The sequence below is a fragment of the Hydrogenophaga sp. genome (assembly GCF_019264445.1).
In the GTDB taxonomy this organism is placed as follows: domain Bacteria; phylum Pseudomonadota; class Gammaproteobacteria; order Burkholderiales; family Burkholderiaceae_C; genus Hydrogenophaga.
The window spans coordinates 54,964-110,944 of record NZ_JAHVAB010000040.1; the positions used below are offsets into that span (position 1 = coordinate 54,964).

Genomic DNA, 55,981 nt, shown 5'->3' on the forward strand with positions numbered 1-55,981 from the left:
GGCGGCCCGGTGTTCTACGACTGCCTGGTCGACGTGGCCGCGCTGCCCGAAGGCGCCTGATGCGGCGGTGGCTCGTGCCGATGGCCCTGGCCCTGTTGAGCGCGGGCTGTGCCGGCACCAGCGGCGTGGGCTACTACTGGCAATCGGTCACCGGCCACCTGCGGCTGATGCAGGCCGCCCGCCCGGTGGACGCGTGGCTGACCGACGCGCAAACGCCACAAAGCCTCAAGGACCGGCTGGCGCTCGCCCAGCGCATTCGCGCCTTCGCCGTGAGCGAGCTGGCCCTGCCCGACAACGCCAGCTACCACCGATACGCGGACCTGCAGCGCAGGGCTGCCATCTACAACGTGGTGGCAGCCCCTGCACTCTCCCTCACCCTGCAGACCTGGTGCTTCCCGGTGGCGGGGTGCGTGGGCTACCGGGGCTATTTCGACGAAGCCGACGCACGCCGTTTCGCCAGCGGGCTGCCCGCAGGACTGGAGGTGGCCGTGTACCCCGTGCCGGCCTACTCCACGCTGGGCTGGATGAACTGGGCCGGCGGCGATCCACTGCTCAACACCTTCATCGCCTACCCGGAGGGCGAACTGGCGCGGCTGCTCTTTCACGAACTCGCGCACCAGGTGGTGTATGCGTCGGGCGACACCGAATTCACCGAATCCTTCGCCACCACGGTCGAACGCCTGGGCGGCGCGCGCTGGCTGGCCACGCAAGCCAGCGCATCGGCCCGCGGCGAATACGCCGCCTTTGATGAGCGCCGCCGGCGTTTTCGCGCCCTCACGTTGGCGGTGCGGCAGACACTGGACGCGATCTACAAAGACGCGTCGCTCGACGACACCGAAAAGACCCGCCGCAAGACGGCGGCCATGGCGGATTTCCGCCAGTCCTACGAAACCCTCAAGCGCGACTGGGGCGGCTTCGCCGGCTACGACCCTTTTGTGGCGCAGGCCAACAACGCCAGCTTTGCCGCGCAAGCCGCTTACGACGGGCTGGTGCCGGCCTTCGAGGCGCTCTTCGAGCGAGAAGGGCGCGACTTCACGCGGTTCTATGATGCGGTGCGCGCGCTGGCGGCGCGGCCCAAGGAAGAACGGCGCATCGATCTGATGCGCCTGGCACCTACGCCGTCGTTGGCGGCTCGACACACTGGCGCGCGTCCCTGAACACTTCAAAAACGAGGCAAGCCATGGCAGACATTCACATCGAACGCGACCACACCCTGGGCATGGCCGCCGCACGCAAACTGGCCTGGCGCTGGGCAGAGCAGGCCGAAAGCGACTTCGACATGAGCTGCACCTACGAAGAAGGCGAAGCCTGCGACGAGGTGCAGTTCACCCGGTCGGGGGTGAGCGGCACGCTCAAGGTCACGGGCGAGCGCTTCGAGCTGGATGCGCGCCTGGGCTTCCTGCTCGGTGCCTTCAAGGACCGCATCGAAAGCGAGATCGTCAAAAACCTCGATGCCCTGCTGGCGGCCAAGAAGCCCGCCGCCAAAGCCGCTGCCAAAAAGAAGAAAGCCGGCTGACGCCGGCTTTCCAGGCGTTCGCGTGCCGGGCTTCAGCTCAGGGACGCAATCAGGTCGATGTACTGCTGCATCGCGTCGTCGTTGCTGGTGCCCTTGAGGCCATTCCAGGCGTCCCACTTGGCGCGCCCCACCATGTCACCAAAGCCCGGCTTCTTCTCGGCGTTGTCGCCGCTGGTGGCCTGCTTGTACAAGCCGTAGATCTTGAGCAAGGTGGCGTTGTCGGGGCGTTCGCTGAGGTTCTTGGATTGCGCCACTGCGGCTTCGAACTGGGACTTGAGGTCGGCCATGAATGCTCCTGATGGGGAAATAAAACGCCCGGCTCGACGCGACCGGGCTTAGGGGTGTCCCGCTATCTTACGGTTGGACCTCTCTGCACAATAGGCCCACCACCCAAGACCAGCGGCACCGGGCACCCTTTGTCCCGGTTCACGCGCCCGAGGAGCATCCATGGTTCAACGCGTCGCCGCCCGTGTCGGCACTTCAGCAGCAGTGCGCTCACGCCCGGACAAGCCCACCGGGCAGCTCGTGCGCAAGGCGGGTCAGTCGGTGCAGAAGGCACTGACCAGGAGCCTGGGCATGGATGGCGAGCGCATGAGCAAGGTCGACACCGCTTGGCTGCGCATGGACTCGCCCTCCAACCTCATGATGATCGTGGGCGTCTGGATTCTGCGGCCCGGCATTTCCCTGGACGCCTTAAGCGAGCGCGTGCGCGAACGCCTGCTGCTCTATCGCCGCTTCACGCAGATCGCCCGCGAAGATGCCGCGGGTGCGCATTGGGCTGACGACCCAGACTTCCGCATGGAACGCCATCTCGTTACGCACCGGCTCACACGGCAGCGCGGACAGACAGAACAGGCCGCCCTGCAAGCGCGTGTGGGCGAACTCGCCATGCAGTCGCTGGACCATGAACACCCGCTCTGGCGATTTGAGCTCATCGAACAGTACGACGGCGGCTCCGCCCTGATTGCGCGCATCCACCATTGCATCGCAGATGGCATCGCGCTCATCAGCGTGATGATGAGTCTGGTCGACGGTGGCAACGCGCCACCACAGCGCAAAAGCCGCAAGGCCGCCAAGGCGGGTCTCGATGGCGCCGAAGACTGGCTCGCCGACACCCTCATCCGCCCCTTCGGCGACATCACGGCCAAGGCCCTTGAAGCGGCGGGGGGTGGCGCAGCGAAGTCGCTCTCGATGCTGGCCGCCCCGCAGCAAAGCCTGAGCCACACACTGGGCCAGGCCGCCGACATGGCGCGCATGGGCGGGCAACTCGCCAGCGATCTGGCCGCCCTCGCCCTCATGCCCGACGACTCCCCCACGCGACTGAAAGGCCAGCCCGGCAGCACCAAGCGCGTGGCCTGGTGTCAGCCCATCCCGCTCGATGAGGTCAAGGCGATCGGCAAGGCGTTGAACTGCTCGGTGAACGACGTGCTGCTCGGCTGTGTGGCCGGTGCCCTGGGCGCCTACCTGCAGCGACTGGGCGATGAGACCCGAGGCCAGGAAATCCGGGCCATGGTGCCCATCAACCTGCGCCCGATGGAAGACGCCTGGAAGCTGGGCAACCGCTTCGGCCTGGTGCCGCTGGTGCTGCCCATCGGGGTCGACAACCCCATCGAGCGCGTGTTCACCGTGCGCTCGCGCATGAACAGCCTCAAGGGCAGTTTGCAACCGCTGCTCACCTTTGGCCTGCTGTCGGTCGCGGGTTTGCTGATCAAGCCCGCGCAGGACGCGATGCTCAGCCTGTTTGGCCGCAAGACCACGGCCGTGATGACCAATGTGCCAGGGCCTGCAACCAAACTGAAGGTCTGTGGCGCCACGCTGGAGCAGACCATGTTCTGGGTGCCGCAAACGGGCACCGTCGGACTGGGTGTGTCGATCTTGAGCTATGGCGGCGGCGTGCAGTTTGGCGTGATCGCCGACACCGCGCTGTGCCCGGATCCTCAACAGATCATCGATGAGTTCGAGCCGGAGTTTGCCCGCCTGCTCACCGTGACGCTCATGCTGCCCTGGGGCGAGGCCAAAGGCTAGGTGTCGACCAGCGCCAGCCGGCGGTTGGCGATTTCGAGCAAGCCATCGAAGATGAGGCTTTCCACCAGTTCGACGGGCATGGACATGCTGGGCGCCATCTTCCAGCCCGCACCACCTGTCATGAAGCAGGCCGGCTCTTCGCCGCAATGGCGGCGCAGGTTCTCGGCCATGCGCTGCACGGCCCCCGCAATGGCGAAGGTACCGCCGCTGGTGAGCGCATCGCTGGTGTTGGTGGGAAAATCACAGACCTCGCCGGTCGGCACATGCAGACCTGCCGTGCCCGATTCGAGCGCGCGCAGCATGATGCCGTGCCCAGGCAGGATGATGCCCCCGAGGAATCGACCCTCGGTATCGATGGCCTCCACGGTCACCGCCGTGCCCACCATGACCACCACGCAGGGTCGTTTCGGTCCCTGAGCCAGCAGCCGCTGCCGGGCACCGATCATGGCCACCCAGCGGTCGGAACCCAGTCGGGTGGGATGGTCGTATCCGTTGGTGAGGCCCGCCTCGGCCGTGCTGGACACCACCCAGTGCGGCGTCACGTCCCACAATTCGAGCTGCTCTTCGACGCGGCGTTTGACGGCATCCCCCGCCACCACGCATCCCAGCACCCAACGCGGCGAGGGCAGGCTGGCCCAGTCGCCTTCTTCCAGGGTCTCGATGTTTTCGAGGAATTGCGCGCCGCTTGCCAGCAGGCTGGCGCCCACGCGCGGAGCATCGTAGAGGGCCCACTTCAGGCGGGTGTTGCCGACATCCAGGGCCAGAAAAGTCATGCGCGGATTATGACCAAGCGGCCTTCGCGAAATTGCCGCAACGCAACAACGCCGGCATGAGTCACCTTAAATCAGGCCGATCCAGCACGCCCGCTGAACCGCTGCGAGCTTGTTGTCGGTCTGCAGCTTGGCCATGGCATTGGCCAGGTGGTAGTTGACTGTGCGCTCGGAGCAATCCATGCGCAACGCGGTCTCGCGCGCGGTCAGACCTTCAAACGCGAGGTTGAGGCTTTCAAGCTCGCGCGGACTCAGACCCACCCGCTGCTCGGCAATGGTTCGCCGCAGCATCGGCCACACATTGAAAGCAGACCAGGCCAGCACCGCAGCCTCGGATCGGTCGGCAAAAGCCCTCGGGCTGAACATGAAGCACTCGAACGCACGGCCCGCCGGCAGGCTGAATGCCACACGCACCAGCGTCTGGTAGCCGTGCGCCAGCCACAAACGGCGCCAGCGACTGGACTGCTCAAAAGAAGACTTGGAGATGTCCTGCCAGGCGACGAGGGGCGCGTCGCTGTCGCGCCAGCCGGAGCCAAAGTCCCGGCTTTCGGCCAGGGCCTCGGCGGCACTCAACAAACGGGGAGGATGGATGGCCAGCACCTCCCGCTGGTCTCGGCCACCCAGCGGGTTCGGCCCCAGCACCAACACCGCTTCCACCCCTTGATCGCGCAATGCACAGACCCAGTCGGCCAGAATGCCGTCCAGGCTGACACTGTCAAAGTTGACAGGCAGGGTCATGGTTTGCAACACCGTGTTGCATACACAATGCCTGATGAATCAGGACAGGGGGCCCACGCTAGAGGTGTTTGGCGATCGAAGGAGTGCATATTGTCGTTTGACCGGTTGTGGATGCTCAGCGCCAAAACCCGCTTGTGGCGGTGGTTGCTGGACGAGGTTGTCCACGCGCCAGTGGAACCTATTTTGCACCCATCGCGGTACAGGCTGTTGTGGATCGGTGCCTTCACTTTGTGGGCCACCTGGTCATCTACGGCATTTGGGGCCACCTCGTTCCCCAACCGTACGAGAACCTCTGGGCGCGGCTGGTGATGGCCTTTCTTGCGCTGATCTATGTGCTGCCCCGCATCTCCAGGGATCCGTCCTCCACGGAAAGCGGTCGCCTTTTCAGTCTGGCCACCTGGATCCAGCTCCCCTGGTTCTTCACGTGGATGTACTGGATGAATGGCGGAAATGCCGCCTGGCTCGGAAGCGTCGCCGCCATGATCCTCATTTATTACCACGCCACCGATTGGCGCCTGGCCACGCTCGGCCTCGTGACGGGTGGACTGGCGGGTTGGGCCACCGCAGAGTTCCATGGAGGCAGCACACAGGCTTTTGCCGAGCCACTGGCCAACGTGGTGGTGATCGGCTTTGCCTGGCTCATGGGCCTCATGCTGGGCTTTTCGAGCGCCAACCTGAGGCGAGCGCGGTTGCTCAACACCTTGAGCACCATGGGTGTGATGGCGCACGAACTCCGCACGCCATTGGCCACGGTCAATCTCATGGGCGACGTGCTGCGCAATCTCGTGCAGCACGACGTGCCCGAGTCCAAACGCAAAAAGCTCGACGAACTGGCCACGCGCTTGCAGAACCTCGTGCGCAGCATGAACCGCCAGATCGACACGCAGATCTCCAACGCCCAGTTGATGCGCCTGCCTCGCGAGCAATCCATGATCATGGCCGCGGAACTGGTGCAGGAGGTGGTGAATCAATACCCGTACCGCTCATCGCGCGAGCGCGATTGCGTGCAGGTGCACATTCAGAGCGATTTTTGTTTCACCGCGTCCCGTCCCCTGTTTGCCCAGGTGCTCACCAATTTGTTGAAGAACGCGCTGCATGCGCTGGCGGCCGCCAGCACGGCACCGAGCCCGGGCGACTTGCGCGTGGACGTCGGCCTGCACCATGGCAAGGGCCGCATTGCGGTGTCGGACGATGGCATCGGTATCACGCACGAACAATTGCAGCGCATCTTCGAACCCTTTTTCTCGACGCAGTCTGGTGCCGGCAATGGCCTGGGACTGACCTTCTGCAAGAACGTGGTGGAGGCGGCCAATGGTCGTCTCAGCGTTCACTCTCAACCCGGACTGGGCGCGGTCTTCATGATCGATCTGCCGCTCCACTCACCCGCGGCCGCGTCTCAGGCCGTTTCAGGCTGATGACAAGATGGCACTGACGATTTCGCTCTTCCACCGCCCCGGCAGCGTCCTCTTCCTGGACGACGACACGGACTACCTTGAAATGCTGGGCATGGTCATTCCTGCGCACTGGCAGGTCGAGCTCTTCTCGCGGCCGTCGGGTTTCGGCGCACGCATGCAGAACGAACCCGCCCGCTGGGAAGCCGATGCCATGACCCAGTTGCAGATGATCGAGCGCTGGCGGCAGGGCCAGCCCTTGCTGCCGCAAGTGCTGCGTTACTGGGCCATCAGCGCGGCGCGTTACGAGCTTGCACAGACATGCGTCGTGGACTACGCCATGCCGGGCACCGACGGTCTGAGGGTGCTCAACACCCTGCTGGACTGGCCGGGTTCGCGGGTGTTGCTCACGGGTCAGGCAGACGAGCAGATCGCCATACAGGCCTTCAACAACGGCCTGATCGACCAGTTCGTGCCCAAACAGACCACCGACATCACACGCCACTTGCTCGGTGTGTTGCGCAAGCTCTCACAGACGCCCCATCCGCGCCTCAACACCCTCTGGCGTGCGGCGTTGCGACCGGCGCAGCAATCGATGTTGCAGATTCCATCAGTGGCGCAGGCCTTGCGCGCCTACACGGAGCAGCATTGGGTGGAGTACGTGGTGCTCGGAGAGCCGTTCGGGCTGATCGGCCTCGACTCCATGGGCACCTGCCACTGGCTGCAACTGGAGCCCACGTCCAGCCTGCCGGATCTGGCGGAGCTGGCGGGATCGGCGGGCCTGGGGTTCGACACGGTGCGCGCCGTGCGTGCGGGCCAACGGCTGGCCGCCGTCGAACTGCATCAGCAGATGGGCCTGCGCGGCCCGGTGCGCACAGCCCCGGCGTTTGCCATCGGTGACGACGGCGTGCTGTGTGGTGCCGTCTTCACCCTGCAACCCAGCGACCTGCCCCAGCCCATCTACGCCTACCGGCACTTTCTGGAAGCCCAGGGCGGGCGCACCGTTCAAGACACTTAGGTCAAGCGGCCTCTGCGGTCTCCATCGCACCCGCCTGGGCGCGAGCGCGGCGCGCGCAGGGCCAATCCCACGGCTTGACGATCGGCGCGATTTCGCGCGCCACCGCCTCCAGGTGCTCCAGCTCCGCTTCGGTCAAGGCGGCGTTGAGCGTCAGGCGCACCAGCGCGCGTTTGCTGCTGGTGGCCGGGGCGCAAAAGATGGCGCCGAACACACCGCGCGTTTCCAGTTCGTCGCGAAGGCGCATCGTGTCCGGCTCGCTCCCGGCTTCCAGCGCAATGATTTGCTCTGTGCCATGGTGCAGCGGATAGCCCAGGCCGCTGAGGGTGTCACGCACGCGCCGGGTAATCACACGCAGGCGATCACGCTCGGCGTCGGCCTTGCGCAACACGCCCACCGTGGCCTTGAGGCCGGCGACTTCGTGCGGCAGCAAGCAGGAGCTGAAGATGTTGGGGAAGCTGGAGCTGAGGATGTAATAGCGCATGCTGGCCGGCGCTGTGAAGAAGCCGGCCCGCCCTGCCACCGACTTGGCCAGGCTCGCGGAGATGAAATGCACGCGGTCCGTGAGCCCCAGCTCCGCACAGAGACCGGCACCGCCAGGCCCGTGCGTGCCCAGCGAATGGGATTCGTCCACCAGGATCATGCTGCCGTGCTTTTCCACGACCTCGACCATCGCCTCGAGCGGGCACACCGAACCGGTGGTGCTGTAAACCGAATCCACCACCACCACGCCGGGGCCGTTCTTGGCCATGATCTTGTCGAGATGGGCGGCGTCGTTGTGGCGAAACGCAAAGGCGGGTGCCCGAGCCGCGTGTGCGCCCTCCCAAAGCGACGCATGGGCCTGGGTGTCCAGGTACACCGGCGTCCTGGCGTCTGCGATGGATTGCAACAGGCCCACATTGGCCGAGTAGCCGGACTGGCAGACGAAGGCGTCTTCCTTGCCGACCCAGTCCGCCAGCGCCATCTCCAGCGCCCGGGTCGGGTGCTGCTGAAGCAGAAACACACCGGACTGCACCACAAACTCGCTCGCCTTGGTGATGGCCTCGACCTGCGCGGCCACGATTTCCGGCCGACCCGTCACGCTCAGATAGTCGTTGCCGTCCAGACGAACCGCATTCGGCCCGGGCGACGATCCGTGGAGCACAAACTTGCCGCCCCAGGTCCCCTCCCAGCGCGGCTTGAAGTCCCGTTCGATCCGCTGGGTGAGCGTCGCAGACAGCGGCGGGTTCTTGAATGCAGCGACGACGGGCGCGCGTTCCAGCGTTTCCATGAGGTTCTCCTTGGCGGAAAGAAAACCCCATTGAAAAAAGAAATCCGTGAAAAATTGCACGAACCCTGTCAGGGTTGACAGGGGTTGTGAGGCTTTCTACTCAAGTTTCGGTCGTTTAAGCCGACAGGCGGCGATGCAAATTTGCAACGCCTCCCGGCACCAGTGCACTCAGTTCTGCCGCCATGGCAGACCACGGAAGCGCCAGCCGCCTTTCTGTCCGCGGTGGGCATCGGCGTCCGGATCGCCTTCGAATCCCTCCAATATGTTGTAAGCCTCCAGGCCCAGCTCGGTCGCGCGCTTGGCCGCCGCGATGGAGCGCACACCGCTGCGGCACAGCAACACCACTTTCTTGCTGCCCGACGCGGCACGCAACAGGGCGTCAAAGTCAGGGTTCATCGCCATGCCAGGCCACTGCTTCCATGCCAGCGGCAAGGCGCCGGGCACAAAGCCGACCCACTCGCGCTCGGCGTCGGTGCGCACATCCACCAGCACGGCCTCGCCCGCCTGCACCCATTGCCAGGCGAGTTCGGGCGACACATCGCCCGCGTAGGTTCCCTGGTGCGCGCCACCGGGTGGGACGGGTTGCATCTGCAGCACTCCATCGGCGTCGTGTCGCAGGCCGGAGGTGAGGTTGGCAGGCACAGCCTCGTCGATGCGCCTGGGGCGCGGAAGCTCGAGGGCGTTCATGAGTGCCACGAATTCGGCCTGGGTTTTGCCTGCCACGCGCGTGTTGGCGGCCTTTTCCTGCCCGATGCTTGAGCAAGTACGCCCCTGGTAGTCGTGGCCCGGCCAGACGATGGTGTCGTCCGGCAAGGAAAACAGCACTTGCGTGATGCTGCGAAAGAGCGCCTCGGCGCTGCCCGACTGAAAGTCCGTGCGGCCACAACCGTTGATGAGCAGCGTGTCGCCGGTAAAGACATGCTGGCGCCACACAAAGCTCATGCTGCCGGCGGTATGCCCCGGCGTGCTCAGCGCCTTGAGCTGTTCGGCACCAAAGCTGAGCGTGTCTGCGTCGTTCAGCTGGATGCCCGCCGTGCCGATGCCGCATCCCGAGGGGGCGGCGGTCTTCGCGCCAGCGAGTTCGGCCAGACGACCCGCGCTGGTGATGTGGTCGGCATGGGCGTGGGTTTCCACCGTCCAGACCAGTTTCAGACCGTACTCGCGCAGGGTCGCGAGGTCGCGCTCGATCTGTTCGTCCACCGGGTCAATGATCACCGCCTCCCGGCTGACTTGATCAAACAACACATAGGTATAGGTACTGGAAGCAGGGTCGAACAGTTGAATCGGTTTCATGGGAGGCCTCGATGCGCCGGCGCCCGGCTCGGCGCCGGGCTGGATCTGTGGGGTTTCCATCATGCCCGAGGCCTCGGCATCGAAATTTCAAAATTGACTGCAGAATTTTTCACGCCCGATTTTGGTGCCACGCCATGCAGAACAAGGACATGCACAACTGGCTTTGTCCGTGGTCGGTGAAAACCCTGCGAATGCGCAACGCACCTTGAGCGCATCATCAGCGGCTCAACAACCCGACTGGAGACACCCGATGACCGACAAGAAGACCGTCACTTCGCGCCGAGGCATGATCAAAGGCGCCGCCGTTGCTGCAGGCGCCATGTCCGTGCCGATGATCGCCACGGCACAGACCACGACCTTGCGCTTCCAGAGCACGTGGCCATCGAAAGACATCTTCCACGAATACGCACAGGACTTTGCCAAGAAGGTCAACGACATGGCCGGTGGCCGTCTGAAGATCGAAGTGCTGCCTGCCGGCGCCGTGGTGCCTGCGTTCCAGCTGCTTGAAGCGGTGGCCAAGGGCACGCTGGACGGCGGCCATGGCGTGGTCGCGTACCACTACGGCAAAAACTCCGCGCTGGCACTGTGGGGCTCCGGCCCGGCCTACGGCATGGACCCCAACATGGTGCTGGCCTGGCACAACTACGGCGGCGGCAAGGCCCTGCTGGAAGAGATCTACGCCAGCCTGAACCTGGACGTGGCCTCTTACCTCTACGGCCCCATGCCCACGCAGCCGCTGGGCTGGTTCAAGAAGCCTGTGGCCAAGGTGGCCGACATGAAGGGCCTGAAGTTCCGCACCGTGGGCCTGGCGGTAGACGTGTTCACCAAGATGGGCACGGCCGTGAACCCGCTGCCTGGCGGCGAAATCGTGCCTGCGCTGGACCGTGGCCTGATCGACGCAGCCGAGTTCAACAACGCATCGAGCGACCGTGTGCTGGGCTTCCCCGACGTGGCCAAGAACTGCATGCTGCAGAGCTTCCACCAGAGCGGTGAGCAGTTCGAGATCCTGTTCAACAAGACCAAGCTCAACGCGCTGCCGGCGGAAGTCAAGGCCATCGTGGACTACGCGGTGCAGGCCGCCAGCGCCGACATGAGCTGGAAGGCGATTCAGCGCAACTCGCAGGACTACATCGAGCTGAAGAAGGCCGGCGTGAAGTTCTACAAGACACCCGATCCGATCCTGCGCGCCCAGCTGGAAGCCTGGGACCAGACCATCGCCGAGAAGGCCAAGACCAACCCGATCTTCCAGAAGGTGCTGGACTCCCAGAAGGCGTTTGCCCAGCGCGCAGGTCAGTGGCAGAACGACTACCTGGTCGATTTCAAGATGGCCTACAACCACTACTTCGGCAAGGGCGCCAAGAAATCCTGATCGGGCTTCGCCTCGCCCGGGGCGCCTTCGGGCGCCCCTTTCTGTTTCTGGAAATTCACATGCAAAAACTGTTATTGGCCGTTGACAGACTGTCGACCTGGTTCGGCAAGGCGTGCGCGTGGAGCGTGGTCTCCCTCACCCTGCTCATCACCTGGGAGGTGTTCTCTCGCTATGTGCTCAACAAGCCCCATGCCTGGGTGCTGGATGCACAGATCATGATGTACGGCCTGCTGTTCATGAGCGCGGGCGCCTACACGCTGGCCAAGAGCGGCCATGTGCGCGGCGACGTGCTCTATGGGTTCTTTCAACCCCGCACGCAGGCGGCCGTCGACCTCACCCTCTACATCCTGTTTTTTCTGCCGGGCATTCTGGCGCTGACCTATGCCGGCTGGTTTTTTGCCAACGACTCGCTGGCCATCCGCGAGCAGACCTTCAACGCCGACCCGCTGCCGGTCTATCCGTTCAAGTTCGTGGTGCCGATTGCCGGCGCCTTCCTGCTGCTGCAGGGCATTGTGGAAATCATCCGCTGCGTCATGTGCCTGCAAACCGGCGAATGGCCTTCACGCGAAGACGACGTGGAGGAAGTGGACGTGGACAAACTCAAAGAAATGGTGAATGTGAAAGACGCCGACATTGAAGCGCTGGACAGCCTCGTCGTGAAGAAAGGCGGCCAGTGATGCGCATCCGCAAAGAACTCTGGTTCGGCTTCTCGCTGATGGCGCTCATCGGCGCAGCAGCCCTCACGATGGTGTTCAGTGTGGACACCATGACCAACGGCCACTATGGCCTGCTCATGCTGTCGCTGGTGGTCGTGGCCATCATGCTGGGCTTTCCTACCGCCTTCACGCTGATGGGCATGGGCATGATGTTCGCGTTCTTCGCCTACCACTCGGGCGACCAGAGCGCGGCCGGTGCCATGAAGCAGACGCTGGACCTCATGGTGCAGCGCGCCTTCTCGGTGATGGGCAACGACGTGCTGATCTCGATCCCGCTGTTCGTGTTCATGGGCTACCTCGTCGAACGCGCCAACCTGATCGACAAGCTCTTCCGCAGCCTGCACCTGGCGCTGGCGCGCGTGCCCGGTTCGCTGGGCGTGGCCACGCTGGTGACCTGCGCGGTGTTTGCCACCGCCACCGGCATCGTGGGCGCGGTCGTCACACTCATGGGCCTGCTGGCCCTGCCGCAGATGCTGCGCGCGGGCTACGACGTGCGGCTGTCGGCTGGCGTCATCACCGCCGGTGGCTGCCTCGGCATCCTGATCCCGCCGTCGGTGCTGCTGATCGTCTACGGCGCCACCGCAGGCGTGTCGGTGGTGCAGCTGTACGCCGGCGCCTTCTTCCCCGGCATCATGCTGGCCGGCCTGTACATCGTGTACGTGATCGTCATGGCCAAGGTCAAGCCGAACTGGGCGCCACCGCTCACCGCGGCGCAACGCTTCGTGCCGCTGCCTGCTTCCCTCACCGCCATCGGTGCCACGGGCGACGGCTGGGCCGTCTCCCGCCTGATCAAGGCCCTGAACGGCAAGCGCAACCAGGACGTCTCCACCCGCTACCTGCTGGGACAACTGGGCATCGCGCTGTTGCCTGCGATCCTGTTCGCGGCCGTCGCCATCGCCAGCTACCAGAGCGCCACCACGGTGGTGCCAGTGGAAACCTACGAAGAGCTGCAGCCCATGGGCGCGGGCAGCACCGTGGACGAAGACAGCAGCAGCGAAGGCGGGCTGGCCGAACCCAAAGATGAAGAAGGTGGGCTCGCTGAGCCGCCGTCTGAAGACGAGGGCGTGGCCGAGCCACCCGGTGCACAGTCGGACGCCGTGGCGGAACCCCCGGGTGCCGACAAGGAAGCGGCCAGCACCAGCGCCAGCGGCGCGGTGGCCGAGCCTGCGGCCGCAGCCGCCGCCGAGGCCGCCGAACCCGCAGCCACCACGAAGCCGGCCTCCATGAGCTACTGGATTGGCCTGGCCGTGGGTGCACTGGCCATGGTCATCTTCTACGCCATCCTCAGCTTCACGCGGCTCGAAGTCTTCAAGATGCTGCTCTCCAGCTTCTTCCCGCTGCTGGTGCTCATCCTGGCGGTGCTGGGCTCGATCGTCTTCGGTCTGGCCACGCCCACGGAAGCGGCCGCGGTCGGTGCGTTCGGCGGTTTCCTGCTGGCGGCGGCTTACCGGCAACTCACCTTTGGCGTGATCAAGGAAAGCGTGTTCCTCACCGCCAAGACGAGCGCCATGGTGTGCTGGCTCTTCGTGGGCTCGGCGATCTTTTCGGCGGCGTTCGCGCTGCTGGGTGGGCAGGAGCTGGTGGAGCAGTGGGTGCTGGGCATGAACCTCACCAAGACCGAGTTCCTGATCCTGTCGCAGGTGCTGATCTTCATCCTGGGCTGGCCGCTGGAGTGGACCGAGATCATCGTGATCTTCATGCCCATCTTCATTCCCCTGCTGGACAACTTTGGCGTGGATCCGCTGTTCTTCGGCCTGCTGGTGGCCCTCAACCTGCAGACCGCCTTCCTGAGCCCACCGGTGGCCATGAGTGCGTTCTACCTCAAGGGGGTTGCGCCCAAGCACGTGACGCTGAACCAGATCTTTGCCGGCATGCTGCCCTTCATGGGCATCCAGATCCTGGCCATCGTGCTGCTGTACCAGTTCCCGGCCATCGGCCTGTGGCTGCCGCAGGTGCTGTACCGGTGATCTGCCGGGCAGTCCTCAACACCTTCCAGGGGCGCTTCGGCGCCCCTTTTTCTGGCGAATCCGGTTAACATGACGTTTACGTAAACGTCAACCAAACGGATGCGCGCCGCAGCGCACCAGCGAACCGCCCGGAGACCCCTTCCATGCCCCGTTCGAACGTCCCCGCGCTGCCTTTCCCGCCGGCGGCCCTGCTCGCGAGCAAAGGCAGCGTCTGGCGCGACTGGCAGATCGCCCCCGACCCGGGCAAGCCAGTCTCTCTCAAGAAGTTCAAGCCAGAGGCCAAGCCCTTCTCTGGCGAGAGCAAGGCCACCGACCAAGCCGCCGTGCAGGCCATCGCCGAGGAGCTCGACGGCCTGCAGGACCTCTTCTACGCCGACCGGCGCTTCAAGCTGCTGGTGGTGCTGCAAGGCACCGACACCGCCGGCAAGGACGGCACCGTGCGCGGCGTGTTCTCGCGCACCAGCCCGCTGGGCGTGCACACCGTGGGCTGGAAGGCCCCCACCGAAGCCGAGCGCGACCACGACTACCTCTGGCGCATCCACCAGAAGATGCCGGGCGCCGGCGAGACCATGGTGTTCAACCGCAGCCACTACGAAGACGTGCTGGTGCCCGTGGTCAACGGCTGGATCACGCCCGAGCAGACCGCGCAGCGCTATGCGCACATCAACGACTTCGAGCGGCTGCTGGCCGAGACCGGCACCGTGATCCTGAAGTTCATGCTGCACATCGGCAGCGACGAACAGCGCCAGCGCCTGCAGGAGCGCGTGGACGACCCGACCAAGCACTGGAAATTCAGCATGGGCGACATCGAGGTGCGCCGGCAGTGGGCCGACTATCAGCGCGCCTACGAAGCGCTGCTGAAAGAAACCAGCACGCCGTGGGCGCCCTGGACCGTGGTGCCCGCCAATTCGAAGACCCACCGCAACCTCATGATCGCCACCGTGGTGCGCGACACCCTCAAGGCGCTCGACCTGCGCTATCCACCCCCCAACCCCGCGTTGAACGGCCTTCGCATCGACTGAAGCCTCCGCCACGCCCGCCCCCCGCAAGACAGAAGAGAGACACCATGAGCAACCTCGCCGCCGAGTTCCAGGCCCTGGCCAACTACCGCCCCACGCACAAGGTGCGCTTCGTCACCGCTGCGAGCCTGTTCGACGGCCACGACGCGGCCATCAACATCATGCGGCGCATCTTGCAGGGCATGGGCGCCGAGGTGATCCACCTGGGCCACAACCGCTCGGTCGACGAAGTGGTGACCGCGGCCCTGCAGGAAGACGCGCAGGGCATCGCCATCAGCTCCTACCAGGGCGGCCATGTGGAGTACTTCAAGTACATGGTCGATCTGCTCAAGAGCCGTGGCGGCGAGCACATCCAGGTGTTTGGCGGCGGCGGCGGCGTGATCGTGCCGGCCGAGATCCGCGAGCTGCAGGACTACGGCGTGACGCGCATCTACAGCCCGGAAGACGGCCAGAAGATGGGCCTGGCCGGCATGATCGGCGAGATGGTGATGCGCTGCGACCGCGACCTGAGCCCCTATGCACCGAAGGCGTTGGCCGCTATCGAAGGCCAGGGTGAAATGAACTGGCGCGCGCTCGCCCAGCTCATCACCGCACTGGAAAACGGCACCGCCGATGCCGCCCTCGTCGCCGCGCTGCGCGAAGGGGCCAAGGCGAAGCAGGTGCCGGTGCTCGGCATCACCGGCACTGGCGGTGCGGGCAAGTCATCGCTCACCGACGAACTCATCCGCCGCCTGCGCCTGGACCAGGACGACCGACTGCGCGTGGCCGTCATCAGCATCGACCCGTCGCGCCGCAAGAGCGGCGGCGCACTGCTCGGCGACCGCATCCGCATGAACGCCATCAACCCCTGGAGCCAGGGCCAGCGCGTGTACATGCGCAGCCTGGCCACGCGCGACTTCGGCAGCGAGATCAGCGCCGCCCTGCCCGACGTGATCGCGGCCTGCAAGTGCGCCGGCTTTGACCTCATCGTGGTCGAGACCTCCGGCATTGGCCAGGGCGATGCGGCCATCGTGCCGCACGTGGACGTGCCCATGTATGTGATGACGCCTGAGTTCGGCGCGGCCAGCCAGCTCGAGAAGATCGATATGCTCGACTTCGCCGCGTTTGTGGCCATCAACAAGTTTGACCGCAAGGGCGCGCTCGATGCCCTGCGCGACGTGGCCAAGCAGGTGCAGCGCAACCAGGAGGCCTGGAGCACGCCACCCGACCAGATGCCGGTGTTCGGCACCATGGCCGCGCGCTTCAACGACGACGGTGTGACCGCGCTGTACCAGGCGCTCAAAGTCCGCCTCGGTGAGCTGGGCCTGCCGCTCACCGAAGGCCGCCTGCCCGCCGTGAAGGTGCGCCACAGCACCAACCAGACGCCCATCGTGCCGCCGGCGCGCACGCGCTACCTCGCCGAGATCAGCGACACGGTGCGCGGCTACAAGAAGAAAGCCATCGAGCAGGCCCGCCTGGCGCGCGAGATCCAGCAGCTGCAGGCCACGGCCTCCATGCTGCGCGTGGAAAAGCCCGAACGCGCCCGCGCCGCCGAGGCCGTGATCGACCTCGCCCAGCTGCGCGAACTCGACCAGGACCCCGCCGCGCGCAAGCTGCTGGTGCAGTGGCCCGACATGCAGAAGGCCTACGCGGGCGACGAGTACGTGGTGAAGATCCGCGACAAGGAGATCCGCACTGCGCTCACCACCAAGAGCCTCTCGGGCACCACCATCCGCAAGGTGGCACTGCCCAAATACGAAGACCATGGCGAGATCCTGAAATGGCTGATGCTGGACAACGTGCCCGGCAGCTTCCCGTACACCGCCGGCACCTTTGCCTTCAAGCGCGAAGGCGAAGACCCCACGCGCATGTTCGCCGGCGAGGGCGACGCCTTCCGCACCAACCGCCGCTTCAAGCTGCTCTCGGCGGGCACACCGGCCAAGCGCCTGTCCACGGCGTTCGACTCTGTCACGCTCTACGGCAACGACCCCGACCCGCGCCCCGACATCTACGGCAAGGTGGGCAATTCGGGCGTGAGCATCGCCACGCTCGACGACATGAAGGTGCTCTACAGCGGCTTCGACCTGTGCCACCCGGCCACCTCCGTTTCGATGACGATCAACGGCCCGGCGCCGAGCATCCTGGCGATGTTCATGAACACCGCCATCGACCAGAACCTGGAGAAATTTGAAGCCGAGAACGGCCGCGCGCCCACCGACACCGAGGCCGCCAAGATCCGCGAGTGGGTGCTGGCCAACGTGCGCGGCACGGTGCAGGCCGACATCCTCAAGGAAGACCAGGGCCAGAACACCTGCATCTTCTCGACCGAGTTCTCGCTCAAGGTCATGGGCGACATCGCCGAGTACTTTGTGCACCACGACGTGCGCAACTTCTATTCGGTGTCGATCTCGGGCTACCACATCGCCGAGGCCGGTGCCAACCCGATCAGCCAGCTCGCCTTCACGCTCTCCAACGGCTTCACGTTCGTCGAAGCCTATCTGGCGCGTGGCATGCACATCGACGACTTCGCGCCCAACCTCTCCTTCTTCTTCAGCAACGGCATGGACCCGGAGTACACGGTGCTGGGCCGCGTGGCGCGACGCATCTGGGCCGTGGCCCTGCGCGACCGCTACGGTGCCAACGAGCGCTCGCAGAAGCTGAAGTACCACGTGCAGACCAGCGGCCGCAGCCTGCACGCACAAGAGATCCAGTTCAACGACATCCGCACCACGCTGCAGGCGCTGATCGCCATCTACGACAACTGCAACAGCCTGCACACCAACGCGTTCGACGAAGCGATCACCACGCCCACGGAAGACTCGGTGCGCCGCGCGATGGCGATCCAGCTCATCATCAACCGCGAGTGGGGCCTGGCCAAGAACGAGAACCCCAACCAGGGCGCCTTCATCATCGACGAGCTCACCGAGCTGGTGGAAGAAGCGGTGCTGCAGGAGTTCGAGAAGATCGCCGAGCGCGGCGGTGTGCTGGGCGCCATGGAAACCGGCTACCAGCGCGGCAAGATCCAGGACGAGTCCATGCACTACGAGATGCTCAAGCACACGGGCGAGTACCCGATCGTGGGCGTGAACACCTTCCGCAACCCGCACGGCGACACCACGCCCGAGACGCTGGAACTCGCGCGCTCGACCGAGGACGAAAAACAGAACCAGCTGCAGCGCCTGGCCGACTTCCACAACCGCCATGCGGCCGAGTCACCGGCCATGCTGCAGCGCCTGCGCCAGGCCGTGATCGAGAACGGCAACGTGTTCGAGGTGCTGATGGACGCGGTGCGCGTGTGCTCGCTCGGCCAGATCACCAGCGCGCTGTTCGAGGTGGGCGGCCAGTACCGCCGCAACATGTGAGCGGCGCCTGCCGCTCGCCGCTCACACCGGGCGGGCCAGCGGCAGGTTGAGCAGCAGGTTCTGCGGCTTGAGCTTGAGCAGGCCGTCGGCCGTCATGGCCAACCCCAGGTAGACCGGTTTGCCGCGCACGTCGGCGCGCATGTCTTGCGGGTGGACGAAGCTCAGGCGGAACAGGCTGATGAGGCGCCGCTGGCGCTCAGGCTCCACCTCGTGGCCCACATACAAGTCGTTGAGCAAGGCGGTGGCCTCCACATCGAGCCCCAGGTGCCAGCGCCACGACGGGTCTTCCACGCGCGCCTCGGGCTGGATCTTCACCTCCACGCCGTGGAAGTGGCGCACCCACTTCTCCAGCACGGCGGCCAGCGCCTTGAGGCCGGAGCGCGAGCGCGTCATGGTGAGCGTGAGGCCGTGCGGCAATTCGTTCTGGATTTCGTGCGTGAGGTCGAGCACGAAGTTGAAACGGCCGTTGCCCGCGCGGCTGCCCAGGTAGCGCGCCGCGTTGTCGTCGCCCAGCACCTCGACCTGCGTGGCCGGCAGGCTCGCACCGCCCTGCATCAGCAGGCGGCCCACGTCGCCCAGGCCGCCGGTCTCGTTGAGCATGTCCAGCACCTCGCTGTCGCCACTGAGCACGCGGCCGTCCTGCACGCTCACGCGCTGGCGCCTAAAGAGCATCTCGGCGGCGCGCCACAGCCAGGCATCGGGCTCGTCGGCCAGCAGGTGGCACACCATCGCCTGCACCACCAGGTCGAGGAACAGCGGTGGCATCTGGATGGCGCCAGCGCGAAAGAACCCGGCATAGGCCGCTTCCAGAGAACCCGCCGCGATCACGGCGTCGCGAAAGCCCAGGAACAGGCGGTGGTTGGCGCGCGCGTCGTCGTCTTCAAAGGCGTCGAGCTCGGCGGCGGTCACCGCGCGCGTGGGCGAGACCATGAGCGAGGCGTGCAGCGCACGCTCGGCGTCGCACGACTCTTCCACCAGTGCCAGCTCGGGCCGCGCCAGCCACAGGCGCCAGTAGCCATCGGTCGGGCTCAGCCAGCCGCGGTCACCGCGGATGAGTTGGTCGTGGCCACACGAGGACCAGAAAGAGGCAGGGGCATTGGCCATGAAAAAGGCCTACCGGACGCGCGCCCGGAGGCAGTGAAAACTGGGGGAGGCCGCATTGTCGTTCACCCTGCGCGTTCGTCCCGCAAGTTCGCCCCGGCGTGCGCTTGCACTCACAATAGCCGCATGCAAAAAGACATCAGCCTCATCGGGGTGCCCACCGACATTGGCGCGGGCGCACGCGGTGCCTCCATGGGGCCTGAAGCCCTGCGCGTGGCAGGCCTGGCCACCGTGCTCGAAGGCCAAGGCCTGCAGGTGGCGGACCGTGGCAACCTCAACGGCCCGGCCAACCCCTGGCGCCCGCCGACTGCGGGCTATCGCCACCTCGATGAGGTGGTCGCCTGGAACCAGACCTTGCACGAGGCTGTGTACGCCGAGCTGGCGCTGGGCCGCCTGCCCATCGTGCTGGGCGGCGACCATTGCCTGGGCCTGGGCTCGATCAGCGCGGTGGCGCGCCACTGCCGCGAGGCGGGCAAACAACTGCGCGTGCTCTGGCTCGACGCCCACGCCGATTTCAACACCGCCGCCCTCACGCCGAGCGGCAACATCCACGGCATGCCGGTGGCCTTGCTCTGCGGCATGGGGCCTGCCGCACTCACCGGCATTGGCGGCACCACCCCGGCGATGGACGCGAGTGTGGTGCGGCAGATCGGCATTCGCAGCGTGGACGCCGGCGAAAAGCGGCTGGTGCACGAGGCCGGGCTGGAAGTGTTCGACATGCGCTACATCGACGAAATGGGCATGCGCCACACGATGGAGCAGGCGCTGGCCGGCATGGACGAGCACACGCACCTGCACGTGAGCTTCGATGTGGACTTTCTCGATCCCGAGATCGCCCCGGGCGTGGGCACCACCGTGCCGGGCGGACCGACCTACCGGGAAGCGCAGCTGTGCATGGAGATGATCGCGGACACCGGGCGACTGGCCTCCATGGACGTGATGGAACTCAACCCGGCGCTCGATGTGCGCAACCGCACTGCGGAGCTCGCGGTGGACCTGATCGAAAGCCTGTTCGGCAAGTCCACGCTGATGCGGAAAAAGTAGGCCGCGGCTGGGTGTGCCCGTCAGCCTTGCGCCACCAGCTCCAGATGCTCCACCACCGGTGGCTGCGCAAAGAAGGGGCCGACGATGGCGCGCCATTCGGCAAATGCGGCAGACCCGCGGAAATCCACCGTGTGGTTTTCCAGCGTGTCCCAGCGGATCAGCAGCAGGTAGCGGCCGGGGCTCTCGATGCTGCGCTGCACCTGGTAACCCTGGAAGCCCTTGGCCTTGCCGATGACGGTGCGGGCACCGCGCTCGATGGCGGCTTCAAACTCCGAGGCTTTCGAGGGGTCGATGCGGATGTCCGCGTGTTCGAGAATCATGGTTGTCGTCCTGCTGTTGTGATGGAGGGATGCGATCCGCACGCATCATATCCACGGCCTTCTCGGCCATCATGATCACAGGGGCGTTGGTGTTGCCGCCCACCACGCTCGGCATGACGGACGCGTCGACCACCCGAAGCCCGGCCACGCCATGTACGCGCAGGCGCGCATCGACCACGTCCATCGCACCAGGGCCCCCATCAGGCCCCATCCTGCACGTGCCCACCGGGTGGTAGATCGTGTCGGCGTGCTGGCGAATGAACTGCTCGATCTGCGCGTCGCTCTTCGCGTGGGCCGACGACGCCGATTCGGTGCCGCCATGCCGCGCGAGCGCGGGTTGCTGCAACAGCTCGCGCATGCGCTTGAAGCCGCGCACCAGGCGCGCCATGTCGTCGGGGTCCTGCAGGAACGCCGGGTCGATCAGCGGCGCGGTCTGCGGGTCGGCATTGGCCAGCCGCAGCTCGCCGCGGCTGCGCGGGCGCAGCAGGCAGACATGGCACGAATAGCCATGGCCCAGCACCGTCTTGCGGCCGTGGTCCACCAGCTTGCCCACCACGAAGTGCAGTTGCAGGTCGGGAATGGGTTCGTCGGCTGCGCTCTTGATGAAGCCGCCGGCTTCTGCAAAGTTGGTGGTCAGGAGGCCACGGCGGTGGCGGCGCCACTCGAAGATGCCGCGCAGCGCGCGCGCCATGCCGCTGGGGGAAATGCCGAACAGGTCCTTCACGCGCGGGGCGTTGACCACGATCACCACATCCACGTGGTCGTGCAGGTTCTGCCCCACGCCGGGCAGATCGCGCACCACGGCAATGCCGTGCTCGCGCAACTGGTCGGCCGGACCCATGCCCGAGAGCATGAGCAGCTGCGGTGAGCCAAACGCCCCGGCACTCAGCACCACTTCCCCGCCGTCCTTCAGCCGCAAGATCTGCAGCGGCCCCCGCCCCCCCTGCCCCCGGTATTCCACGCCGACTGCCCGCACCGTGCCGTCGGTGTCGTCGGTGACCACGCGGGTGGTCAGCGCATTCGTGATGACCTGCAGGTTGGGCCGTTGCAGGTGCGGCGTGAGGTAGGCCTTGGCCGCGCTGTGGCGCTCGCCGTTCTTGTGCGTGACCTGGTAGGCGCCCACGCCCTCTTGCTCAACCCCGTTGAAGTCGGCGTTGCGGGGGTGCCCCGCCTGCTCACCCGCCTCGATGAAGGAAGGCAGAAAGGGGTTGGGGCTGCGCAGGTCCATCACGTTGAGCGGGCCGCCCTGGCCATGCAGTGCGTCGGCGCCGCGCTCGTTGTGCTCGGCGCGCCTGAAGTACGGCAGCACCTCGGCGAACGACCAGCCCGGGTTGCCCTGCGCGGCCCAGCCGTCGTAGTCGCTGGCGTGGCCGCGCGCGTAAATCATGGCGTTGACCGAGCTGGAGCCGCCCAGCACCTTGCCGCGTGGCTGGTAGCCGCGCCGCCCGTTCAGGCCGGGCTGCGGCACGGTCTGCAAGCCCCAGTTGGCCTGCCCGTTCTTGGCCAGCAAAGCCAGGCCTGCGGGGCAGTGGATGAGCACGCTGTGGTCGGGCGGGCCGGCCTCGATGAGTGCCACGCGGATGGTGGGGTCTTCGCTGAGGCGGCCGGCGAGCACGCAGCCGGCCGATCCGCCGCCAACGATGATGTAGTCGAACATGGTGTCTCCGTGGTGGGCAACGCCGGGCTGGGCGTGCGCGACAATCTGCGGGCAAGGTAGCACAGGGCCTGACGAGTGGTTAGGCAGCACCGCCTAGGAAAGACACACCGGCGACGCCGGGTTTTCACCCCCCTTTTACGAACAGGAGCAGCGCCTCATGAACAGCATCCAGACCGTCGGCATCATTGGCTCGGGCACCATGGGCAACGGCATCGCGCAGGCCTGCGCCACCCGCGGCATCCGCGTGGTGATGGTCGACATCGCACAGGCTGCGGTCGACAAGGGCCTGGCCACCGTGGCAGGCAGCCTGGACCGTTTGATCAAGAAGGAAAAGATCACCACCGCCGACAAGGACCAGGCGCTGGCGCTTATCAAGGGCTCGACGAACTACGAAGACCTCAAGGGCGCGCAGCTCGTCATTGAAGCGGCCACCGAGAACGAAAGCCTCAAGATCAAGATCCTGCAACAGCTCGATGGCTTGCTCGCACCCGAGGTGATCGTGGCCACCAACACCAGCTCGATCAGCATCACCAAGCTGGCAGCCGCCACGCAACGCGCCGACCGCTTCATCGGCATGCACTTCTTCAACCCCGTGCCGATGATGGCGCTGGTGGAAATCATCCGCGGCCTGCAAACCAGCGATGCCACGCACGACGCCGTGAAGGCGCTGGCCGAAGCGCTGGGCAAGTCGCCGATCACCGTGAAGAACGCGCCCGGCTTCGTGGTCAACCGCATCCTCGTGCCGATGATCAACGAGGCGTTCTTCGTGCTCGCCGAAGGCATCGCCACGCCGGACGACATCGACGCCGGCATGAAGCTGGGCACCAACCAGCCCATCGGCCCGCTGGCCCTGGCCGACATGATCGGACTGGACGTGTGCCTGGCGGTGATGAACGTCTACATGGCCGAGTTCAACGACAGCAAGTACCGCCCCGCCCCGCTGCTCAAGGAAATGGTGGCGGCGGGCTACCTGGGCCGCAAGACCGGGCGCGGCGTGTATAGGTATTGACCCCCCCTGCGCCGCGCTGCGCGCGTCACCCCCCGAGGGGGCGATGCGTGCGGACCGGCGGAGCCGGATCCGCCGCATCCTGGATCAGGACACGCGCGCCGGATGCAGATGGGAGGTTTTGCCTTGCTGAGTCACCAGGGCACTGACGTACCGTGGTGATCGAAGAACCCGCCGTTACTGCCCTCGGGCAGGGTGTCGATCACCTGCAGCAGCTCCTGCGCGGCCGTGGCGGGTGGGCGCACCTCCAGGCCGGTCTTGGCGAAGGGTTGGGACAGGGCCGTGTCCACCGTACCGGGATGGAGCGCCACGCACAGGGCCTGCCGGTTGCGCCGCGCCAGCTCGATGGCTGCGGTGTGCACCAGCTGGTTGAGCGCCGCCTTGGACGCGCGGTAGCCGTACCAGCCGCCCAGCCGGTTGTCGCCGATGCTGCCCACCCGCGCCGACAGAAACGCCGCCACACACCGGCCCTGCGTGGGCAACAGCGGGAGAAAGTGCCGCATGACCAGCGCGGGGCCGATGGCATTGATCAGGAAGCTGTGCTGCAGCGCGTCGGTGTTCAGGTGCTGCCACGAGCGCTCGGGCTCCGCGCGTTGCCCGCTCGCCGTGTGGCCGTGCAGGAAGCCGGTGGCAACGATCAGGCGCTGCAGTGGCAACCCCGATTGCGCCAGGCGGTCGGCCACATGCTGCGCGCAGGCAGCAACGCTGGCTTCCCCGGTGTAGTCCAGCGCGGGCTGCGTACGCCGGCCCAGGGCCAGCACCTCGACACCTTGGGCCTGCAGCTGCGCCACCAGTGCGGCACCCACGCCGCCGGTCCCGCCCAGCACCACGGCGAGGCCGTCGGGTGGGCGGGCGGCATCGGGTGTGGGCGTCGAGGTCATCGGCCCATTATCGGGACGGCCATGTCCCCATGTGGGCCAGATGGGCAGAGCGCTCGGCCGTGCCCCACTGCAGCGGCAGGCCACCCAGCACGCGCACGGCCTGTGTGACGTCGAGCCGCAGCAGGCGCTCTGCGCCCTGAAAGGCGGCAAGCTCGGCGCCATCCCACACCAGGCTGGCGCGCGCCGCCACATACAGCCGCTGACCCCTTTCGAAGTCAATAAACAGCAAACCTGCCATAGGGTTCAGGGCGATGTTGCCCAGCGTGTTGAAGAACAGGTTGCCGGCGAAGTCGGGCACGGTGAGGCGCTCACCATCGACCTTCACGAAACCCGGTGCCCCGCCACGGTGCGACACGTCCACGCCGTGGCGGGGCTCGTGCGCGTGGGCGGCTTCGGGATGGGCCGTGGCCACAAAAAAGGTGTCTGCCGCGCGGATCAGCGCGCGCGAATCCTCGTCCAGCGTCGGTCCCTGGTGCACCACGGTGCTCACGTCCGCGGTGGGCACCCAGGCCGGCTCGCGCGCCTGGATGTACTTCGGGCAGTTGCCAAAACTCTGACCCACCTCGACCAGCAGGCCATCGTCGCGCAGGCGCGCGGTGCCGTTCATGCGGTTGCGCCGGCGTGTGTGCGGCTGGATGCCGAGCAGACCCACAGGCGCGCCTTCATGCAGCGTGTGCTGCAGCGGGTCGTGCGGCAATGCGTGCGCGCGAATGCGCAGGTGCGTGGGATCGGGCGAGGTCACGAAACCGGGGGCGCCGGCCAGCACGCTGGCCCACGGTTGGCCTTGGGCGTCGACACTGCCGACCACCAAGAAGGGGAGCAGGCCAAAGAACTCGCGGTGCTGCTCGGGCATGTGGTCGCGCAGCACGCGCGGGCCGATCTGCGCCATCTGGGCCTGCACGCCCACCCGGGCCTGCAAGGCCTGCTCGCCCGCATGAAACGCGGGCGCGGCGTTCACGCGGCCAACCCGACAGGCGTCTTGAGCATCGGCACGAAACCGGGCAACGCCTCGATGCGCGCCAGCCACGCGCGGATGGCCGGATAAGGCTGCAGAGAAACGAGGCCTTCCGGTGCGCGCGCCACGTAGGCGTAGTGCGCCAGATCGGCCAGCGTGGCACGTTCGCCCACCAGAAACGGCGAGCGCGCGAGCTCCGCTTCCATCAAGGCCAGCAGCCCCTGGGCGCGCTCGATCGCATCCTTGGGGTCGGTGGGCAACCCGAACAGCTGCACCACACGGGCGGCGGCCGGTCCGAACGCCAATGGCCCGGCCGCCAGGGACAGCCAGCGTTGCACGCGGGCAGCGCCCACCGGATCGCGCGGCAGCCACTGGCCGGGTGCATAGCGACCTTCCAGATAGACCAGGATGGCGTTGGAGTCGGGCAATGTGAAGTCGCCATCGCGCAGCACAGGGACCTGCCCCAGCGGATTCATGGCGAGGAATTCGGGCGCCTTGTGGTGCTGCTGCGCCAGATCCACATCGATGCGCTCGAAAGGCAGCCCGAGCAGCGAGAGGAACAACTCAACGCGGTGGCAGTGGCCGGAAATGGCGTGGCGGTACAGCTGGAGGGTGGGCTTCATGGTGACTCCTGGTTGACGATGCAGCGATCTTCTTTGCTTCACAGGATTCCATAAATGCCCTCGCGTGCACTTGACTGCTCCAATAAACGGTTTAATACCGCATGGACAAGTTCCGCGCCATGACCACATTCGTGCAGATCGCCGACGCCGGCAGCCTCACGGCGGCGGCCTGGGCCATGGAGGCCTCGCTGCCCGCGGTGGTGCGCTCGCTCGCTGCCTACGAAGCCGCCTTGGGCGTGCGCCTGTTCAACCGCACCACGCGCCGCATCTCGCTCACCGAAGATGGCCGCCGCCACCTGGCCAACTGCCGCCAGTTGCTGGCCGCGCTCCACGATGCCGAGGCCGAGCTGAAAAACGATGCTGCCGAACCGACGGGCCTGCTCACCATCACCGCGCCGGTGTTGTTTGGCCAGATGCACGTCGCGCCCATCGTCACGCGCTTTGCACTGCAGCACCGGCAGCTGCGCTGTCGCGTGACGCTGCTGGACCGCGTGGTGAACCTGCTCGAAGAAGGCATCGATGTGGGCATCCGCATCGGTCACCTGGAGGACTCCAGCCTCGTCGCACTGCCGCTGGGCCAGATGCGGCGGGTGGTGGTGGCCAGCCCGGCATGGCTGCGCGAGCACGGCCGCCCCACCCACCCGAACGACCTGCTGTCCACCAACTGCGTGCGCATCACCGACCACACGCCCACCTGGGGCCCGTTTCGCGACGGCCACAAAACCCTCAAGCTGCACGTGAGCGGCAACCTGGAGTTCAATCACATTGCGCCGGCCGTGCAAGCCTGCGCAGCGGGCGCGGGCTTCGGCCAGTTCCTGTCGTACCAGGTGGCGCCGCTGCTGCAGTCGGGGCATCTTGAAACCGTGCTGGACGATTTCGAGGAAGCCCCGCGCCCGATCCATGTGGTCTACCCCCACGCCCGCCTGCTGCCCGCGCGCACGCGCGCGTTCATCGATTTCATCCGCCAGGAACTCAAGGGCTTTGCGCCCGGAAACCCACCACCATGACCACTTCCACTTTCGACTTTGACCTGTTCGTGATCGGCGGCGGCAGCGGCGGCGTGCGCGCCGCGCGCATGGCGGCGCAGCGCGGTGCGCGCGTGGCGCTGGCCGAGATGCTCGGCACCGACGGCCTGGGCGGCACCTGCGTCAATGTGGGCTGCATCCCCAAGAAGCTCTACAGCTACGCCGCGCACTACGCCGAGGCGTTCGAGGAGTCGCACGGCTTCGGCTGGGAAGGCGCGGCACCCAGCTTCAACTGGTCCACGCTCAAGGCCAACCGGGCCAAGGAAATCAGCCGCCTCAACGGCATCTACGGCAACCTGCTCACCGGCGCCGGGGTGACGGTGTTCAACGCCTTCGCGCGCATCGACGGTGCGCAGTCCGTGGTGCTCAATGTCCACGGTGAGCCCGGCGAAAAGCGCGTGACGGCGAAACACATCCTGATCGCCACCGGTGGCACGCCCAGCGTGCCCGGGATCGAGGGGCGCGAGCACGTCATCGACTCCAACGCCATCTTCGACCTCGAACCCTTTCCCCAGCGCCTGCTGATCGTGGGGGGCGGCTACATCGCCTGCGAGTTCGCCTCCATCTTCAACGGCCTGGGCGCCTCCGTGACGCAGCTCTACCGCGGCGAACAGGTGCTGCGCGGCTTCGACAACGAGATTCGCCACTTTGTGGCACAGGAAATGACCAAGGCCGGCGTGGACCTGCGGCTGGGGGCCGATGTAGCCGCTATCACCCGCACGGCCGAAGGCCTGCGCGTGGCGCTCAAGGGCGGTGGCGAGGTGCTGGCCGACGCCGTGCTCTACGCCACCGGCCGCGTGCCCAACGTGAAGGGCCTGGGCCTGCAGGCTGTGGGCGTGGCCCAGGGCAAGGCGGGCGAGGTCATCGTCGATGAACGCTACCAGACCAGCGTGCCCTCAATCTACGCCGTGGGCGACGTCACCAACCGCGTGCAGCTCACGCCCGTGGCCCTGGGCGAGGCGATGGTGGTGGTCGACCAGCTGTTCGGCCCGGCGGCGGGCAAGCCACCGCGCAGCATGGCCTACGAGTTCATCCCCACCGCCGTGTTCACCCACCCCAGCATCGGCACGGTGGGCTATGGCGAGGAGACCGCGCGCGAGAAGTTTGGCGAGGTCACCATTTTTCGCAGCGAGTTCAAGTCGCTCAAGCACACGCTCTCGGGCAGCACCGAGCGCACGCTGATGAAGCTGGTGGTGGACACCGCCAGCGACCGCGTGGTGGGCCTGCACATGGTGGGCGCCGAGGCCGGCGAGATCGTGCAGGGCTTTGCCGTGGCGCTGAAGGCCGGCGCCACCAAGGCCGTGTTCGACAGCACCATCGGCATCCACCCCACCGCCGCCGAAGAGTTCGTGACCATGCGCGAGCCGGTCAAGCGGTAACCCACATGCGGCGGGCGTCATGTGGCAGCGCCACAATAGCGCCATGCAGAAAACCCCCGCCTTCACCGCCCCCCTCGTTTTCAAAGACCCTGCCCTGGCGCTCGCCCAGGTGCAGCGCATCTACCAGGACAACGTGGAGTTCCTGCGCCAGGCCATGCGCGACTTCGTTGCCGGCGGCGACTTCGGCCACACGCATGTGCGCGCGTGCTACCCCTATGTGCGGCTGCACACGCACAGCGTGCTGCGCCAGGGGTCGGGCGCAGTGGGCCAGCCACTGAGCCGCCTGAGCTACGGCTTCGTGGCCGGCCCCGGGCGCTACGAGACCACGCTCACGCGCCCGGACCTCTACAGCGACTACTACCTCGAACAGTTCCGCCTGCTGCTGGCCAACCACGGCGGCGAACTCGAGGTGGGGACCAGCACGCAGCCCATCCCGATCCACTTCTCGTTTGCCGAACACGACCACGTGGAAGGCAGCATGGACGTGATGCGCCGCGCCCTCATGCGCGACGTGTTCGACCTGCCCGACCTCACTGCCATGGACGACGGCATCGCCAACGGCACGCACGAACCGCGCGCCGGCGAAGCCCACCCGCTCTCGCTGTTCACCGCGCCCCGGGTCGACTACTCGCTGCAGCGCCTGCGCCACTACACCGGCACCGCGCCCGAGTGGTTCCAGAACTTCGTGCTGTTCACCAACTACCAGTTCTACATCGACGAGTTCATCAAACTCGGCCACGCCGAGATGGCCAAGCCCGACAGCGAATACGTGGCCTTCATCGAACCCGGCAACGTGGTGATGCGCCGCACCGGCCTGCCCGCCGAGCCAGGGGACGAGCTCGGCAACGCGCCGCCGCGCCTGCCCCAGATGCCGGGCTACCACCTCATGCGCCATGACCGCAGCGGCATCACCATGGTCAACATCGGCGTCGGCCCGGCCAACGCCAAGACCATCACCGACCACATTGCCGTGCTGCGCCCGCATGCGTGGCTCATGCTCGGCCACTGCGCCGGCCTGCGCACCACCCAGCAGCTGGGCGACTACGTGCTGGCCCACGCCTACGTGCGCGAAGACCATGTGCTCGACGAGGAGCTCCCGCTGTGGGTGCCGATCCCCGCACTGGCCGAGATTCAGCTCGCCCTGGAAGGCGCTGTGGCCGACGTCACGGGCGTGCCGCCGCAAGAGCTCAAGCGCATCATGCGCACCGGCACCGTGGCCAGCACCGACAACCGCAACTGGGAACTGCTGCCCGACAACATGCCGCAGCGCCGGTTTTCACAATCGCGCGCGGTGGCGCTCGACATGGAATCCGCCACCATCGCCGCCAACGGTTTCCGCTTCCGCGTGCCCTACGGCACCCTGCTCTGCGTGAGCGACAAGCCCCTGCACGGCGAGATCAAGCTGCCCGGCATGGCCAACCACTTCTACCGCGAGCGGGTCGACCAGCACCTGCGCATCGGCATCCGCGCCATCGACATCCTGCGCGAAGGCGGGCCCGACCAGCTGCACAGCCGCAAGCTGCGCAGCTTCGCGGAAGTGGCGTTTCAGTAAGCGCGGCAGCCCGGGCGTCAGGACCGCCCGGCCCGCACCAGCTCCAGCGTTTCGTTGGTCTGTGAGGCGCTGGCCGCCACAGCGGTGGTCCGAAACTCGACCGTGAAGCGAACCACCCGCTTGAGTGCTGGCGCGTACCAGACCGTGGCGCGGTAAGGCACGTTGGTGATGAAGTTGCCGAAGAGACGGCCGTGCCAGCCACGCAGGTCGATGCGCACGGCGCTGTACTCGACATCGCCCACACGCAGCGGTTGTTCGGGTGACGCCACCGCTCGCAGGTCGTAATTGGCGGGCTGGCTTTGCCAGCTGGTCGTGAAATTGATCTGGCGCACACCACTCATCACCTGGCCGTCCGGCGCCCAGCCGCCCGGCGGGGTCACCATGTCGAGCTCGACCAGCGCCTGTGAAGTGGCCTCCAGCAACTTGCCATGGAGGTCCTCCACGCGGGTGCCACCGTTGAAGACCACGCGGTTCCCTTCGACGCGATCCACCTTCAGGTTCACCGGCGTCTTCTGCTTGGTCAGTGCATCGGTGATCACGTATTCAAACCAGTCGCCCGCCCTGCGTTGCGCGGTCAATGGCGCCGCCACCGCGGCGGTGCCTGGCGCCGCTTCGGCCGGGCTCGGGGAGGCAACGCGCCGCGCCAGGAGCTCACGCCCGCGCTCGGGCAGCTCGGTGATCCGGTAAGCCGGCACCGCCAGGTTGATGTTCTGCGACTCGCGCCGCGTGAACGAGGTGATCCCGACCAGGCGCCCTTCGGCGTCAAACAACCCGCCCCCGCTGGAGCCGGGCGAGATCGGCGCCGTGGTCTGCACAAACATCAACTGCCCAGCATCGTTGCGCCGCAGCCCGGACAACAGTCCATCGCTCAGCGTGGTCTCCAGCCCCTGCGGCGTGCCAATGGCGTACACCCGCGCCCCCACCCGCAGCGCCTCACTGGCCGCCAGCTCCACCGCCGGCGCCTGAAAGTTGTCCACCCGCAACTGGCACAGGTCGTTCTCCGGGTCCGGAAACTCCAGCCTGGCGCCGTAGCTCACGTTGGCCTTTGTCACCTGGATGCGCGTCATGCGCGCCAGCACGTGGCAGTTGGTCACCAGCCGCCCCGGCCCGACCACCACCGCGCTGCCCTGCATCTGACCACGCCCTTGCGCGTCGGAGGCCATCACCGTCCACACGCTGGGCTCCACCTTCGCAAACAGCGCATCCGGCTCCAGCGACCACGCCGGCGCACTCGCCACGACGCCGATGGCCAGCACCAGCCAGCTTCGCAACCCACGCATGCTCTCCATCACCGTCTCCCTTGATTTGGTGCCGGGATCGTACCTGCTTGTAACAAGATGAACGGCTGGGACTTCTACCGAGCCGGGCCTGGTGCGGCGAATCTCACGCGAGACGCGCGTGCCCACAGGCGCCCATCGCGGTTAAGCTGCGCCGACACCACTTTTCCCACCGTGCCATGGCCTCCACCCGACGCAAATTCATCCTCGGCACCCTCGCCGCCACCGGTGCGCTGGTGCTCGGCTGGTCGGTGATGCCACCGCGCCAGCGGCTCACCACGTCTGCGCCGCTGCCGGTGGGTGCCAACGAATCGGCGCTCAATGGCTGGGTGAAGATCGATGCCGATGGCAGCGTCACGGTGATGCTGGCCAAGAGCGAGATGGGCCAGGGCGTGGCGACCTCCTTGTGCATGCTGCTGGCCGACGAGCTGGATGCCGACTGGTCGCGTGTGCGCTTCGAGGCCTCGCCCATCGACAAGATCTACAACAACATCGCCACCGTGGTCGACGGGCTGCCGGTGCACCCCGACACCGACAGCCGCGTGCTCGACGTGGCGCGCTGGATGACAGCCAAGACCATGCGCGAGATCGGCGTGATGATGACGGGCGGCTCTTCCAGTGTGAAAGACCTGTGGCTGCCCATGCGCGAGGCCGGCGCTTCGGCGCGGCAGATGCTGCTCAACGCCGCCGCGCAGCAATGGAACGCCGACCTGAGTGCCTGCCGCACCGACAACGGCGAGGTGATCGGGCCCGCCGGGCAGCGCGCCGGCTACGGCAGCCTGGCGGCTGCGGCGGCCCGGCAAAGCCTGCCGCGCTCACCTACCCTGAAGACGCCGGCGCAGTTCAAGCTGATTGGGCAGGCCACGAACCGCATCGAATCCGCCAGCAAGGTGGACGGCGGCGCGCGCTTTGGCATCGACGCCCGGCCCGAAGGCCTGTTGCACGCCAGCGTGCGGATGTGCCCGACGCTGCGCGGGCGCGTCGTGCGCTTCGACGCCGCCACGGCACAGGCCATGCCGGGTGTGCGCACCGTCGTGGCGTTCGAGCCGCGACAAGGCGGCACCGGTGGCGTGGCGGTCATTGCCGACCAGGGCTGGCGCGCCAGGCAGGCAGCCGACGCCCTGAAGATCGAGTGGGACGCAGGCGAACTGGCCAGCTTCAACAGCGCCGACGCCATGGCGCAGCTCTCGCGCACGCTGGACACCGAACAAGGATTCGCCTTCTTCACCGAGGGCGACGTGGACGCTGCCATGGCCACGGCAGCGCGCGCCATCGAAGCCGAGTACCGCGCGCCCTACCTCGCGCACGCCACGATGGAGCCGATGAATTGCACGGTGCGCTTCGACGGCGACCGCGCCACGGTGTGGGTGTCGACCCAGGTGCCAGGGCTCGCCCGCAAGGCCGCTGCCGATGCGCTGGGCCTGCCTGTCGATGCCGTGACGGTGCACGTGCTGTTGCTCGGCGGCGGCTTCGGGCGGCGGCTGGAGGTGGACTTCATCGCGCAAGCGGCCACCATCGCCAAGGCGGTGCCGGGCGCGCCGGTGCAGACGCTGTGGTCGCGCGAGCAGGACATGCGCCACGACATCTACCGCCCGGCTTGCGTGTCGCGCTTCAAGGCCGGGCTGGATGCGCAGGGGCAACTCGTGGCCTGGAAGAACACCAGTGCGGGCCAGACCATCGTGCCGCAGGCCCTGGAGCGCCTCTTCGGCCTGCCCGGCGGCGGGCCGGACAAGACCAGCTCGGAAGGCGCCTACGACCAGCCCTACGAATGGCCGGCCGCGCGCATTGCGCACGCCGCGGTCAACCTGCCGTTGCAGGTGGGCTTCTGGCGCTCGGTGGGCCATTCGCACCAGGCGTTCTTCAAGGAGAGCTTTGTCGACGAGGTGGCCCATGCGGCCGGCACCGACCCGCTCGCTTTTCGCGAGCGGCTGCTGCAGCGCCACCCGAGGCACCTCGCGGTGCTGCAGGCCGCCGCGAAAGCCGCTGGCTGGGGCACGCCTGGCGCCCCCGCGCCCGATGGCGCGAAAACGGCGAAAGGCCTGGCGCTGCACGCGTCGTTTGGCTCGGTGGTGGCGCAGGTGGCCGAGGTGTCGATGGCGGCCGACAAGACCGTTCGCGTGCACCGCGTGTGGTGCGCGATCGACTGCGGCACCGCCGTGAACCCGGCGGGCATCCAGCAGCAAATGGAGGGGGCGATCGTGTTTGGCCTGTCGGCAGCGCTGCACGGCCAGGTGGACATCGTCAACGGCCAGGTGCAGCCCGGCAACTTCAACGATCAACCCGTGCTGCGCATCCACGAGATGCCCGAGGTCGAGGTGTTGATCCTGCCCAGCGAGGCTCACCCCGAGGGCGTGGGCGAGCCGGGTGTGCCGCCCATCGCGCCGGCCGTGGCCAACGCGCTGTTTGCGCTCAACGGCCAGCGGTTGCGCAGCCTGCCGCTCAGGTCAGCTTGACCGAACGACCAATGTAGAGAATGGGCCCGGTGGGCCGCCCGGTGGGCGAACCGTTGTAGGGCTCCAGCGTGATCTCGAACAGCTGGTTGGGCACCAGCGGAGGCAACTGGTCGAGCTTCACTTCCAGCGGCTGGCCGGGCTGCACCAGGCCCAGCGACACCGGCGCGTTCCAGGTGTCGGCCTTGGTCCAGAACTGCAGCGAACGCTGTTCGGGCACGGCGGTGGTGCCCAGCGGCACCAGGCGCAAGGTGTTGGTGCCGCTGGTCTGCACGATCCAGCCCGGGGCTGTGCCGTTGGGCTCGACCAGCACCACCATGTACTGCGGCGCCGCAGGCGCAAAGAGCCCCGTGGCCGGGAGCAGCGCGACGACGGACGCCGCCACAAAACCCGTGGCGGCCACCGTGCGCCAGAAGCCCAGGCTGCTCCACCAGGTCTGCCACGCGCTGGCTTGGACAGGCGCGCGTCTGCGCACAGGCGCCGCCGCGGGGGCCACGGCCGGCGCGATGGCGTTTTCAATGCGTGCCCACAACGCGGGCGATGGCTCCACCGGCTCGGCCAATGCCGTCAGGGGCAGCAAGCGGGCTTCCCAGCCATCGACCGCCGCGCGCAGGGCCGCGTCGGTGGGCAGGCGCGCCTGCACGTCGTGCCGGCCCGCGGCAGAGAGCGTGCCGAGCACGTAGGCAGCGGCGAGTTCGTCGTCGAGATCGCGCGGGCTCATGCCAGGCACTCCCGCAGCGAGGTCAGCCCCCGGCGTATCCAGGCCTTGACCGAGCCGAGCGGTGCGCCCAGGCGTTCGGCGATTTCCATGTGGGTGCAGCCGTCGAGGTAGGCGAAGAGCACGCAGTTGCGCTTGGGCGTGTCCAGCCGTGCGAGGCAATCGTCCAGGCGGCCCAGGTCGGCGCGCAAGGCAAAGGCCTCGGCCATGTCGGGGGCGGCAGGCGGATCGTCGGCCTGCAGTGCGTCCATCTCGTCTTCATCGGCCGAGACGTTGCGCGAACCGGAGCGCACCGCATCCAGCGCACGGTGGCGCACGATGCCGTACATCCACCCCCGGCCTGCACCACGGCTGGCATCGAAAGTGGCGGCGCGGGTCCAGATGTTCATGAAAGCGTCGTGCAACACGTCCTCGGCGGTGGCGCGGTCGCGCACGATGCGCAGCGCCACGCCCAACAGATATCGGCCTTCGCGTTCGTAGAGGCGGCGCAGGGCCGCGGCATCGCCCCGTGCGCAGGCGGCCAGGGCGGCATCGTGGTCAAAGGCGTCGGGTTCGGGCAGGCGCAAGGGCGGTCGGGCTCGATGGGCGGAAGAACCGCGGCACGGTGCGCGAGAGCGCAGCGTGCCGCGGGGCTGCCGGCCATACTAGCCGATCCGGCAAGGCCGTCGAAGCCCAGGCGGGCCCCGGCGGCCATGCGCGTTCAGGAGGCCTTGTAGAAGATGTAGTCGGCCTGGTACTGCACGACTTCCTTGGCGCCCACGTTGGCTGCACCGCAGGCCGAAGCTGGCGCCACACCGCCCTTGGTGGCCACGCGCTGGGTGTAGGTCACACCGCTCATGGCGCCCATGCCCATGGCGGGGTTGGCCTTCACGAGTTGCAGGGGAATGTTGCCGGCGCCGTTGGGCGCCACAGCCAGCTGGGTGGCGGTGAACTTGGAGCCGTCGTTGGCTTCCCAGGTGGCGGGCGGGCCGTAGTACTTGCCGACTTGCTTGCCGCTGCGGTCCAGCAGCTTGGCGTCGGGGCCGCCGAACACCCATTCGAACTGGCCGGGCATGTTGGCCTTGACCTTGCATTCGTAGGTGATCTGGCCCACGCCCACGGTTTCCAGGGCGACCTTGTTGCCAGCCGGCACCTTCACGGCGTCGGGCAGGCTGGCCTGCGAAAACATCATGGCGGGCGCGCTCATGTTGGAAGCGCAGGCGGACAGGGCGAGCGCCGCAGCGGCGGCCAGGGTGGACTTGAACAGCATGGGAAAACTCCTCGATGGTGGGTTGTGAACAGCAACGCAAAACAGCGCCACTGCTACCACTACTCGCCAACCCGGGTTTTGGATGCAGCCCGATGCAAAAAAAACCAAAAAACTTTTTCAGCCCCTGCGCGGGCGCACCTTCGAGGCCGCCAGCTTGGCCTGGGTGCGGGCTTTTTCCACGTCGGCGTCAAACGCCAGCGCCACGCCCATGCGGCGCTTGGTGAAGCTCTCGGGCTTGCCGAACAGGCGCAGCTCGGTCTGTGGCACCCGCAGCGCCTCGTCCACCCCGTCAAACGCAATGCCCGTGGCCTCCACGCCGCCGTAGACCACCGCGCTGGCGCCCGGGCTCTTGAGCGCGGTCGACACCGGCAGGCCCAGAATGGCGCGCGCGTGCAGCTCGAACTCGTTCTGCCACTGGGTGATCATGGTCACCATGCCGGTGTCGTGCGGGCGCGGGCTCACCTCGCTGAACCACACCTGATCGCCCTTGACGAACAGCTCCACGCCATAGAGCCCCTGGCCACCCAGGTCGTCCGTCACCGCCTTGGCGATGCGGCGCGACTCGGCCAGCGCCTTGGGCGTCATGGGGTGGGGCTGCCAGCTCTCCACATAGTCACCGCTCACCTGCACATGGCCGATCGGGTCGCAGAAATGCGTTTCGATGTCGCCGTTGGCGCCGAGCGCGCGCACGGTGAGCTGGGTGATTTCGTAGTCGAAATCGATGAAGCCTTCCACGATGATGCGGCCCGGGCCGACACGCCCGCCCGACATGGCGTAGTCCCACGCCTTCTGCACATCGGCAGGTCCATCGATCTTGCTCTGGCCCTTGCCGCTGCTGCTCATCACCGGCTTGACGATGCAGGGGTAGCCGATGCCGGCATCAATCGCGGCCTGCAGCTCTGGCAGGGAATCGCAGAATTTGTAAGGGCTGGTGGGCAGTCCCAGCGTTTCGGCAGCGAGGCGGCGAATGCCCTCGCGGTCCATGGTCAGGCGCGCGGCGCGGGCGGTGGGAATCACGCGCACCACACCAGCGGCTTCGAGTTCCTGCAGCACGGGCGTGGCGATGGCTTCGATTTCGGGCACCACGAGGTGCGGACGCTCGGCTTCGATGAGCGCCTTGAGCTGCGACGGGTCGCTCATGGTGATGGTGCGCGCGTGGTGCGCCACCTGCTGGCCGGGCGCGTTCTCGTAGCGGTCCACCGCGATGGTTTCGACACCGAGGCGCTGCAGGGCGATCAGCACCTCCTTGCCGAGCTCGCCGGAGCCCAGCAGCATGACCTTGGTGGCCGAAGGAGACAGGGGTGTGCCGAGCGTGGTCATGGTGGTGTTCCAGGAATGAAGGGTCAGAGGGCTTGGCCCATGGCCTCGCCCAGGCGCACGGCGTTGCCGGGGGCCCAGTCGGGGTGGAAAGTGATCGTGTCGCGGGGCCAGAGCAGCACCACGGTGGAGCCCAGCAGGAATCGGCCCATTTCTTCGCCGCGCTGCAGGTGCAGCGGTGCGTCGTCATACGACCACTCGCGCACCATGCCCGGCCGGGGCGGGTTGACCACGCCGTGCCACGTGGTGGCCATGCTGCCGACGATGGTGGCACCCACCAGCACCTGCACGAACGGAATGGTGGCTTCGCCCACCTGCATGTCGAACACGCATACCACGCGCTCGTTGCGCGCGAAGAGGCCGGGCACGCCCTGCGCGGTGGCCGGGTTGACCGAAAACAGGTCGCCCGGTACGTGAATCATGCGGCGCAGCGTGGCCGCTGCCGGCATGTGAATGCGGTGATAGTCGCGCGGGCTGAGGTAGATGGTGGCGAACGCGCCGTCGTCGAACTGCGCGGCCAGCTCTGCGTCACCGCCCACCAGCGCGCGCGTGCTGTACGTGTGACCCTTGGCCTGGTAAATCTGGTCGCGCGCGATGGCACCGAACTGGCTGATGGCGCCATCCACCGGGCAGACGAACGCCGCATCGGCCAGCGGCCGTGCATCGGCACGCAGGGCCCGGGTGAAGAACTCGTTGAAGCTGGCGTAGGCGGTCGGGTCCGGGTTCGCGGCCTCGGCCATGTTCACGCCGTATTTGCGGATGAAGCGGCGAATGATCCACTGCGTGATGGCACCCCAGCGGCCATTGGCCACCCAGCCGCCAAACACCGTGAGCGCGCGTTTGGGGAAGACGTATTGCAGGGAAACGGCAAAAGACATGGGTGGGCGCAGCAGTGAGACAAGACCCTCGCGGGCAGCCCTGCATTGTAGGGGCCGGCCTGCGCCCGCCTGGGGTCAGCGGGCACAATGCCGGCACATGAAAGACGCCCTCTTCGAATGCCGGCACCTCGTCAAACGCTACGGCGAAAGCACCGTGGTGCACGACCTGAGTTTTGCCATCGGCCCGGGTGAGTGCCTGGGTGTGATCGGTCCCAACGGCGCGGGCAAGACCACCACCATCCGCATGTGTCTGGGCTTGACCGCACCGGACGCGGGCACCATCACCGCCTTTGGCCACCACATGCCGCGCGATGCGCTGGCCATCAAGGCCCAGCTGGGCGTGGTCAGCCAGATGGACACCCTGGACCCGGACTTCGACTGCGCCGAAAACCTGCTGGTGTACGGGCGCTACTTCGGCCTGCCGGCGGCCACCGTGCGCGAGCGCATTCCGCGGTTGCTGGAGTTTGCCGCGCTGTCGCACAAGGCACAGGCCAAGCCAGGCGAACTCTCCGGCGGCATGAAGCGGCGCCTCTCGCTGGCGCGCGCCTTGGTGAACGACCCCAGGCTGCTGATGCTGGATGAGCCCACCACCGGCCTGGACCCACAGGCGCGCCATCTGATGTGGGAACGGCTGCAGATGCTGCTGCAACAGGGCAAGAGCATTCTGCTCACCACACACTTCATGGACGAGGCCGAGCGCCTGTGCTCTCGCCTGCTGGTGCTCGACCACGGCCGCAAGATCGCCGAAGGCCGTCCGCGCGAGCTGATCGCGCAGCATCTGGAACCCGACGTGGTGGAGGTGTATGGACAAGGCGCGCTGGCCCTCGCGCAAGGCAGCGAACACGCCGCCACCCGCGCACTGGCCGCGCGCGTGGAGGTCAGCGGCGAGACGGTGTTCTTCTACACCGCGCAAGCCATGCCGCTCTTGGAGGCACTGGGCGCGCACCCGCATCTGCGCACCTTGCACCGTCCGGCCAACCTGGAGGACCTGTTCCTCAAACTCACCGGCCGGCAAATCCGGGAAGACGGTTAGACCCCCTGTTCCGATTCATCTCATCACTTGACGACCGGCATTGACCAACGCACCACCTCTACTTCGCTACAAGGCACTTCACAACATGGGCTTGCAGCTGCTGCGCAAGCAGCGCACCTGGGCGCAGGCGGCCACCGATGTGGAGGTGATCCAGCCACAAGAGCAAGAACCGCTGGCACCGGCGTTTTACCTGCCCGGCCAGCTGGAGCGCGTCACTGCCGGTGTTCCCGGATTGAGCACACTGGAGCAAGAAATGGGGTGGCTCACCACGGACCCGGTGGCGCACGCCGCCGTGATCAGGTACACCCTGCGCGACTGTCTGGTCCACCCCCACGGAGTGGAGTACCTCGGCGGCAGCATTTGCAAGGACCAGGGTGGCCGCTACCGCATTCCTTCGGGCTCCATTGAAACGGTGGGCCACGCGGCGTATTGCATGTCGGCCACTGCCCATCAGTACTTTGGACACTGGCTTCAGGATGCCTGCACCACCGCTCTGCTCGCCCAGCCGCACGATACGTTGCTGCTGGACGTTCGTGCCGACTGGCCACATGCGGCGGCGTACGCAAAGGCCTTTGACCTGAGTCCTGCGCTACCGCCCAACCTTTACGTGCGCGAACTCTCGGTGTTCCAGGATTTCTCGCAAGGTTCCTCCAAACGCCAGCGCTATGCACGCCTGCGAGAGCGCCTCGCCCGCGCCTTCGGCCCCGCCCCGGCCCGCTCGCAACCGGTGTACCTGCGCCGGGGAGCCACGGGCATCGCCAGAATCATCGCAAACGAAGACGCCGTGACCGAGCGCCTGGAGCAAGCGGGCTTTCTTGTGCTGGACATTGCGGGCCTGTCGGCTGCGGCCATGTTCAGGCACCTTGCTGGCGCCCCGATGGTGGTCTGCATGGACGGAAGCCACATGAACCACCTGTACTTTTCAATGCCTTACGGTGGCAGCATCCTGTCGTTCGTACCCGCCGACCGTTTCACCGCAAACAATTTTGGCTATGCCAGCGCGGCGGGGCTTCACTTCGGCCTGCTGGTCGTGGACCGATCCGACCAAGGCTATGTTGTCGATGTGGACGCCATGGTTCGCACGCTCGATCTTCTGCCTCACTGAAACGTCACGCCATGAACACCGTTCCATTCGCCCCATCCCCCTGGTCGGCACCCCGCCTTTCCCTGCGCTGGTGGCCCGTCTTCCTGCGCAACCTGCTGGTGTGGCGCAAGCTGGCCATTCCCAGTCTGGTGGGCAACATTGCCGAGCCGCTGATGTGGCTGGTGGCTTTCGGTTACGGCATGGGCGCGCTGGTGGGGCAGATACAAATGACCACGCCACAAGGCAGCGTGGCCGTGCCCTACATCCTGTTCCTGGCCAGCGGCAGCATCTGCATGAGTGCGATGAACGCGGCGAGCTTTGAAGCGCTGTATTCCGCCTTCTCGCGCATGCACGTGCAGAAAACCTGGGACGGCATCATGAACGCGCCGGTGAGCCTGGACGACGTGGTGCTAGCCGAAATGCTGTGGGCCGGTTTCAAGGCGCTGTTCACCGTGACGGCCATTCTGGGCGTGATGCTCGCGCTGGGCATCAGCCATTCACCCAAACTGCTGCTGGCGTGGCCCGTGCTGCTCGGTGTGGGCATCACGTTTTCGTGCATTGCCCTGGTGTTCAATGCCCTGGCCAAGGGCTATGACTTCTTCACCTACTACTTCACCTTGTTCCTCACCCCGATGATGTTTCTGTCGGGGGTGTTCTTTCCGCGGGAGCAACTGCCGGTGGTGGTGCGCCACATTTCAGACTGGCTGCCGCTGACCAACGCGGTGGAACTGGTGCGGCCCCTCTTCATGGACCAATGGCCCACGCAGGCCTGGTTGCATGCGGGGGTGCTGCTGGTCTACACCGTGGCGGCCTTCTGGCTCGCCCTGGCACTGACCCGCAAGCGCTTCGCCGGGTAAGCCGGCGCTGTCGCGAAGCTCAGTGCACAGCGGCCTGCAGGGCAGGCTGGGCCTGGCAGTAGAGTTCGCTGCCGGTGTCCATGAAGTCTTCGGCTTCGATCACGGCGTCAAAGGCGCGGGCGGCGGCGTCGTACACCTTGGGGATCAGGGGCTTGTCCAGCGGGCGGCAGATGCGACCGCGGATGCCGCGCAGGTCGGCGCTGGATTCCATGGCGCTGATCACGGCTTCCGGATCGAGCATGAGGACGAAGGGGTTGAGGCGGGTGGCGGTGGTGGACATGGCGGGGTTCCTGACGGGTGGTATGGGGTGTCACAAAGGGGCTGTCGATGAAACAAACTGTACCGACCACCCCCCGCAGCGTTAAGTCGGCGCGCCCCCATTCACCGTGTAAGAACTTCCCTGACACGGCGTGTGTTGTCCCTACACGCCGTTCGTGAACTGCTTCACGAACTGCCGCCGCGCAAGGCCTCCACACTGGCCCGCACCACCGATTGCACGCTGCCGCTGTCCTTGAACTGGTTGCGCAGGAACGTGGCGTGGTTGCCCACGCGCCCTGCGGTGCGCTCGATCTCGTCGAGTGCGGCCAGCGAGTTGAGCGCCACGCCATGGGGCGCGAGGTGCCGCAGCGTGGCCAGGATGTCTTCGCGGATGCTGATCTGCTCGCGCGTCTTGGGGTTGACCATCATCCCGTCCAACCCGAAACGACAGGCCTGGAAGCGGTTGTAGGTGTAGACGAGGTAGTCGTCTTCTTCCGGGGGCAGTTCGCGCCGCTCCAGCAGGTGGCGGCACAGCGCCTGCAAGTAGCAGGCGAGACCCGCTGCGCGCTCCACCGTCAGCGGTGTGTCGCACACGCGCAGTTCGATGGTGCCGTACTCGGGCTTGGGCCGGATGTCCCAGTAAAAGTCTTTCATCGACTTCACCACGCCCGTGCTTTCCATCTTAGTGAAGTAGACGTTGGCGAACTCTTCCCAACTCAGTACAAAAGGCGCGCGGCCGCTGAGCGGGAACGCAAACACCGAGTTGAGTCGCGCCGAATCGAACAGCGTGTCCACCCCTTGCGAAAAGGGCGACGATGCCGAGAGCGCAATGAAATGGGGCACATAGCGGTTGAGCGAGTGCAGCAGGAACAGCGCCTCGTCGGCGCTGGCGCAGCCGATGTGCACGTGCTGGCCGAACACGGTGAACTGTTTGGCGAGGTAGCCGTACAGGCCCGAGAGCTGCTCGAAGCGCGGCTTGGAGAAGATGCGCTGCTCGAACCAGCGCTGAAAAGGATGCGTGCCGCCGCCCGCGAGCTCGATGTTGAGCCGGTCGCCCGCGCTCACCAGCGTGTCGCGGATCTGCTGGAGCTGCGCGAGCAGCGGGCCGTGTTCGCGCTGCACGTCGGTGGCGATCTCGATCATGCTCTGCGTCATCTCCGGCGTGACCACACCCGGAAACGGTTTGCGGCGCAGCAGCTCCAGCAGGTCGTTGGCGCTGCTGGAGAGGTCGAGGTCGTACGTGTTGACGAGCTGCAGCTCGAGCTCGACGCCCATGGTGAGCGAGTCGGACGCTTTGAAGGTTTCGAGTGGCATGGCTTATCCCTTCGTGACGTGGGTTTCGTGCGCGGCCATCAGCGCGCGCTGCGTGACGACCGGGCCCAGCAGTTCCTGCATGAGCATCATCCCGGCCATGACGGAGAGCACTTCGATGGCCGGAGCAAAGCCGTAGAGGCGGCTTTGCTCGATGAGCAGGATGGCAAACGCCGACATGGGCGTGAGCGCCAGGCCGGTGAGCAGGCCCTTGCGTTCGGTGATGCCGGAGAGGCGCGCGGCCACCAGGTTGCAGCCCACCTTGGAAGCCGTGCGCACCACGATGAGCAGGAGGCCCATCAGCATGCCGGTGCTCACATCCGCCCAGTCGAGCAGTGAGGCGATGTAGACAAACAGGAACACACACAGCAGGTCGCCGGCGGTACCGAAATCGCGCTGCGCATTGGTGAGGTGCACGCGGCGCTCGCGCGCCACGATGCCGAAGGTGAGTGCCGCCAGCAGCGGCGAGAGCTTGAGGCCGTAAGCGGCCGTGGTGAGCAGCAGCACCGAGAGCGCAAACACCAGCGTGACACCGCGCTCGTTCGTGCTGCGCTGGCGCAGCAGCCAGGGCACCGCCACACCCAGCAGGCCGCCCACCGCCACCGACGTGCCCACCTGGTGGATGCTGCCAAAGGCCGCCAGCACCAGATCACCCGAGGTGCTGAGGTACCAGTAGCCCACCACCAGTTTGAGGGCGAGCACAGACATCATGCAGTTGATGGCACACAGGTGCAGCACGCGCTCGGTCACCTGGCCTGCGCTGCGCAGTTCGTTGGCCACGCGCACGATGCCTGCGGGCGAGGCCGAGATGGAGAGCGCCGCGATGATGAGCCGCAGGTCCACCGCGAGGTTGAACCAGCCGCTCACCCAGTAGATGATCCCGAACGTGACGATGGACTCCACCACACCGAGCAACAGCACCCAGGGGTTGTGGCGGAACCAGCGCAGGTTGATGCGGTAGCCCAGCTCGAACAACACGAGCGAGAGCGCCACGTTGGCCAGAAACGGCAGCCCTGGAATGTCGGTCGTCAAGCCAGGCAGGTTGATCAGCCCGCCGACCAGCCCCACCGCCACATAGCTGGTGACGCGCGGCACGCGCCAGGCGTCATAGGCCCGCTCGGCAATGAACCAGGCCAGCAACAGGACCAGTGGCCAGGCAATGGACTGGAGCAAAAAACTGTAATCGGTAACCATAGGTAAAACTCCTCGAGCGCGAGTTTGATGGACGAATTCTGCAAAGCGTGTAGGACACGCGCTGAAAACATCAGGACATCAGGCGATCAGCGAAAGCCGAACGGAGTGCCGCGAACACGGCAATGGGGATGCGAGTTGTGGCGGCGAGAAGCGGTCAAGCCGCGAAACGCTGTGTGAGTTCTTGCAGGTGAAGCTCGTCGAGCACCTGCATCAAACGCTGCCGGGCCCGTTCGCGGGCACCGTGGCGGTCGGGGCCCATTCTACGGGCCAGGATCAATTCGTTCTTCATCGAATGTTCCCAGCCCACCAGCTCGGTCACTGTCACGGTGTAGCCATGGGCTTCGAGCTGCAGGCAGCGCAGCACGTTGGTGATCTGGCTGCCGAACTCGCGCGTGTGCAGCGGATGGCGCCACAGCTCGGCCAGCGGCGTTCGCGACAGGCTCATGGCCTTGTGCTTGCGCATCACACCGGCCACCTCCGCCTGGCAGCACGGCACCAGCACCATGTGGCTGGCCTGCTTGGCCAGACCAAACGCGATGGCGTCGTCGGTGGCGGTGTCGCACGCATGCAGCGCGGTCACCACGTCGATGGTGGCGGGCAGGCCCGGGTGGGTCAGTGCCTGCTGCACGGTGGTGGCCAGGAAATCCATGCGCCCGAAACCGAGCTTCGCAGCCAGCGCCTGCGACTTCTCGACCAGCTCGGCGCGGGTTTCCACGCCGGTCACGCGGCCCACCGGTTTGTCCTTGAAGAAAAGGTCGTACAGGATGAAGCCCAGGTACGACTTGCCCGCGCCGTGGTCGGCCAGTGTTACGTCGCCGCGCGCGGCCAGCACCTCGGCCAGCAGCGGTTCAATGAACTGCACGAGGTGGTACACCTGCTTGAGCTTGCGCCGCGTGTCCTGGTTGAGCTTGCCCTCGCGCGTGAGGATGTGCAGCTCCTGCAGCAGCGGCACCGACTGGCCCGGCCGCAGCTCGGGCAGCTGCTCCTGCAGCGTGGGCGCGGGCCGCGCATTCGCCTTGTATTTCGACATGCGCCGATCATAGGTGAGCCCCTGCCGCGCGGCCCAGCGGCGACAATCGCGCATGACTTCCGAGCCGCACGCCACCCATCCCTACAGCACGCTCACGCCCGACGTCGTGCAAGACGCCATGACCCACATCGGTGTGTGGGGCGACGGGCGCATGAGTGCGCTCAACAGCTTCGAGAACCGCGTGTACCAGATCCACCTGGAATCGCCCGTGGACGGCTTCGGGCAGGTGGTGGCCAAGTTTTACCGGCCCGGGCGCTGGAGCGACGCGCAGATTGCAGAAGAGCACGCGTTCGCCGAAGAACTCGCGGCGGCCGAGATACCGGCCGTGCCGCCGTTGCGCATTCAAGGCGAGACGCTGCACCACTTCGGCGGCTTCAGCTTTGCCGTGAGCCCGCGCCGCGGGGGGCGGCGGCCCGAGCTGGACAACTTCGACGTGCTCGAATGGATCGGCCGTTTTCTCGCGCGCATCCATGTCGTGGGCGCGGCCCGCCCATTTCTGCACCGGCCTGCGCTGGATGCCGCCAGCTTCGCGCACGAGCCGCGCGACTGGCTCATGGCACACGGCGCCATTGCCAAGGAAGTGCGCACGGCATGGGCTGCCGCGCTGGAAGAGGCGCTCACCCTGATCGAGGCGCACCCGGTGCTGCGACCAGGTGCCACGAACGACGAAGACGGCATTCAGCGCATTCGCCTGCACGGCGATTGCCACCCGGGCAACATCCTCTGGACGCCCGAAGGCCAGCCGGACGCCGGCCCGCACTTCGTCGACCTGGACGACGCACGCACCGGCCCCGCCGTGCAAGACCTGTGGATGCTGCTCAGCGGCGACCGGCGCCAGCAAACCCAGCAGCTCGGCGCGCTGGTGGACGGCTACGAGCAGTTCCGCCCGTTTGACCGGCGCGAGCTGGCGCTGATCGAGCCATTGCGCACGCTGCGGCTGATTCATTACAGCGCCTGGGTGGCGCGCCGATGGGACGACCCGGCCTTCCCGATCAACTTTCCCTGGTTCGGCAGCAGAGACTACTGGCAGGGTCAGGTGGACATGCTGGTCGAGCAGATTGAAGAAATGCAGGGCGCGCCCTTGATGGCATGAGCCCATGGCGGCGCTGCAGCGCCGGCTGGGCCACAGAAACCCCAAGGCCGATGGGGATTTCACAATTAAATTGCACACGATCTAATTGCCCGCTACATTACCAACCCATGAACACCCCGCGTCTCTCCAGCGACCAGGCCCTGCAGCTCGACCACCAGCTGTGCTTCGCGCTGTACTCGGCCTCGCTGGCCATGACCAAGCTCTACAAGCCCCTGCTGGAAGAGCTCGGCCTCACCTACCCGCAGTACCTGGCCATGCTGGTGCTGTGGGAGACCGATGGCGTCACCGTGTCGGAACTGGGCGAACGCCTGTACCTCGATTCGGGCACGCTCACGCCCCTGCTCAAACGGCTGGAAGCCGCCGAGCTCGTCACCCGCCTGCGCGATGTGGAAGACGAGCGCCGCGTGCTCATCCGCCTCACGGCCGCGGGCCGCAAGCTCAAGACCCGGGCCGCCCGCCTGCCCGGCTGCGTGCTGCAAGCCACCCAATGCGATGTGTCCGAGGTCATGGCACTCACCCAGCAGGTGCAAGCCCTGCGCGACCGCCTCATCGCCTGATCCACCCCTTTTCTTTTCACCCCCTGCTTCGTCTCGAAGCGCCTCAACCCCAAGGAGCCACACCATGCCCACTTCCCTCGACAAAGTTGTTTACACCGCCCGCGCCCACACCACCGGCGGCCGCGAAGGCACCTCGCGCAGCGACGACGGCATGCTCGACGTCAAGCTCTCGCCCCCGAAGGCCATGGGCGGCGCCGGCAACGCCACCAACCCCGAGCAGCTCTTCGCGGCGGGCTATTCGGCCTGCTTCATGGGCGCCATGAAGCACGTGGCCGGCATGAAGAAAGTGGCTGTGCCGGCCGATGCGTCCATTGACGCTGAAGTGGACATCGGCCCGATCCCCGCAGGCTTCGGCATCGCCGCGCGCCTGAACGTGAGCCTGCCGGGCATGGACCGCGCCGTGGCGCAAGACCTGGTGGACACCGCCCACAAGGTGTGCCCCTACTCCAACGCCACGCGCGGCAACATCGACGTGACCATCACGCTGGTGTAACTCGCCCGCCCGTCAAAAGGCCCACCGGGTTCGCACCGGGTGGGCCTTTTTCATGTCCGCTTCGTGGCGGGCTGTGTCATCTGCGCGGCTGGGGATCGTGGATCACCGTGCTGGTGCCCACGCCCACACCCACGCTCGCGCCGCTGTTGCCCACACGCGTGCTGGTGCCCACCCCTGCGCCGGCGCTGACCTGGCCATTCTGGTTGACGCCCACCCCCACGCCCACAGGGCCCACACCGGTGCTCACACCGGCGTTCACGCCACCGGAGCCCACGCCTACGCCAATGGAAAACGGGCCCACGGGAATGCCCACCCCCACGCCCACACCCACCGATGAGCAGCCGGCGAGCAACGCTGAGGCCGCGAGCACCACCCCGGCGGTGAAACGGGAGGTGGCGGCGTGTCGGTGGCGGGAAAAGAAGGTCATGGCTGGCGCCTTTGAAATCAGGACAGGTGGCATTTTGAGCGCAGACCGCCGCAAAAGTGCCCGCCGCTTGTGCAACCTTTCGTCACCTGGGTGTTCAGGCGGCGTCGCGGCCCAGGCGCTCCATGGCGTCGGCCAGCCAGTCGTCGCGCAGGGGGGTGGCCTCGGCAGGCCGCACCGCCCAGCCACCATCGGCCGCGGTCACATCGGCCAGGCCGCCTTGCCAGAGCAGCCAGGCGAGCCAGGCGCACTGTGGCAACGAAGCCACCTCGCCGGCGGGCGAGGACAGCAGCGCCGTGAGCGCCGCGCCATCGGACAACTGCACATGGTCGCCCCGCAGCTCGCCGCCAGCGGCCTGAGCCAGCACCGCCAGGGCCCCGGCACCCTCGCGCCGCGGCCCGAATTCGCGCAGCCATTGCCGCAGATGGCCGGCGATGGACACGCCGCGCTGGGCCTCCGCCTGCATCAGGTCGGCGTGCTCCCAGCGGTGCCAATCGATCACGGGCTCGACACTGCCCACCCGCATCGCAGCCTGGGCAAAGCGGTAGACGGCCTGCTCATGGCCTTCGCTGTGCACGGCCGCGCCCAGCATCCACAGTCCCGAGAGGCGGTTGGCCAGTAGCTGGCTCTGCTGGGCCAGCAGCTTGTCGCGCATGAGGCCATCGCGTTCGCTGCGCAACTCGGCGAGCTCCAGCGCGTTCTTGAGGTCGGCGCGCAGGCTCTCCAGCTCCCAGGGCTTGTTGATGTAGCGGTAGATCTCGCCGGTGTTGATGGCCTCGATGGCATCGCCCAGCTCGGAATAGGCGGTGGTGAGCATGCGCACCACGCCGGGGTAGTACTCGCGCGCGTGGCGCAGCAGCTCGTTGCCGTATTCGCCCGGCATGCGCTGATCGCACACCAGCACGGCCACCTCGGCACCGTGCGCCGCGAGCATGGCGCGCCCCTCTTCCACCGAACTCGCGGTGATCACGGGCGCCAGCGGGCTGACCAGGCGTTCGAAGTACTTCAGGGCCATGGCCTCGTCGTCGACGTACAAAATTTTCACGGGCTTCACGGATTCTCCTGAGCGGGTCGTCATGGGTTACTGCGGGGCAGGCGGGAAATACAAGGACACGGTGGCGCCCTGGCCGGCTTCAGACCGGACCACGATGGCGCCTCCCAGCGACGTCAGCACGCGCCGGCAAAACACGAGCCCCATGCCGCTGCCGCCCGCGCTGGCACGGGTGGTCAGAGGCTCGTGGGTCAGGCGCGAGAGCACCTCGCCCGGGATACCCGGGCCGTTGTCGCGCACATGGATGGCCGCCTGCAGCGGCAAGCCCGGTGCCGGCGCTTCGCGCCCGAGCACGATGTGCACATTGGGTTGCGGCGGCGGGTTGGGCCGCAGGGCCAGCACCGCGTTCTTGACCAGCGTGCACAGCACGAGATACAGCAGATCACGCCGGCCGGGCAACACGAAGTCGGCCTCGAGGTCGCTCGTGAGCCACTGCGCTTCGTCGTGGTCGAATGGGTATTCGTCGTGCACCGCCTGCACGAGGTCGCTGGCGCGCAGACTGGGTGCGCTGTCGGACTGGTAGGCGTCGCGCGCGGTCTGCACGAAGGTCGAGACCAGCGACTGCGCGTACTCGGCGCGGCGCTGCGCCGCCTCGATCATGAACAGCACATCCCCGGGCTTGTGCTCCTGGATGCGCGCCACGCCGTCGCCACCTTCGGGGGTGTCGCGGTGGCGCTCGCGCATGGCCGAGAGGTAACCCTGCACCGTGGCCAGCGGCGTGGTGACTTCGTGCGCCAGAAAACCGAGCGTCTCGCGCAGCGTGGCCGCGCGCCGCTCCAGCAGGGCCCGCTCGCGCGCGCGCTCTTGACTCGACGCAAGTGCCTCGCGCAGCGCCTGCCGCGTCAAGGCCTCGTCCAGCGGCTTCTCCAGAATTTTCTCGACATGCCCCTGGTTCACGGCGGACATGGCCACGTCCTTGTCGGCGTAAGCGGACACCAGCAGGCGCGCCACGTGCGGGAACGATTGCCGCGCCTCGCTCAGCAACGCCACGCCATCGCGTGCGGGCATGGCGTAGTCGGTGAGCAGCACCGCTACATCATGGCCGCGCTGCGAGAGCACGGCCAGCGCCTCGTCCACGCTGCCCGCGGTGAGCACCACAAATTCGTTGCCGTAGAGCCGCGCAAACCACTTGCAGGCCTGTGGCTCGTCATCGACCATCAGGATGGCGTGGGCGCCGAGGGTGCTGCGCATGGCAGGGGTGTCGTCTGCTGGCATGTCAGGGTCTCGGCAGGTCAAAGGTGAATTCAGTCCACTGGCCCGGCTCACTCTCCACCGCCAGCGTACCGCCGTGGCGCTGCACGATGCCGTAGCTCACGCTCAGGCCCAGGCCCAGGCCGGCGCCCACATCGCGCGTGGTGAAGAAAGGCTCGAACACGCGCCCGAGGTTGGCCGGGTCAATGCCCGTGCCGTTGTCGCGCACCGACACACCCAGTCGCTCACCGCGCTGCGTCACTTTCACCGCAATGCGCGGGTGCTCCCGTTTGGCCGCCTGCAGGGCCAGCGCCGCGTTGCTCAGCAGGTTGATCAGCACACCGATGATGGCGGGTTCATCGCCCAGCACGTGCGTATCCTGCGGCAGCTCGATGGGCACGTCGATCCCCTTGAGCTCGTAGCCCGCCAGCCGCACGGCCGAGCGCACCGCGTTCTCCAGCAGGAAAGGGCGCTGGCTGTCCTGCCCCGGTTTTTGATACGCAAACGTCTTGAGATCGGTGACGATGTTCTGGATGCGCTGCATGCCCTCGCGTGCGTCGGTCAGGCTCTCCTTGAGCATCTCGTCGCTGGCGGTGGCTTTGCACGTGAGGCCCATGTTGATGGCCATCAGGCTGTAGTTCACCGGGTTGTTGAGCTCGTGCAGCAGACCCGCCGAGAGGGTACCGATGGCGGCCATCTTCTCGCGCTGGATCAGCTGGCCCTTGACCTCGGCGAGTGTCGCGTTGATCTCGCGCAGTGAAGCGTTCTTCTCGGAGACTTCGTGCTGCAACTGGAACAGGCGCAGGCGGGCCTTTTCGTTGAACCAGGTACACACCGCGCTGGCCGCCGCCGAGAACAGGATGAAGAGCGAATTGGTGACCATGCGTGGGCCGCTGTCTGGCGCATCCGGGTGCAGTGCGCAAGCCACCACGTAGAGCACGAGCGTGACCACGCCAAAGCCGATGCCCTCGAAGAAACTGATCGGCAAGATGATCCCCACCGCGTACAGAGCCAGGTGCAACCCCACGAAGTAGATCGACTGCGCACCATCGGTCTCATAAATCATGAAGGCGATCATGATCTGCGGCAGCAGCAGCCAGAGCATGGTGAGCGAGCGCACATGCAGGCGACCGAAGTCGGTGAACAGCAGCCTGAGCACACCCAGCGTGAGCAGCACCACCAGCAGCCGCAGAAGGGAGAATTCGAGAAGGCGCTCGGGGTACGAAAAATAGTCCAGGCCAAAGCCCGCGAGCACCAGCACGATCGACGTGATGCTGCCCGCCTTGCTGTACGCCAGGCGGAAGTCCGAGAGCTGCTGCTCGTAGGGCGTGCTCGGACGGTTAACCATTTTCCAGCGCCATGGCTTTCAGATGGGCGTTGACCACGACCTCGGCAAAGATGTTCACGCCTGTGTCGTCGGTGTACATCGTTGCCGGCGCGTTGACTTCTTCCATCACCGACTGCATCTGTTTCTCGTCCCGGTAGATCAGGTGCCACTCGAGCAAGTGCTCCATGCCAAAACGCTCGGGGTTGTCCGAGTGCACATTGGTCACGAGCAGATGGGCGCCCGGGTTGCTGCGCGACAGGAAGTAACGGATCAAGCGGGCGCACACCTTGTCGGACAGGTAGTCGAACAGGCCAGCGCAATAGATGTAGTCGAACCCCTGGCCATCCGGCGGCGCCGTGTCGCGCGTCGCGCGCTTGAGCAGCTCATGCACGGATTCCTGCACGTACTCGACATTCACCTTCACCTGGTGCCGCTGCGCCACCTCATCGATCTTCTGGCGCGTGTAGTTCAAGGTCTCCAGGCTGAAGTCGATCAGGGTGAAGTGCAGGCGCGAGAGGTCTTCGCCCGAGGCAATGAGTCGCTGGATTTCGACACCGGGCCCGCAGCCCACGTTGAGCAGCCGCACAGGCCGATTCTGCTGTGCCGCAGTGGCCACGGCTCCCTTGAGGAAGTCCACCAGGATGTCGATGCGGTTGCGGTGGGCCACTGCGACCGCTGCCCGCAGGAACATGGCGTTGACCAGCTGGATGTACGTGCTGCCGCCCTGCCGAGGATCGCCCAGGATCTGGTTCACCATCTCATAGTCGCCCGCATAACCCAGCGGCTTGGCGAACGTGCGGTACACAAATGGCGCACGCAGCACCAGGGGATGCAGCGCCGTTTGCGCATACGCGCGGTGCATGAGGGAGTCTTCGGCGGGCAGGCGCGAGGCCTCGTCTTCCAGCCGGATCAGGAACTGTTTTCCCTTGATCATCAACGGCTCGGCCATGGCGGCGAAAACGTCGTCGGTCAGGCGGCCATCGGTCTGGCGGGGCAGCGAGTCCACCATGTCCGCCTGGTCGATCCAGCGCGCGGTGTCCGACAGGAACGCGCGAAATTCACTGATCGTGACCTGGTAACTCTCCTTGATCTTGAAGCGAGACTCCCAGTCCGCCACAAACCGCGCCGCTTCGTCGCGCACCTGTCCCAGGTTGCCACGGATGGCATTGAGGTCGGACCACTCATCGATGAGGGCGACCGAGATCACCGCCATCAGCCCGGTGTTGAGCAGGCTCACCACCACGGCCTTGCCCTTGTAGATGATGCGGTCGCCCGAGCGTATGGTGAGCTCGCTGAGGACCTCACTGACCTGCACGATGGAGTACGGGTTGTAGATCTCCATCACCAGCGAGCGACGTTGCAGGCTGGTCAGGGTACCGCGTGCGCTTTCCCCCTGGCTGTTGCGGAAGGTGACGACGTGATCGAAAGGTCGCTGTAGGTACACGTTGTGGCCGGTGAATCAGATGGGCGAAGCAGGTGCGGTGCACTGCTCCTGAATGGACTCCCCGGCCCCGAGTGTAGTCAACCGCATACCGTGGGCGGGTATGCGGGCTGCAGGCTCAAACCAGCAGGGCGTTGACGCGCTTCACATAGGCTGCCGGATCGTCCGGCAAGCCCCCTTCGGCCAGCAGCGCCTGGTCAAACAGGATGTGGGCAAGGTCGTCGAAATGCGCGCTGCCCTCCAGCTTCTTCACCAGCGCGTGCTCGGCATTCACCTCCAGGATGGGGCGCACTTCGGGCGCGGGCTGGCCGGCCTGTTTGAGCATGCGCGCCAGCTGCGTGGAGTAGTCGCCGTCTTCGACCACCAGGCAGGCCGGCGAGTCGACCAGGCGCGAGGTGACGCGCACGTCCTTGGCCTTGTCCTTGAGGCTTTCCTTCAGGCGCTCCAGCACGGGTTTGAAGGTTTCGGCAGCGGCTTCGGCGGCCTTCTTCTCTTCTTCGTCCTGCAGCGAACCCAGGTCCACCGCGCCCTTGGCCACGCTCTGCAGCGGCGTGCCGTCGAACTCGTGCAGGAAGGACAGCGCCCATTCGTCCACGCGGTCCGTCATCAGCAGCACCTCGATGCCCTTCTTGCGGAACACCTCGAGCTGCGGGCTGTTCTGCGCGGCGGCGCGGTTGTCGGCGGTGATGTAGTAGATCGCGGCCTGGCCTTCCTTCATGCGGGCCTTGTAGTCGGCGAGAGAGACCAGCCCATCCGTTCGCCCTGAGCTTGTCGAAGGGCTCTCAGGGGCTTCGACAGGCTCAGCCCGAACGGGACCCGTGCTGGCAAAACGCAGCAGCTTGGCAAGCTTGTCGCGGTTGGCGAAATCTTCACCCAGGCCTTCCTTGAGCACGGCGCCGAACTCGGCGTAGAAGCGCGTGTACTTCTCGGTGTCCTTGCTGAGGTCATCGAGCAGGGAGAGCACGCGGCGCGTATTGCCTTCGCGAATGGCCTTGACGTCGCGGCTCTCCTGCAGCAGCTCGCGGCTCACGTTGAGCGGCAGGTCGGCGGAATCGACCACGCCCTTGACCCAGCGCAGGTAGGCGGGCATGAGCGCCTCGGCCTCGTCCATGATGAAAACACGGCGCACATAGAGCTTGATGCCGGCCTTGCGGTCGCGGTTCCAGAGGTCTTGCGGGGCCTTGGCCGGGATGTAGAGCAGCTGCGTGTATTCGGTGCTGCCTTCGACGCGGTTGTGGCTCCAGGCCAGCGGTGCCTGCGTGTCGTAGCTCAGGTTCTTGTAGAACTCCGCGTACTGCTCGTCGGTCACCTCCTTCTTGTTGCGGGCCCACAGCGCGTTGGCCGAGTTCACCGCTTCCCATTCGTCGAGCAGCACCTGTTCACTTTTTTCGGCGTCCCATTCTTCCTTCTGCATGAGGATGGGCAGGCTGATGTGGTCGGAGTATTTGCCGATGATGGACTTGAGCTTCCAGCGGTCCAGGTAATCGCTGGCGTCGTCGCGCAGGTGCAGGATGACGCTGGTGCCGCGCTCGGCGCGCTCGATGGTTTCCACCTCGAAGTCGCCGGTGCCGCCGCTGGTCCAGCGCACGCCTTCGGCCGCGGGCAGGCCGGCGCGGCGCGATTCCACGATGATCTTGTCGGCCACGATGAAGCCCGAATAGAAGCCCACGCCGAACTGGCCGATGAGCTGGGCGTCCTGTTTCTGGTCGCCCGAGAGGCGGCCCATGAAGTCCTTGGTGCCACTCTTGGCGATGGTGCCGAGGTGGTCGATGGCTTCCTGCGCGCTCATGCCGATGCCGTTGTCGGTGATGCGGATGGTGCGGGCCTCGCGGTCAAACGCCACGCGCACCTCCAGGTTGGGTGCGTCTTCGAACAGGGCGGCGTTGTTCAGGGCTTCGAAGCGCAGTTTGTCGCAGGCGTCCGACGCGTTGGAGACCAGCTCGCGCAGAAAGATGTCGGGGTTGGAATAGAGCGAGTGCGTGACGAGGTGCAGCAGTTGCGCCACTTCGGCCTGGAAGGACAGGGTTTGTTTGCTCATGGGGTTCGGCTTGCGTGAAACAGGACAAGCGCACCAGGGCGGCGCGCGCGGAGAAAGGCGGAATTATGGGCGCGGCGCCCGTTTTCAAGCGCCTGGGCGTGTGCCTCAGTCGTGGGGTCCGGCGGTGGGCGGCTGCAGCCACTGCAGCAGCTGCTGCGCCACCACGGGGCTGGACAGCAGCTCCAGGTGGCCCGTGCGGTAGACCGTGCGCTGGCCCTCGCGCGGGAACACGAGGCGGTGGCGGGGGTCGTCGTGCTGGCCCAGCGCGCTGCGCAGCGGCACCAGGCCGTCGCCCGTGAGGCGCTCAGCCAGCAGGCCGCGCTGCGGGGCGAGCGTGGCGGCCACGGCCATGCAGGCCACACCTTCGGGCAGCGGCAACGGCTCGCGGTGGTCCACAAAGCCTGGCCCCCAACCCTCGCTCCGCCAGGCCCCCCGAGGGTGTGCGTCCGAGCTTGGGGCGGCCCGGCGCTCGGTTGACCCGAAGCGGTCGCGGCCTTGCCAGTCCGCGTCCCGCACGTGGCCGTGTCGCAGGTCGGTGATGCCGGCGCTGCGCAACTGGCCCAGGCGCTTGAACGGCGCGGTAAAGGGCGTGGCTCCCAGCAGCACGTCCACCCCGTGGCCGGCGCGCTCCAGCGGCGCACCGTGGTGCGGCGTGCCCAGAAAAACGAGGTGCTTCAGCTGCGTCCGCCAGCGGTGCTGGCTGCGCTGGGCTTCGTCGACCGCGGCGCGCGCCACCAGCCCGCCCATGCTGTGTCCCACCAGCGTGATCGTGGTCAGCGGCACCGGCCATTGCGACACCAGCCATTCAAGCTGGCGCGCGAACTCACGCCCATTGGTGGAGGTGTGCAGCCCGCTGTTGTAGCGCAGGTAGACCGGCGTGGCGCCCAGCGCCTGCGCCAGAAAGGCGCCGTGGTCGTGGCCGTTGCGCAGCCACTGCGTGTCGTTCATGCACAGGCCGTGCAACAGCACGATCAGGTGCGAAGAGGCGCCGGCCAGCCGCTCGCGCAGGAGCGCCGGGCTCTCCAGCGGCAGACGGCGACCCGCCAGGCGCAGCTCCGTTGACTGGGCCAGCGGGTTGCCAGTGGCCTGCAGGTGATCGCCCAGCACGCCGTTGAGCGCGGCCAGCACCGCTTCGCGGCCTGGTGAGGGCTCGGGGTGGCGGGCGGGGTCATCGACCAGCGGCAGCAGCGAGGCCAGCGCGCTGTCCAGCCCGTGGCCCACCAGCTGTGTCACACCCCGGATGCCCTGGTAAATCTGCCCCGTGAGGCCGCCCGTGCGGTCGGGCTCGATGCCTGCCGGCAGGCCCAGGCGCTGGCGCACGGCCTGGTGCACGCCTTCGGCCACACCGATCACGCCGGTGGTGGCCTGCGCCGCCAGCCTCACCGCCGCTTGCAGGTCGGACGGGCGCACGTGCCGCAGCAGTGCGTCGCGGGTGGGCTGGGGTTTGCGTGGGGTCATGGGCCATTGTGGCCCGGTCAACGAAACTTGTGTGACAGCGCAGCGACTCAGGCGGTGTGGGGATGCCGCGCCGACTCGTACAGGGTGCGGGCCAGCGCCCGGTGCCGCTCCAGCAGGGGCTCGATCTCCATATCCACCAGCCGCCCGTTGCGCACGCGCACGCGGCCGTTGATCACGCTCAGCGACGCGTTGGCACTCTGGCAGAACACCAGCGCGGCCACCGGGTCGTGTCCTGCGCCCGCGTGCGCCACGCCCCGCAGGTCGAAGGCGACCAGATCG

At 66.6% G+C, this 55,981-nt stretch carries 51 protein-coding genes and 2 pseudogenes (2 of these 53 running past the window's edge); 23 read left to right on the forward strand and 30 right to left on the reverse strand.

All coding sequences use genetic code 11. The annotated features are described in order from the left end of the window. The 3 genes in view from KXJ60_RS06145 to KXJ60_RS06155 are tightly spaced (at most 23 nt apart) and all read left to right on the forward strand, a layout consistent with a single transcriptional unit that may run on beyond the window. Positions 1–60, forward strand: the 3' portion of a protein-coding gene (locus tag KXJ60_RS06145; protein WP_291125240.1) for a molybdopterin oxidoreductase family protein. Its footprint begins 2,007 nt before the window's first position; 60 of the gene's 2,067 nt are visible here — the last part of the coding sequence; the start codon falls outside the window, past its left edge; its stop codon occupies positions 58–60. Then, on the forward strand, positions 60–1,157 hold the full coding sequence (locus KXJ60_RS06150; RefSeq protein ID WP_291125243.1) for an aminopeptidase: 1,098 nt from the start codon (positions 60–62) through the stop codon (positions 1,155–1,157). The genes KXJ60_RS06145 and KXJ60_RS06150 overlap by 1 nt, the downstream gene beginning before the upstream one ends. Positions 1,158–1,180: 23 nt before the next feature. After that, a complete protein-coding gene (locus KXJ60_RS06155; RefSeq protein ID WP_291125246.1) occupies positions 1,181–1,516 on the forward strand; it encodes a polyhydroxyalkanoic acid system family protein in 336 nt (111 codons plus the stop codon). Between the two features lie 32 nt (positions 1,517–1,548). On the opposite strand, the gene KXJ60_RS06160 is transcribed toward KXJ60_RS06155, so the two are convergent. Next, complete coding sequence (locus KXJ60_RS06160) at positions 1,549–1,803, reverse strand: acyl-CoA-binding protein (protein ID WP_291125249.1); 255 nt, start codon at positions 1,801–1,803, stop codon at positions 1,549–1,551. A gap of 289 nt (positions 1,804–2,092) precedes the next feature. Here KXJ60_RS06160 and KXJ60_RS06165 point away from each other — a divergent pair, with 289 nt between their 5' ends. Further along, positions 2,093–3,541 (forward strand): wax ester/triacylglycerol synthase family O-acyltransferase, encoded by a 1,449-nt coding sequence (locus tag KXJ60_RS06165; RefSeq protein ID WP_291125432.1) that lies wholly within the window; start codon positions 2,093–2,095, stop codon positions 3,539–3,541. Here the strand turns inward: KXJ60_RS06165 and KXJ60_RS06170 are convergent. Next, complete coding sequence (locus KXJ60_RS06170) at positions 3,538–4,314, reverse strand: type III pantothenate kinase (RefSeq protein WP_291125251.1); 777 nt, start codon at positions 4,312–4,314, stop codon at positions 3,538–3,540. The two genes, KXJ60_RS06165 and KXJ60_RS06170, sit on opposite strands and share 4 nt — an antisense overlap. A gap of 66 nt (positions 4,315–4,380) precedes the next feature. Next, positions 4,381–5,049, reverse strand: coding sequence for a helix-turn-helix transcriptional regulator (locus KXJ60_RS06175; RefSeq protein ID WP_291125253.1), 669 nt, complete (start codon positions 5,047–5,049; stop codon positions 4,381–4,383). 230 nt (positions 5,050–5,279) lie between these two features. Between KXJ60_RS06175 and KXJ60_RS06180 the strand changes: the two genes are divergently transcribed. Continuing rightward, on the forward strand, positions 5,280–6,464 hold the full coding sequence (locus tag KXJ60_RS06180; RefSeq protein WP_291125255.1) for a HAMP domain-containing sensor histidine kinase: 1,185 nt from the start codon (positions 5,280–5,282) through the stop codon (positions 6,462–6,464). 7 nt (positions 6,465–6,471) lie between these two features. Next, on the forward strand, positions 6,472–7,458 hold the full coding sequence (locus tag KXJ60_RS06185; protein WP_291125257.1) for a response regulator: 987 nt from the start codon (positions 6,472–6,474) through the stop codon (positions 7,456–7,458). A 1-nt stretch (position 7,459) separates the two neighbouring features. Here the strand turns inward: KXJ60_RS06185 and cqsA are convergent, their stop codons facing one another. From cqsA to KXJ60_RS21665, 3 genes and pseudogenes are all read right to left on the reverse strand, one after another. Beyond that, positions 7,460–8,725 (reverse strand): alpha-hydroxyketone-type quorum-sensing autoinducer synthase, encoded by a 1,266-nt coding sequence (gene cqsA, locus KXJ60_RS06190; RefSeq protein ID WP_291125259.1) that lies wholly within the window; start codon positions 8,723–8,725, stop codon positions 7,460–7,462. 168 nt (positions 8,726–8,893) lie between these two features. Further along, the gene (locus KXJ60_RS06195) at positions 8,894–9,313 is read right to left on the reverse strand and encodes a rhodanese-like domain-containing protein (protein ID WP_291125434.1); all 420 of its coding nucleotides are present in this window, start codon (positions 9,311–9,313) and stop codon (positions 8,894–8,896) included. A 204-nt stretch (positions 9,314–9,517) separates the two neighbouring features. Continuing rightward, positions 9,518–10,081 (reverse strand): annotated as a pseudogene (locus KXJ60_RS21665) (MBL fold metallo-hydrolase); the annotation flags it as partial. A 187-nt stretch (positions 10,082–10,268) separates the two neighbouring features. On the opposite strand from KXJ60_RS21665, the gene KXJ60_RS06205 reads away from it, so the two are divergent. The 5 genes from KXJ60_RS06205 (at position 10,269) to icmF (ending at position 18,430) form a co-directional block, all read left to right on the forward strand. Continuing rightward, positions 10,269–11,387, forward strand: coding sequence for a TRAP transporter substrate-binding protein (locus KXJ60_RS06205; RefSeq protein WP_291125260.1), 1,119 nt, complete (start codon positions 10,269–10,271; stop codon positions 11,385–11,387). 59 nt (positions 11,388–11,446) lie between these two features. After that, positions 11,447–12,064: a TRAP transporter small permease subunit gene (locus tag KXJ60_RS06210; RefSeq protein ID WP_291125262.1), complete on the forward strand. Its 618-nt coding sequence runs from the start codon at positions 11,447–11,449 to the stop codon at positions 12,062–12,064. Next, a complete protein-coding gene (locus KXJ60_RS06215) occupies positions 12,064–14,070 on the forward strand; it encodes a TRAP transporter large permease subunit (protein WP_291125263.1) in 2,007 nt (668 codons plus the stop codon). The genes KXJ60_RS06210 and KXJ60_RS06215 overlap by 1 nt, the downstream gene beginning before the upstream one ends. Positions 14,071–14,213: 143 nt before the next feature. Beyond that, complete coding sequence (locus KXJ60_RS06220) at positions 14,214–15,092, forward strand: PPK2 family polyphosphate kinase (protein ID WP_291125265.1); 879 nt, start codon at positions 14,214–14,216, stop codon at positions 15,090–15,092. A gap of 44 nt (positions 15,093–15,136) precedes the next feature. Next, the gene (icmF, locus tag KXJ60_RS06225; protein ID WP_291125267.1) at positions 15,137–18,430 is read left to right on the forward strand and encodes a fused isobutyryl-CoA mutase/GTPase IcmF; all 3,294 of its coding nucleotides are present in this window, start codon (positions 15,137–15,139) and stop codon (positions 18,428–18,430) included. A 21-nt stretch (positions 18,431–18,451) separates the two neighbouring features. Here icmF and KXJ60_RS06230 read toward each other — a convergent pair whose 3' ends face one another. Beyond that, entirely contained in the window at positions 18,452–19,534 is a 1,083-nt protein-coding gene (locus KXJ60_RS06230; protein WP_291125269.1) for a DUF6352 family protein, read from the reverse strand. A 123-nt stretch (positions 19,535–19,657) separates the two neighbouring features. Here KXJ60_RS06230 and rocF point away from each other — a divergent pair, with 123 nt between their 5' ends. After that, entirely contained in the window at positions 19,658–20,575 is a 918-nt protein-coding gene (rocF, locus tag KXJ60_RS06235; RefSeq protein ID WP_291125271.1) for an arginase, read from the forward strand. A 20-nt stretch (positions 20,576–20,595) separates the two neighbouring features. Here the strand turns inward: rocF and KXJ60_RS06240 are convergent, their stop codons facing one another. After that, positions 20,596–20,895 carry an antibiotic biosynthesis monooxygenase family protein gene (locus tag KXJ60_RS06240; RefSeq protein WP_291125273.1) on the reverse strand — a complete coding sequence of 100 codons (300 nt, stop codon included), beginning with the start codon at positions 20,893–20,895 and terminating at the stop codon, positions 20,596–20,598. Beyond that, positions 20,840–22,552 (reverse strand): choline dehydrogenase, encoded by a 1,713-nt coding sequence (locus tag KXJ60_RS06245; protein WP_291125275.1) that lies wholly within the window; start codon positions 22,550–22,552, stop codon positions 20,840–20,842. Before KXJ60_RS06245 ends, KXJ60_RS06240 begins: the two co-directional genes overlap by 56 nt. 157 nt (positions 22,553–22,709) lie before the next feature. On the opposite strand from KXJ60_RS06245, the gene KXJ60_RS06250 reads away from it, so the two are divergent. Next, positions 22,710–23,561: a 3-hydroxybutyryl-CoA dehydrogenase gene (locus KXJ60_RS06250; RefSeq protein WP_291125276.1), complete on the forward strand. Its 852-nt coding sequence runs from the start codon at positions 22,710–22,712 to the stop codon at positions 23,559–23,561. 131 nt (positions 23,562–23,692) lie between these two features. Here KXJ60_RS06250 and KXJ60_RS06255 read toward each other — a convergent pair whose 3' ends face one another. The 3 genes from KXJ60_RS06255 to KXJ60_RS06265 are packed head-to-tail and all read right to left on the reverse strand — an operon-like array spanning position 23,693 to position 26,017. Further along, on the reverse strand, positions 23,693–24,439 hold the full coding sequence (locus tag KXJ60_RS06255; RefSeq protein ID WP_291125278.1) for an SDR family NAD(P)-dependent oxidoreductase: 747 nt from the start codon (positions 24,437–24,439) through the stop codon (positions 23,693–23,695). A gap of 7 nt (positions 24,440–24,446) precedes the next feature. Next, complete coding sequence (locus KXJ60_RS06260; RefSeq protein WP_291125279.1) at positions 24,447–25,397, reverse strand: pyridoxamine 5'-phosphate oxidase family protein; 951 nt, start codon at positions 25,395–25,397, stop codon at positions 24,447–24,449. Further along, positions 25,394–26,017 (reverse strand): glutathione S-transferase, encoded by a 624-nt coding sequence (locus KXJ60_RS06265; RefSeq protein ID WP_291125281.1) that lies wholly within the window; start codon positions 26,015–26,017, stop codon positions 25,394–25,396. Before KXJ60_RS06265 ends, KXJ60_RS06260 begins: the two co-directional genes overlap by 4 nt. A 101-nt stretch (positions 26,018–26,118) precedes the next feature. On the opposite strand from KXJ60_RS06265, the gene KXJ60_RS06270 reads away from it, so the two are divergent. Genes KXJ60_RS06270 through KXJ60_RS06280 form a run of 3 tightly spaced genes read left to right on the forward strand, consistent with a single transcriptional unit; the run spans position 26,119 to position 29,973 of the window. Next, a complete protein-coding gene (locus tag KXJ60_RS06270; RefSeq protein ID WP_291125282.1) occupies positions 26,119–27,024 on the forward strand; it encodes a LysR family transcriptional regulator in 906 nt (301 codons plus the stop codon). Beyond that, entirely contained in the window at positions 27,021–28,421 is a 1,401-nt protein-coding gene (gene gorA, locus KXJ60_RS06275) for a glutathione-disulfide reductase (protein WP_291125285.1), read from the forward strand. Before KXJ60_RS06270 ends, gorA begins: the two co-directional genes overlap by 4 nt. A 43-nt stretch (positions 28,422–28,464) precedes the next feature. Continuing rightward, on the forward strand, positions 28,465–29,973 hold the full coding sequence (locus KXJ60_RS06280; RefSeq protein WP_291125287.1) for an AMP nucleosidase: 1,509 nt from the start codon (positions 28,465–28,467) through the stop codon (positions 29,971–29,973). 17 nt (positions 29,974–29,990) lie between these two features. Here KXJ60_RS06280 and KXJ60_RS06285 read toward each other — a convergent pair whose 3' ends face one another. After that, complete coding sequence (locus KXJ60_RS06285) at positions 29,991–31,262, reverse strand: serine protease (RefSeq protein WP_291125289.1); 1,272 nt, start codon at positions 31,260–31,262, stop codon at positions 29,991–29,993. 167 nt (positions 31,263–31,429) lie between these two features. Here KXJ60_RS06285 and KXJ60_RS06290 point away from each other — a divergent pair, with 167 nt between their 5' ends. Next, entirely contained in the window at positions 31,430–33,703 is a 2,274-nt protein-coding gene (locus KXJ60_RS06290; protein WP_291125291.1) for a xanthine dehydrogenase family protein molybdopterin-binding subunit, read from the forward strand. Here the strand turns inward: KXJ60_RS06290 and KXJ60_RS06295 are convergent. The 5 genes from KXJ60_RS06295 to asd all read right to left on the reverse strand — a co-directional run bounded on the left by KXJ60_RS06295 (position 33,690) and on the right by asd (position 37,862). Further along, a complete protein-coding gene (locus tag KXJ60_RS06295; RefSeq protein ID WP_291125293.1) occupies positions 33,690–34,421 on the reverse strand; it encodes an anti-sigma factor in 732 nt (243 codons plus the stop codon). The genes KXJ60_RS06290 and KXJ60_RS06295 overlap by 14 nt on opposite strands. Then, positions 34,418–34,978 (reverse strand): sigma-70 family RNA polymerase sigma factor, encoded by a 561-nt coding sequence (locus tag KXJ60_RS06300; RefSeq protein WP_291125436.1) that lies wholly within the window; start codon positions 34,976–34,978, stop codon positions 34,418–34,420. The genes KXJ60_RS06295 and KXJ60_RS06300 overlap by 4 nt, the downstream gene beginning before the upstream one ends. A 140-nt stretch (positions 34,979–35,118) precedes the next feature. After that, a complete protein-coding gene (locus tag KXJ60_RS06305; RefSeq protein ID WP_291125295.1) occupies positions 35,119–35,667 on the reverse strand; it encodes a DUF3455 domain-containing protein in 549 nt (182 codons plus the stop codon). Positions 35,668–35,784: 117 nt separating this feature from the next. Then, the gene (gene purT, locus KXJ60_RS06310; protein WP_291125298.1) at positions 35,785–36,987 is read right to left on the reverse strand and encodes a formate-dependent phosphoribosylglycinamide formyltransferase; all 1,203 of its coding nucleotides are present in this window, start codon (positions 36,985–36,987) and stop codon (positions 35,785–35,787) included. Positions 36,988–37,010: 23 nt separating this feature from the next. Continuing rightward, positions 37,011–37,862 (reverse strand): archaetidylserine decarboxylase, encoded by an 852-nt coding sequence (gene asd, locus KXJ60_RS06315; protein WP_291125301.1) that lies wholly within the window; start codon positions 37,860–37,862, stop codon positions 37,011–37,013. A gap of 97 nt (positions 37,863–37,959) precedes the next feature. On the opposite strand from asd, the gene KXJ60_RS06320 reads away from it, so the two are divergent. The 3 genes from KXJ60_RS06320 to KXJ60_RS06330 all read left to right on the forward strand — a co-directional run bounded on the left by KXJ60_RS06320 (position 37,960) and on the right by KXJ60_RS06330 (position 40,836). Then, positions 37,960–38,895 carry an ATP-binding cassette domain-containing protein gene (locus tag KXJ60_RS06320; protein WP_291125304.1) on the forward strand — a complete coding sequence of 312 codons (936 nt, stop codon included), beginning with the start codon at positions 37,960–37,962 and terminating at the stop codon, positions 38,893–38,895. Positions 38,896–38,980: 85 nt separating this feature from the next. Then, complete coding sequence (locus tag KXJ60_RS06325; RefSeq protein ID WP_291125307.1) at positions 38,981–40,000, forward strand: glycosyltransferase family 61 protein; 1,020 nt, start codon at positions 38,981–38,983, stop codon at positions 39,998–40,000. Positions 40,001–40,011: 11 nt separating this feature from the next. After that, complete coding sequence (locus KXJ60_RS06330) at positions 40,012–40,836, forward strand: ABC transporter permease (RefSeq protein ID WP_291125310.1); 825 nt, start codon at positions 40,012–40,014, stop codon at positions 40,834–40,836. Positions 40,837–40,855: 19 nt separating this feature from the next. Here the strand turns inward: KXJ60_RS06330 and KXJ60_RS06335 are convergent, their stop codons facing one another. The 4 genes from KXJ60_RS06335 to KXJ60_RS06350 form a co-directional block, all read right to left on the reverse strand. After that, complete coding sequence (locus KXJ60_RS06335) at positions 40,856–41,116, reverse strand: hypothetical protein (protein WP_291125313.1); 261 nt, start codon at positions 41,114–41,116, stop codon at positions 40,856–40,858. A gap of 164 nt (positions 41,117–41,280) precedes the next feature. Next, positions 41,281–42,408, reverse strand: coding sequence for a YbdK family carboxylate-amine ligase (locus KXJ60_RS06340; protein WP_291125317.1), 1,128 nt, complete (start codon positions 42,406–42,408; stop codon positions 41,281–41,283). A gap of 3 nt (positions 42,409–42,411) precedes the next feature. Then, the gene (locus tag KXJ60_RS06345) at positions 42,412–43,599 is read right to left on the reverse strand and encodes a cation:proton antiporter (RefSeq protein WP_291125319.1); all 1,188 of its coding nucleotides are present in this window, start codon (positions 43,597–43,599) and stop codon (positions 42,412–42,414) included. Between the two features lie 154 nt (positions 43,600–43,753). Beyond that, the gene (locus tag KXJ60_RS06350; protein WP_291125322.1) at positions 43,754–44,629 is read right to left on the reverse strand and encodes an SAM-dependent methyltransferase; all 876 of its coding nucleotides are present in this window, start codon (positions 44,627–44,629) and stop codon (positions 43,754–43,756) included. Positions 44,630–44,681: 52 nt separating this feature from the next. On the opposite strand from KXJ60_RS06350, the gene KXJ60_RS06355 reads away from it, so the two are divergent. The 3 genes from KXJ60_RS06355 to KXJ60_RS06365 all read left to right on the forward strand — a co-directional run bounded on the left by KXJ60_RS06355 (position 44,682) and on the right by KXJ60_RS06365 (position 46,772). Then, positions 44,682–45,722, forward strand: a complete 1,041-nt coding sequence (locus KXJ60_RS06355; RefSeq protein WP_291125325.1) for a serine/threonine protein kinase — start codon at positions 44,682–44,684, stop codon at positions 45,720–45,722. 107 nt (positions 45,723–45,829) lie between these two features. Further along, positions 45,830–46,279: a MarR family transcriptional regulator gene (locus KXJ60_RS06360; RefSeq protein WP_291125328.1), complete on the forward strand. Its 450-nt coding sequence runs from the start codon at positions 45,830–45,832 to the stop codon at positions 46,277–46,279. Between the two features lie 64 nt (positions 46,280–46,343). Next, positions 46,344–46,772 carry an organic hydroperoxide resistance protein gene (locus KXJ60_RS06365; protein WP_291125331.1) on the forward strand — a complete coding sequence of 143 codons (429 nt, stop codon included), beginning with the start codon at positions 46,344–46,346 and terminating at the stop codon, positions 46,770–46,772. Positions 46,773–46,863: 91 nt separating this feature from the next. On the opposite strand, the pseudogene KXJ60_RS06370 reads toward KXJ60_RS06365, so the two are convergent. The 8 genes and pseudogenes from KXJ60_RS06370 to KXJ60_RS06405 form a co-directional block, all read right to left on the reverse strand. Then, positions 46,864–47,199: pseudogene (locus KXJ60_RS06370) on the reverse strand (hypothetical protein); the annotation flags it as partial. 94 nt (positions 47,200–47,293) lie between these two features. Next, on the reverse strand, positions 47,294–48,250 hold the full coding sequence (locus tag KXJ60_RS06375) for a response regulator (protein WP_291125334.1): 957 nt from the start codon (positions 48,248–48,250) through the stop codon (positions 47,294–47,296). Between the two features lie 27 nt (positions 48,251–48,277). After that, complete coding sequence (locus tag KXJ60_RS06380) at positions 48,278–49,438, reverse strand: hybrid sensor histidine kinase/response regulator (protein WP_291125337.1); 1,161 nt, start codon at positions 49,436–49,438, stop codon at positions 48,278–48,280. Positions 49,439–49,463: 25 nt separating this feature from the next. Beyond that, positions 49,464–50,786: an ATP-binding protein gene (locus KXJ60_RS06385; RefSeq protein ID WP_291125340.1), complete on the reverse strand. Its 1,323-nt coding sequence runs from the start codon at positions 50,784–50,786 to the stop codon at positions 49,464–49,466. Then, the gene (locus KXJ60_RS06390) at positions 50,779–52,209 is read right to left on the reverse strand and encodes a class I SAM-dependent methyltransferase (protein WP_291125344.1); all 1,431 of its coding nucleotides are present in this window, start codon (positions 52,207–52,209) and stop codon (positions 50,779–50,781) included. The genes KXJ60_RS06385 and KXJ60_RS06390 overlap by 8 nt, the downstream gene beginning before the upstream one ends. Positions 52,210–52,324: 115 nt before the next feature. Next, on the reverse strand, positions 52,325–54,244 hold the full coding sequence (gene htpG, locus KXJ60_RS06395; protein ID WP_291125347.1) for a molecular chaperone HtpG: 1,920 nt from the start codon (positions 54,242–54,244) through the stop codon (positions 52,325–52,327). 105 nt (positions 54,245–54,349) lie between these two features. Then, positions 54,350–55,702: an alpha/beta hydrolase gene (locus KXJ60_RS06400; RefSeq protein WP_291125350.1), complete on the reverse strand. Its 1,353-nt coding sequence runs from the start codon at positions 55,700–55,702 to the stop codon at positions 54,350–54,352. Positions 55,703–55,749: 47 nt separating this feature from the next. Further along, positions 55,750–55,981: the 3' portion of an 8-oxoguanine deaminase gene (locus KXJ60_RS06405; protein ID WP_291125352.1), read on the reverse strand. It continues 1,178 nt past the right edge of the window; 232 of the gene's 1,410 nt are visible here — the last part of the coding sequence; its start codon lies beyond the right edge, outside the window; the stop codon is at positions 55,750–55,752.

Excerpts from the sequence above, each read along its gene's own strand:
- KXJ60_RS06385 (WP_291125340.1), bottom strand. The coding sequence starts at position 50,786 with ATGGTTAACCGTCCGAGCACGCCCTACGAGCAGCAGCTCTCGGACTTC.
- htpG (WP_291125347.1), bottom strand. The coding sequence starts at position 54,244 with ATGAGCAAACAAACCCTGTCCTTCCAGGCCGAAGTGGCGCAACTGCTG.
- KXJ60_RS06170 (WP_291125251.1), bottom strand. The coding sequence starts at position 4,314 with ATGACTTTTCTGGCCCTGGATGTCGGCAACACCCGCCTGAAGTGGGCC.
- KXJ60_RS06335 (WP_291125313.1), bottom strand. The coding sequence starts at position 41,116 with ATGTCCACCACCGCCACCCGCCTCAACCCCTTCGTCCTCATGCTCGAT.
- KXJ60_RS06165 (WP_291125432.1), top strand. The coding sequence starts at position 2,093 with ATGGATGGCGAGCGCATGAGCAAGGTCGACACCGCTTGGCTGCGCATG.
- KXJ60_RS06175 (WP_291125253.1), bottom strand. The coding sequence starts at position 5,049 with ATGACCCTGCCTGTCAACTTTGACAGTGTCAGCCTGGACGGCATTCTG.
- gorA (WP_291125285.1), top strand. The coding sequence starts at position 27,021 with ATGACCACTTCCACTTTCGACTTTGACCTGTTCGTGATCGGCGGCGGC.
- rocF (WP_291125271.1), top strand. The coding sequence starts at position 19,658 with ATGCAAAAAGACATCAGCCTCATCGGGGTGCCCACCGACATTGGCGCG.
- purT (WP_291125298.1), bottom strand. The coding sequence starts at position 36,987 with ATGACCACGCTCGGCACACCCCTGTCTCCTTCGGCCACCAAGGTCATG.
- KXJ60_RS06355 (WP_291125325.1), top strand. The coding sequence starts at position 44,682 with ATGACTTCCGAGCCGCACGCCACCCATCCCTACAGCACGCTCACGCCC.
- KXJ60_RS06210 (WP_291125262.1), top strand. The coding sequence starts at position 11,447 with ATGCAAAAACTGTTATTGGCCGTTGACAGACTGTCGACCTGGTTCGGC.
- KXJ60_RS06320 (WP_291125304.1), top strand. The coding sequence starts at position 37,960 with ATGAAAGACGCCCTCTTCGAATGCCGGCACCTCGTCAAACGCTACGGC.
- KXJ60_RS06265 (WP_291125281.1), bottom strand. The coding sequence starts at position 26,017 with ATGAAGCCCACCCTCCAGCTGTACCGCCACGCCATTTCCGGCCACTGC.
- KXJ60_RS06330 (WP_291125310.1), top strand. The coding sequence starts at position 40,012 with ATGAACACCGTTCCATTCGCCCCATCCCCCTGGTCGGCACCCCGCCTT.
- KXJ60_RS06160 (WP_291125249.1), bottom strand. The coding sequence starts at position 1,803 with ATGGCCGACCTCAAGTCCCAGTTCGAAGCCGCAGTGGCGCAATCCAAG.
- KXJ60_RS06350 (WP_291125322.1), bottom strand. The coding sequence starts at position 44,629 with ATGTCGAAATACAAGGCGAATGCGCGGCCCGCGCCCACGCTGCAGGAG.
- KXJ60_RS06205 (WP_291125260.1), top strand. The coding sequence starts at position 10,269 with ATGACCGACAAGAAGACCGTCACTTCGCGCCGAGGCATGATCAAAGGC.
- KXJ60_RS06285 (WP_291125289.1), bottom strand. The coding sequence starts at position 31,262 with ATGGAGAGCATGCGTGGGTTGCGAAGCTGGCTGGTGCTGGCCATCGGC.
- KXJ60_RS06365 (WP_291125331.1), top strand. The coding sequence starts at position 46,344 with ATGCCCACTTCCCTCGACAAAGTTGTTTACACCGCCCGCGCCCACACC.
- KXJ60_RS06255 (WP_291125278.1), bottom strand. The coding sequence starts at position 24,439 with ATGACCTCGACGCCCACACCCGATGCCGCCCGCCCACCCGACGGCCTC.
- KXJ60_RS06325 (WP_291125307.1), top strand. The coding sequence starts at position 38,981 with ATGGGCTTGCAGCTGCTGCGCAAGCAGCGCACCTGGGCGCAGGCGGCC.
- KXJ60_RS06245 (WP_291125275.1), bottom strand. The coding sequence starts at position 22,552 with ATGTTCGACTACATCATCGTTGGCGGCGGATCGGCCGGCTGCGTGCTC.
- KXJ60_RS06215 (WP_291125263.1), top strand. The coding sequence starts at position 12,064 with ATGCGCATCCGCAAAGAACTCTGGTTCGGCTTCTCGCTGATGGCGCTC.
- KXJ60_RS06305 (WP_291125295.1), bottom strand. The coding sequence starts at position 35,667 with ATGCTGTTCAAGTCCACCCTGGCCGCCGCTGCGGCGCTCGCCCTGTCC.
- KXJ60_RS06250 (WP_291125276.1), top strand. The coding sequence starts at position 22,710 with ATGAACAGCATCCAGACCGTCGGCATCATTGGCTCGGGCACCATGGGC.
- KXJ60_RS06230 (WP_291125269.1), bottom strand. The coding sequence starts at position 19,534 with ATGGCCAATGCCCCTGCCTCTTTCTGGTCCTCGTGTGGCCACGACCAA.
- KXJ60_RS06185 (WP_291125257.1), top strand. The coding sequence starts at position 6,472 with ATGGCACTGACGATTTCGCTCTTCCACCGCCCCGGCAGCGTCCTCTTC.
- KXJ60_RS06240 (WP_291125273.1), bottom strand. The coding sequence starts at position 20,895 with ATGATTCTCGAACACGCGGACATCCGCATCGACCCCTCGAAAGCCTCG.
- icmF (WP_291125267.1), top strand. The coding sequence starts at position 15,137 with ATGAGCAACCTCGCCGCCGAGTTCCAGGCCCTGGCCAACTACCGCCCC.
- KXJ60_RS06340 (WP_291125317.1), bottom strand. The coding sequence starts at position 42,408 with ATGCCACTCGAAACCTTCAAAGCGTCCGACTCGCTCACCATGGGCGTC.
- KXJ60_RS06195 (WP_291125434.1), bottom strand. The coding sequence starts at position 9,313 with ATGCAACCCGTCCCACCCGGTGGCGCGCACCAGGGAACCTACGCGGGC.
- KXJ60_RS06380 (WP_291125337.1), bottom strand. The coding sequence starts at position 49,438 with ATGCGCAGCACCCTCGGCGCCCACGCCATCCTGATGGTCGATGACGAG.
- KXJ60_RS06270 (WP_291125282.1), top strand. The coding sequence starts at position 26,119 with ATGGACAAGTTCCGCGCCATGACCACATTCGTGCAGATCGCCGACGCC.
- KXJ60_RS06295 (WP_291125293.1), bottom strand. The coding sequence starts at position 34,421 with ATGAGCCCGCGCGATCTCGACGACGAACTCGCCGCTGCCTACGTGCTC.
- KXJ60_RS06290 (WP_291125291.1), top strand. The coding sequence starts at position 31,430 with ATGGCCTCCACCCGACGCAAATTCATCCTCGGCACCCTCGCCGCCACC.
- cqsA (WP_291125259.1), bottom strand. The coding sequence starts at position 8,725 with ATGGAAACGCTGGAACGCGCGCCCGTCGTCGCTGCATTCAAGAACCCG.
- KXJ60_RS06400 (WP_291125350.1), bottom strand. The coding sequence starts at position 55,702 with ATGACCCCACGCAAACCCCAGCCCACCCGCGACGCACTGCTGCGGCAC.
- KXJ60_RS06345 (WP_291125319.1), bottom strand. The coding sequence starts at position 43,599 with ATGGTTACCGATTACAGTTTTTTGCTCCAGTCCATTGCCTGGCCACTG.
- KXJ60_RS06155 (WP_291125246.1), top strand. The coding sequence starts at position 1,181 with ATGGCAGACATTCACATCGAACGCGACCACACCCTGGGCATGGCCGCC.
- KXJ60_RS06280 (WP_291125287.1), top strand. The coding sequence starts at position 28,465 with ATGCAGAAAACCCCCGCCTTCACCGCCCCCCTCGTTTTCAAAGACCCT.
- KXJ60_RS06360 (WP_291125328.1), top strand. The coding sequence starts at position 45,830 with ATGAACACCCCGCGTCTCTCCAGCGACCAGGCCCTGCAGCTCGACCAC.
- asd (WP_291125301.1), bottom strand. The coding sequence starts at position 37,862 with ATGTCTTTTGCCGTTTCCCTGCAATACGTCTTCCCCAAACGCGCGCTC.
- KXJ60_RS06150 (WP_291125243.1), top strand. The coding sequence starts at position 60 with ATGCGGCGGTGGCTCGTGCCGATGGCCCTGGCCCTGTTGAGCGCGGGC.
- KXJ60_RS06220 (WP_291125265.1), top strand. The coding sequence starts at position 14,214 with ATGCCCCGTTCGAACGTCCCCGCGCTGCCTTTCCCGCCGGCGGCCCTG.